General features: G+C 41.9%; 44 protein-coding genes (2 of these 44 cut by a window edge). 35 read left to right on the plus strand and 9 right to left on the minus strand.

Annotated features, from left to right (window positions below; translation table 11 throughout):
- The 3 genes from T356_RS20470 to malQ form a co-directional block, all read left to right on the plus strand.
- A protein-coding gene (locus T356_RS20470) for a TetR/AcrR family transcriptional regulator (RefSeq protein ID WP_051563403.1) crosses the window boundary here: on the plus strand, nucleotides 1–144 show its 3' portion. 459 nt of this gene lie to the left of the window's left edge; only the last 144 of its 603 coding nucleotides appear in the window; its start codon lies off the left edge, out of view; its stop codon occupies nucleotides 142–144.
- Nucleotides 145–159: 15 nt separating this feature from the next.
- Nucleotides 160–1086, plus strand: coding sequence for a carbohydrate kinase family protein (locus T356_RS0111775; protein ID WP_026514648.1), 927 nt, complete (start codon nucleotides 160–162; stop codon nucleotides 1084–1086).
- A 100-nt stretch (nucleotides 1087–1186) separates the two neighbouring features.
- Nucleotides 1187–2710 carry a 4-alpha-glucanotransferase gene (gene malQ / locus T356_RS0111780; RefSeq protein WP_051563404.1) on the plus strand — a complete coding sequence of 508 codons (1524 nt, stop codon included), beginning with the start codon at nucleotides 1187–1189 and terminating at the stop codon, nucleotides 2708–2710.
- 539 nt (nucleotides 2711–3249) lie between these two features.
- Here the strand turns inward: malQ and T356_RS0111785 are convergent.
- Nucleotides 3250–4542 carry an IS110 family transposase gene (locus tag T356_RS0111785; RefSeq protein WP_026514650.1) on the minus strand — a complete coding sequence of 431 codons (1293 nt, stop codon included), beginning with the start codon at nucleotides 4540–4542 and terminating at the stop codon, nucleotides 3250–3252.
- Between the two features lie 181 nt (nucleotides 4543–4723).
- Entirely contained in the window at nucleotides 4724–5257 is a 534-nt protein-coding gene (locus T356_RS0111790) for a CYTH domain-containing protein (protein ID WP_330370936.1), read from the minus strand.
- Nucleotides 5258–5365: 108 nt separating this feature from the next.
- On the opposite strand from T356_RS0111790, the gene T356_RS0111795 reads away from it, so the two are divergent.
- Nucleotides 5366–5917, plus strand: coding sequence for a DJ-1 family glyoxalase III (locus T356_RS0111795; protein ID WP_026514652.1), 552 nt, complete (start codon nucleotides 5366–5368; stop codon nucleotides 5915–5917).
- A gap of 189 nt (nucleotides 5918–6106) precedes the next feature.
- Here T356_RS0111795 and T356_RS0111800 read toward each other — a convergent pair whose 3' ends face one another.
- Nucleotides 6107–8119: a methyl-accepting chemotaxis protein gene (locus T356_RS0111800; protein ID WP_026514653.1), complete on the minus strand. Its 2013-nt coding sequence runs from the start codon at nucleotides 8117–8119 to the stop codon at nucleotides 6107–6109.
- A gap of 387 nt (nucleotides 8120–8506) precedes the next feature.
- Here T356_RS0111800 and tig point away from each other — a divergent pair, with 387 nt between their 5' ends.
- The 3 genes from tig to clpX all read left to right on the plus strand — a co-directional run bounded on the left by tig (nucleotide 8507) and on the right by clpX (nucleotide 11976).
- Nucleotides 8507–9967, plus strand: coding sequence for a trigger factor (gene tig / locus T356_RS19320; protein WP_035781012.1), 1461 nt, complete (start codon nucleotides 8507–8509; stop codon nucleotides 9965–9967).
- A gap of 111 nt (nucleotides 9968–10078) precedes the next feature.
- On the plus strand, nucleotides 10079–10705 hold the full coding sequence (gene clpP, locus T356_RS0111810; RefSeq protein WP_255346972.1) for an ATP-dependent Clp endopeptidase proteolytic subunit ClpP: 627 nt from the start codon (nucleotides 10079–10081) through the stop codon (nucleotides 10703–10705).
- A complete protein-coding gene (gene clpX, locus T356_RS0111815; protein WP_026514655.1) occupies nucleotides 10705–11976 on the plus strand; it encodes an ATP-dependent Clp protease ATP-binding subunit ClpX in 1272 nt (423 codons plus the stop codon). Before clpP ends, clpX begins: the two co-directional genes overlap by 1 nt.
- Before the next feature lie 96 nt (nucleotides 11977–12072).
- Here the strand turns inward: clpX and T356_RS0111820 are convergent, their stop codons facing one another.
- Entirely contained in the window at nucleotides 12073–13368 is a 1296-nt protein-coding gene (locus T356_RS0111820) for a galactokinase (protein WP_026514656.1), read from the minus strand.
- A 10-nt stretch (nucleotides 13369–13378) separates the two neighbouring features.
- On the minus strand, nucleotides 13379–15427 hold the full coding sequence (locus T356_RS0111825) for a beta-galactosidase (protein ID WP_026514657.1): 2049 nt from the start codon (nucleotides 15425–15427) through the stop codon (nucleotides 13379–13381).
- 286 nt (nucleotides 15428–15713) lie between these two features.
- Between T356_RS0111825 and T356_RS0111830 the strand changes: the two genes are divergently transcribed.
- The 6 genes from T356_RS0111830 to T356_RS0111855 all read left to right on the plus strand — a co-directional run bounded on the left by T356_RS0111830 (nucleotide 15714) and on the right by T356_RS0111855 (nucleotide 24371).
- Complete coding sequence (locus T356_RS0111830; RefSeq protein WP_026514658.1) at nucleotides 15714–16715, plus strand: LacI family DNA-binding transcriptional regulator; 1002 nt, start codon at nucleotides 15714–15716, stop codon at nucleotides 16713–16715.
- A 168-nt stretch (nucleotides 16716–16883) separates the two neighbouring features.
- Nucleotides 16884–18200 carry an extracellular solute-binding protein gene (locus T356_RS0111835; protein ID WP_026514659.1) on the plus strand — a complete coding sequence of 439 codons (1317 nt, stop codon included), beginning with the start codon at nucleotides 16884–16886 and terminating at the stop codon, nucleotides 18198–18200.
- A gap of 237 nt (nucleotides 18201–18437) precedes the next feature.
- Nucleotides 18438–19841 (plus strand): carbohydrate ABC transporter permease, encoded by a 1404-nt coding sequence (locus T356_RS0111840; RefSeq protein ID WP_242846604.1) that lies wholly within the window; start codon nucleotides 18438–18440, stop codon nucleotides 19839–19841.
- Nucleotides 19841–20689, plus strand: coding sequence for a sugar ABC transporter permease (locus T356_RS0111845; RefSeq protein WP_026514661.1), 849 nt, complete (start codon nucleotides 19841–19843; stop codon nucleotides 20687–20689). The genes T356_RS0111840 and T356_RS0111845 overlap by 1 nt, the downstream gene beginning before the upstream one ends.
- 207 nt (nucleotides 20690–20896) lie before the next feature.
- Nucleotides 20897–22738, plus strand: a complete 1842-nt coding sequence (locus tag T356_RS0111850) for a diguanylate cyclase domain-containing protein (protein WP_026514662.1) — start codon at nucleotides 20897–20899, stop codon at nucleotides 22736–22738.
- Nucleotide 22739: 1 nt separating this feature from the next.
- Nucleotides 22740–24371 carry an alpha-amylase family glycosyl hydrolase gene (locus tag T356_RS0111855; protein ID WP_026514663.1) on the plus strand — a complete coding sequence of 544 codons (1632 nt, stop codon included), beginning with the start codon at nucleotides 22740–22742 and terminating at the stop codon, nucleotides 24369–24371.
- On the opposite strand, the gene yihA is transcribed toward T356_RS0111855, so the two are convergent.
- Nucleotides 24363–24968, minus strand: a complete 606-nt coding sequence (gene yihA / locus T356_RS0111860) for a ribosome biogenesis GTP-binding protein YihA/YsxC (protein ID WP_026514664.1) — start codon at nucleotides 24966–24968, stop codon at nucleotides 24363–24365. The two genes, T356_RS0111855 and yihA, sit on opposite strands and share 9 nt — an antisense overlap.
- Nucleotides 24969–25142: 174 nt before the next feature.
- Between yihA and T356_RS0111865 the strand changes: the two genes are divergently transcribed.
- The 3 genes from T356_RS0111865 to T356_RS0111875 all read left to right on the plus strand — a co-directional run bounded on the left by T356_RS0111865 (nucleotide 25143) and on the right by T356_RS0111875 (nucleotide 26981).
- On the plus strand, nucleotides 25143–26024 hold the full coding sequence (locus tag T356_RS0111865) for a hypothetical protein (protein ID WP_026514665.1): 882 nt from the start codon (nucleotides 25143–25145) through the stop codon (nucleotides 26022–26024).
- Between the two features lie 146 nt (nucleotides 26025–26170).
- The gene (locus T356_RS0111870) at nucleotides 26171–26374 is read left to right on the plus strand and encodes a hypothetical protein (RefSeq protein WP_155839030.1); all 204 of its coding nucleotides are present in this window, start codon (nucleotides 26171–26173) and stop codon (nucleotides 26372–26374) included.
- A gap of 100 nt (nucleotides 26375–26474) precedes the next feature.
- Nucleotides 26475–26981 carry a hypothetical protein gene (locus tag T356_RS0111875; protein WP_035781015.1) on the plus strand — a complete coding sequence of 169 codons (507 nt, stop codon included), beginning with the start codon at nucleotides 26475–26477 and terminating at the stop codon, nucleotides 26979–26981.
- A 241-nt stretch (nucleotides 26982–27222) separates the two neighbouring features.
- On the opposite strand, the gene T356_RS20475 is transcribed toward T356_RS0111875, so the two are convergent.
- The gene (locus tag T356_RS20475) at nucleotides 27223–28026 is read right to left on the minus strand and encodes a CPBP family intramembrane glutamic endopeptidase (RefSeq protein ID WP_051563405.1); all 804 of its coding nucleotides are present in this window, start codon (nucleotides 28024–28026) and stop codon (nucleotides 27223–27225) included.
- A gap of 190 nt (nucleotides 28027–28216) precedes the next feature.
- Here T356_RS20475 and T356_RS19330 point away from each other — a divergent pair, with 190 nt between their 5' ends.
- The 7 genes from T356_RS19330 (at nucleotide 28217) to clpB (ending at nucleotide 43795) form a co-directional block, all read left to right on the plus strand.
- On the plus strand, nucleotides 28217–30700 hold the full coding sequence (locus tag T356_RS19330) for an MMPL family transporter (RefSeq protein ID WP_035781017.1): 2484 nt from the start codon (nucleotides 28217–28219) through the stop codon (nucleotides 30698–30700).
- Between the two features lies 1 nt (nucleotide 30701).
- Nucleotides 30702–34418, plus strand: coding sequence for a hypothetical protein (locus tag T356_RS0111890; protein WP_026514668.1), 3717 nt, complete (start codon nucleotides 30702–30704; stop codon nucleotides 34416–34418).
- Nucleotides 34419–34559: 141 nt separating this feature from the next.
- The gene (locus T356_RS21565) at nucleotides 34560–35678 is read left to right on the plus strand and encodes a cob(I)yrinic acid a,c-diamide adenosyltransferase (protein ID WP_242846605.1); all 1119 of its coding nucleotides are present in this window, start codon (nucleotides 34560–34562) and stop codon (nucleotides 35676–35678) included.
- Between the two features lie 75 nt (nucleotides 35679–35753).
- On the plus strand, nucleotides 35754–36509 hold the full coding sequence (locus tag T356_RS0111900; RefSeq protein ID WP_026514670.1) for an HD domain-containing protein: 756 nt from the start codon (nucleotides 35754–35756) through the stop codon (nucleotides 36507–36509).
- A 151-nt stretch (nucleotides 36510–36660) separates the two neighbouring features.
- Entirely contained in the window at nucleotides 36661–38736 is a 2076-nt protein-coding gene (locus T356_RS0111905) for a methyl-accepting chemotaxis protein (RefSeq protein WP_026514671.1), read from the plus strand.
- A gap of 38 nt (nucleotides 38737–38774) precedes the next feature.
- On the plus strand, nucleotides 38775–40865 hold the full coding sequence (locus T356_RS0111910; protein WP_026514672.1) for an ABC transporter substrate-binding protein: 2091 nt from the start codon (nucleotides 38775–38777) through the stop codon (nucleotides 40863–40865).
- A gap of 338 nt (nucleotides 40866–41203) precedes the next feature.
- The gene (gene clpB / locus T356_RS0111915) at nucleotides 41204–43795 is read left to right on the plus strand and encodes an ATP-dependent chaperone ClpB (RefSeq protein ID WP_026514673.1); all 2592 of its coding nucleotides are present in this window, start codon (nucleotides 41204–41206) and stop codon (nucleotides 43793–43795) included.
- A gap of 791 nt (nucleotides 43796–44586) precedes the next feature.
- On the opposite strand, the gene T356_RS0111925 is transcribed toward clpB, so the two are convergent.
- Nucleotides 44587–44769 (minus strand): DUF4250 domain-containing protein, encoded by a 183-nt coding sequence (locus T356_RS0111925; protein ID WP_026514675.1) that lies wholly within the window; start codon nucleotides 44767–44769, stop codon nucleotides 44587–44589.
- Between the two features lie 776 nt (nucleotides 44770–45545).
- On the opposite strand from T356_RS0111925, the gene T356_RS0111930 reads away from it, so the two are divergent.
- The 11 genes from T356_RS0111930 to T356_RS0111980 all read left to right on the plus strand — a co-directional run bounded on the left by T356_RS0111930 (nucleotide 45546) and on the right by T356_RS0111980 (nucleotide 55794).
- Nucleotides 45546–46271 carry a CpsB/CapC family capsule biosynthesis tyrosine phosphatase gene (locus T356_RS0111930; protein ID WP_026514676.1) on the plus strand — a complete coding sequence of 242 codons (726 nt, stop codon included), beginning with the start codon at nucleotides 45546–45548 and terminating at the stop codon, nucleotides 46269–46271.
- 112 nt (nucleotides 46272–46383) lie between these two features.
- Nucleotides 46384–47097 carry a YveK family protein gene (locus T356_RS0111935; RefSeq protein ID WP_026514677.1) on the plus strand — a complete coding sequence of 238 codons (714 nt, stop codon included), beginning with the start codon at nucleotides 46384–46386 and terminating at the stop codon, nucleotides 47095–47097.
- A gap of 18 nt (nucleotides 47098–47115) precedes the next feature.
- A complete protein-coding gene (locus T356_RS0111940; protein WP_026514678.1) occupies nucleotides 47116–47949 on the plus strand; it encodes a polysaccharide biosynthesis tyrosine autokinase in 834 nt (277 codons plus the stop codon).
- A 91-nt stretch (nucleotides 47950–48040) separates the two neighbouring features.
- Nucleotides 48041–48502, plus strand: coding sequence for an immunoglobulin-like domain-containing protein (locus T356_RS19335; RefSeq protein WP_035781019.1), 462 nt, complete (start codon nucleotides 48041–48043; stop codon nucleotides 48500–48502).
- Between the two features lie 9 nt (nucleotides 48503–48511).
- The gene (locus T356_RS0111950; protein WP_026514679.1) at nucleotides 48512–49573 is read left to right on the plus strand and encodes an LCP family protein; all 1062 of its coding nucleotides are present in this window, start codon (nucleotides 48512–48514) and stop codon (nucleotides 49571–49573) included.
- Nucleotides 49548–50381, plus strand: a complete 834-nt coding sequence (locus tag T356_RS20480) for a class B sortase (RefSeq protein WP_197020908.1) — start codon at nucleotides 49548–49550, stop codon at nucleotides 50379–50381. The genes T356_RS0111950 and T356_RS20480 overlap by 26 nt, the downstream gene beginning before the upstream one ends.
- 46 nt (nucleotides 50382–50427) lie before the next feature.
- Nucleotides 50428–51306, plus strand: a complete 879-nt coding sequence (locus tag T356_RS0111960) for a coiled-coil domain-containing protein (RefSeq protein WP_026514680.1) — start codon at nucleotides 50428–50430, stop codon at nucleotides 51304–51306.
- A 205-nt stretch (nucleotides 51307–51511) separates the two neighbouring features.
- The gene (gene hisC / locus T356_RS0111965; RefSeq protein ID WP_026514681.1) at nucleotides 51512–52567 is read left to right on the plus strand and encodes a histidinol-phosphate transaminase; all 1056 of its coding nucleotides are present in this window, start codon (nucleotides 51512–51514) and stop codon (nucleotides 52565–52567) included.
- A 103-nt stretch (nucleotides 52568–52670) separates the two neighbouring features.
- On the plus strand, nucleotides 52671–53156 hold the full coding sequence (locus T356_RS0111970; RefSeq protein ID WP_026514682.1) for a COG2426 family protein: 486 nt from the start codon (nucleotides 52671–52673) through the stop codon (nucleotides 53154–53156).
- Nucleotide 53157: 1 nt separating this feature from the next.
- Nucleotides 53158–53994 (plus strand): class I SAM-dependent DNA methyltransferase, encoded by an 837-nt coding sequence (locus tag T356_RS0111975; protein WP_026514683.1) that lies wholly within the window; start codon nucleotides 53158–53160, stop codon nucleotides 53992–53994.
- Nucleotides 53995–54072: 78 nt separating this feature from the next.
- Nucleotides 54073–55794 carry an LIC_10190 family membrane protein gene (locus T356_RS0111980; RefSeq protein WP_026514684.1) on the plus strand — a complete coding sequence of 574 codons (1722 nt, stop codon included), beginning with the start codon at nucleotides 54073–54075 and terminating at the stop codon, nucleotides 55792–55794.
- 218 nt (nucleotides 55795–56012) lie between these two features.
- Here T356_RS0111980 and dapF read toward each other — a convergent pair whose 3' ends face one another.
- Nucleotides 56013–56927, minus strand: coding sequence for a diaminopimelate epimerase (dapF, locus tag T356_RS0111985; RefSeq protein WP_026514685.1), 915 nt, complete (start codon nucleotides 56925–56927; stop codon nucleotides 56013–56015).
- A 261-nt stretch (nucleotides 56928–57188) separates the two neighbouring features.
- On the opposite strand from dapF, the gene T356_RS0111990 reads away from it, so the two are divergent.
- Nucleotides 57189–57671: the 5' end (the start) of an LL-diaminopimelate aminotransferase gene (locus T356_RS0111990; RefSeq protein WP_026514686.1), read on the plus strand. The gene runs 744 nt beyond the window's last position; 483 of the gene's 1227 nt are visible here — the first part of the coding sequence; it begins with the start codon at nucleotides 57189–57191; the stop codon falls past the right edge of the window.

Consider the following 57671-nt stretch of genomic DNA (forward strand, 5'->3'; position numbering starts at 1 on the left):
TATAATAAATTATGGGATGTGCTTGATTTTACGGTAGAAGGATTACTTGAGAGAAATATCAGGAACGGAAGCTTCAGAGCGGACTTGTTTATGGCTGAAGCTACTGAATATGTTGATATGATTCAAAAGATGGTGCTTACATAATAAGGAGGCTAAAAAATGGGTAAATTTTTAGTGGCTGGTGTAACACAGATTGAGACTATCGTCAGAGTTGATAAGATTCCTGTAAGTTTTGCGCCTATGACAAGCGCTATAGATTCGATCTATACCGCTATGGGCGGAGATGCATACAACGAGTCGCTTGCCCTTAAGTGGCTCGGCGATGATGTTATTTTCATGTCGATCGTCGGACGAAATCAGGACCTTGAGATGATCAATCCTCCCGACAGGAAGATAACGCTGTCCACTGAATATATTATCCCACAGATGAATGATACGCCTACTGAAGTCGTTTTGTATGACAAAGAGAGAAGGCAGCAGATCTTTGAAGATATAAAAGATCTTCGTGATAATGCATATGACATGTCCATGGTTCCGCCAATCGCGGAGAGCTGTGACATGATCGTTCTGGCCAATGCAAATTTCTGCAGGCCGTTTGTTAAGGTTGCACAGGAGCATAATAAGCCTATCGCGGTTAATATCAGATATTACAACAAAGAAAAAGAAAAATATAACGCAGACTTTCTAGACTCCGCCAAAATCCTGTATTTCAGTGATGATACTTTGACGGAAGATCCTTATGATTTCATAGACAGAATGGCAAATACATACGGAACCGAGATAATAATCCTTGGACAGGGCAGTGAGGGACTTATGCTTTATGATAAGTCTCAAAATCTCAGGATTCACTATAATACCGTGAAGACTAACGAGGTTGTTAATACCATCGGTGCCGGTAATGCGCTTTTTGCCTGTTTTCTCCATTATTATCTGGAAACGGGAGACAGCGTAAATGCCATAAAGAATGCTCTTTTGTTTGCATCTTACAAGATCGGATATATGGGAACATCGAATGGTTTCATGACTACAGATCAGCTTGAACAGTGGAGAAATCTGATCTGGGGAATCACGGATAAAAAATTCTGATGAAAATTGGCTTGGTTGATGCATTCTTGAACTTTATGTTCAAGAATGCATGAGTTTTGAATTATCCGGGAAACAGCCGGATTACGATAAGGGGATTTATATGAAAAAGAGTGATAATGTACCGAAAAGAGCGTGTGGAGTTCTGCTTCCTGTTTTTTCCCTGCCGTCGGACTATGGGATTGGAGCGTTTTCAAAAGAGGCGTATGCTTTCGTTGATTTCCTAAAGAAGGCCGGGCAGAAATACTGGCAGATACTTCCTCTTGGACCGACAGGTTATGGAGATTCGCCTTATCAGTCATTTTCTACATTTGCAGGAAATCCTTACCTGATAGATCCTGAGTTTTTTGTGGAAAAAGGTCTTTTGGAAAAGGAAGATCTTGAGGTATTAAAGAGCGACGAGCCTTCTGACAAAGTCGATTATAAGATGATAGAAGCGCATAAATATGAGCTAATTCGCAAGGCATTCGGAAATATCGAAAAAATACCGGAAGCATCGAAGGTGCAGGATGAGTTTGAGAAGTTCAAGAAGTTCAATGGAAAGAAGTGGCTCTTTGACTACGCGCTGTTTATGGCGCTTAAAGACATGTATGGCGGAAGGTCTTGGAATACTTGGGATGAAGATATAAGACTAAGGAAAAAAAGTGCAATGGCGCTGTACCGTGAGAAACTTTCCGGAGAGATTGATTTTTACTGCTTTGTTCAGTTTATATTCTATGTGCAGTGGAATACGCTCAAGAATTATGCGAATAAGAACGGGATAGAGATTATCGGCGACATACCGATATATGTCGCTTTTGACAGCTCGGATACGTGGGCCAATCCCGAACTTTTCCTTCTTGATAAAGATAATGTTCCAATAGAGGTTGCGGGATGTCCGCCCGATGCGTTCAGTAAAACAGGTCAGCTTTGGGGAAATCCGCTCTACAGATGGGACTACCACAAGCAGACAGGCTACAAGTGGTGGCTTGAGAGAATAGGGCACTGTTACAAGCTCTATGATGTACTCAGAATCGATCATTTCCGCGGATTTGACGAGTTTTATGCCATCCCGTACGGAAACCCCACGGCTGAGATCGGAAAGTGGAGAAAAGGCCCCGGATATGCTCTTTTTGATGCGGTGAAAAAAGAATTCGGAGATGTGAAGGTCATCGCGGAAGATCTGGGATTTCTTACCCCTTCGGTTTTAAAGCTTGTTAAAAAGACGGGATATCCCGGAATGAAGGTACTTCAGTTTGCTTTTGATGCGAAAGGAGACAGTGAGTATCTTCCTCACAATTACAGCAGCAACTGCGTTGTTTATACGGGAACTCACGACAATGATACGACAAGAGGTTGGTACAAGACATTAAAAAGAGATGACAAGAAATTTACAAGAGACTATCTTGGCGTTAGCGGCGGAAAGCAGGTTGTGAGTGCGCTTATACGCGCAGCATTCTCAAGTGTTGCCGATACGGCTATAATCCCAATGCAGGACTATCTTGAACTTGACGAGAGTGCAAGGATAAATATTCCGTCCACGCTTGGTGGAAACTGGCAGTGGAAGATGGAAGGCGATGAGCTTACGGATGAGCTCTGCAACAGAATGTATGGCTATGCCAAAATATACGGAAGAATTGTAAAGTGAGTGAAAAGAACAAAGAGTCGCTCGCGACTCTTTCGCGCGCGAGCGGTATTGCGAAGCAATAAATTACCTTTCCGCGAGCTGCGCATCCTGCGGAGCATTTTTATATCATAGGAAAGCAATTTCCTCTCCAATTAATCAAGTGTTTTTTGTGTAAATTCCTAGTTTTTTTTCATTCTCAGATTGAGTGATTGCTTGGTTATGGACTAATCCTTGCCTAAATTGACGGATATATAGGTATTTATGGGTACTCCAAATAAAACGTCTTTTGATTACGATTTAAATGGCCTCGATGCATACCCATCCCTATATGGCAGCTCACCTCTCATGTCCAACAGGATCATCCTCTATCGGAGTCCTCACTTCCTTCGTTCTGCCTATCCATAACCAGGGCGCCAGCTCAGCTATGTCTCAGGATCTTTGTCCTCCGGAAATTTATTCCTGCTGGCTACCAGCTCACTCTTTGTAACTTACTGAACCAAAACACTCCTTACTACAGCACCTACCGGTGGACGCTTCCTGTAGTACCATGGATTATTGGATTACGCCGCCAAATTTGGCGTTTCTCCTGGATGCTTGATATCCTCAAGCATCTTTGACGCATCATAGTCTATCCCTTTTGCCAAGATCGCATAAAAAACCCTAATAAGTTTACATGCTACAGCTATGATTGATTGCATCTTCTTTAATGGATTTGAATTCCTGGTAGTGTAATAATTGTGGATCTCTTTGAATTCTTCGCACTTACCAACAACGGATATCGCAGCTTGTATGAGCAAATATCTCAAATGTTTACGTCCTCTCTTACTTATCCTGGTCATGCCATTACGCTTTCCAGAACTATCTGCCACCAATTCTAATCCCGCAAGTTTCTGCAGTTCTTTGGCATTATCAAAGCGCATGATATCGCCCACTTCTGCAATGAATCCTGCTATTGTAATTATCCCTATACCTTTTATTTCAAGAAGTTTTTCTACATTCTTGATCTTAAGGGCAAGGTTCTCAATCAGATCATTGATCTGTTTAAGACGCTTTTCATTTTGCTCATGGTCCTCAAGAAGATCTCTGATCTCCATTCTTGCTTCTACAAGCCCCTCTCTGTATCCAATGCTCTTTAGTGCAGCATTATAGATAACCATTGCCTTTTTGCGACCATTAGCACGAAGTTTAGCTTTCTTCCATATTTCTATAATTCCGTCTATTCCCAACTTGATTATATCTTCAGGCATCGGAGCTTCTTTCAAAATCAGAAGCCCACCCTTAGCATTTATCTGGGTGTATATGCCTTTATATTCGGGGAAGTACACGCTGATCCATCTATACAACCTATTTTTTATTCGCGTCTGTTCCTCAACAAGTGTAAATCTACGATTTGAAGCATTTCTGAGTTCCGCATATATACCTTGCGGCATATATGTATAGTAATACCTTCCTTCTCTTACAAGTCCAGCTATAACTCTAGGATCCTTGCAATCATTTTTTGAAGGACTGTTATCATCTAGCTCCTTCGATTTATGTACATGATGCGGATTAACCATTACAAACTTTATACTTTTACCGCTCATATACTGTCCAAGATTAAACCAATAATGCCCTGTAGGCTCTATGCCAACAAGTGTCTCCGATAGATGGAATCGTTCCATAAGCGAATATATCTCATTGGAAAAGGAATTAAATCCCTCCATTGAATTAGTGAATGGAAAAGGCTTTTTGGTGAGCTCAATTCCTCTCCAATCAAAAGCCCTAAAGTAATGTTTTTCACTACCAACATCGATGCCCACCACCATTGTCTTTTCTGTAACTTGCCTGATCTTTTTGTTTTGTGTAGAATTCATTTGTAGATACCTCTCTTTTTCTGTTTATTGCCAACTATGCTAGGGTCAGCAATTACAGTTTATCTGAGGTATCTTTCTTTTTCTATAAATTCACACTTCTATCCACACTTTAAATGTTACAGGAAGCTATGATATAAAAAATTGGCGGTGCAGATTTAAGGTTCTGCACCGCCAAATAAGTTTACAGTGATTCCGTGCTCATGTAGGAATTACTGTAGTGGTAATCACCTGTTACATCTCTAAGAAACCATGATGCGGCATGGTAAGCGCTTGCGGATTCTTCGTTTGGAAACTCCACTTCGGCGAGATAACGCCCGAAGAAGGGGGCGTCGAATACGTCAAGTTCTATCTTGATATCGCCGGTTTTTATTGCCGGACCGATTGTCGGATTGGCTGATAGAAACTCGCTGTCAAATGCGTCTTCATTAAGAGGCAGGAGATAGCGGGTTTTCTTTATGATATTGCCGTCGCATTTTTTTACAAGATTAGCGTAGCTCTCTGCATCAAGCGGCATGTTGTATTCTACTTTTCCGATGCCGCCGTCCTTTGCGGGACCGGAGCCTTTGTAGGTCATGTAATAGTTGTCATCCTCTCTTCGAACGCGAACAGCGGGAGATACGTTCAGATAGCCTTGTTCTATTATATGGTGCGGAAATGTGCTTAAATCATTCGGAAGTTCTTTGATCGTAAATTTCTTTTCTATTTCAATTCCCATGAATTTTACCTTTCTGTGTGATATAGATATTATTTTATGCTGTTGGATAATATAATTTATTATAATATAAGAGCATAGCAAATTGATAAAAATAAACGGAGGACGAATATGGCAAAGACAGCAATATTTCTGGCAAATGGTTTTGAAGAGATAGAGGGACTTACCGTAGTGGACATATTAAGAAGGGCTAAGATTGATATCACAATGGTCTCGATAACAGGATCCAAGGCTGTTGAAGGCTCACACGGAATAAAGCTTGAGGCAGATGATATGATTGAGAACTTTAATTTTGACGGAGTTGACATGATCATTCTTCCCGGTGGAATGCCCGGAACCAAGAATCTTGATGCCTGTGCACCTCTTAAGGCCAAGATAGAAGAGTTTAATAACGAAGGCAAGATGCTTGCGGCAATCTGCGCGGCACCTACCGTATACGGCAAGATGGGACTTCTTAAGGGCAAAAAAGTTTGTTGCTATCCCGGATGTGAAGGCGACCTGATCGGAGCAAATGTATCTACCGACGAGGTTTCAAAAGATGGAAACTTCATCACATCCCGAGGCATGGGAACAGCAATTCCATTCGCACTTGCAATCTTAGAGCACTTCAATGGAAAAGAAGCAGCAGAGCAGATGGCACAAGCAATCGTATATACAGCGTGACTTTGGGGACAACAGAAGTTGACCTGATTAAGAAAGATAGAACCTTACGCAAAAAATAAGGCAGATATATATAATTTTTGCGAATTTGTGCCATATAAATGGGACCAACTCATTGGGCTCATTTATATGGCCGGCACAATCTGAGCTAAAATTATATATATCTGCCTATATATTTACAGCGTAACCCTATCAGGTTTTAAAGAACTGGATATCTTCGTTAAGCTTGTTGGCAACACCTTTGAGGTTTGTGGCCGATCCTGCAAGTGATGTAACCGTAGCGGAGAGTTCTTCCATGGAAGCACCTGTCTCCTCTGATGAAGCTGCGTTCTGCTGTGAAATAGCAGAGAGCGAATTCATTGAATCTGATACAACATTCTTGGAAGATACACAAGTCTCTGCACCGGATGAGATGCTCTTTACACCGTTAACGGTTTCTCTGATATCGGCGAGCATTTCATTTACGGAAATGAGAGTTTCGCCCAAAGCATCCTGCTGGTCGAGGTTACCTTTCTTAACTTCATCTGAAGCTTCAACGGCAGCTTTACTCTGTTCGAGAAGTATATCCATCTGCTTTCTGATATCATCAGCCATTGCTTTTGAATCGTCGGCAAGTTTACCGATTTCTTCCGCAACAACCGCAAATCCTTTTCCTGCTTCACCGGCTCTTGCGGCCTCGATAGAAGCGTTAAGTGAAAGGAGGTTGGTCTGGGTAGCTATGCTTGCAATTCCTTCAACCTTCTCATTGATACTTGAAACGGCATCCTGTGTTGCCGAAATGGTCTTAGAGATATCATCAATCTTGGATGTCATGTTTGTGCTTGATTCCTGGAGAGCTGAAAGCGACTGTGAAGAAGCTTCCGAAGCATCTTTCATTCTTGTTGCAAGTGACTCAAGACTGTCTGTGGATCCCTGAACATCCGAAACGGCATTACCGATCTGTGTAACGTTTTCAGATGCCTTCTGGATCTCATCAGCCTGCTGGGTTGCACCTGATGCAATATCCTGAACCGCATTTGATACGTCTTCTGCGGTATGTGAGATCTGGTTTGCCATGTCTGACAATTCTTCGGATGACTCACCGATTGTGTTAGCCGATGACTTGATATTGGAAACAATGGCCTGGAGCTCATTTATTACAGTGTTTGTATTATTTATGATAGTTCCGAATTCATCTTTTCTCTTTGTATGCTTTTCAACCAATGCAAATCTTCCGTCTGCAAGCATAGCGAGAGAGTTGTTAACCTCGTTGATGGGATCTGTAAAGGAAAGAGCCATCTTTACTGAGATAACCGCTGTTACAACTAAAAGAGCCAATCCTACAAGGACAACGATCAGTGCAGCAGATCTTGTTTCGGCAGTTATTACCTTAGTGTCTGTTGCAGCAACGACAACAAATCCTGTGCTGGGTGATTTTACATATGAAACCAACGCATGGTATCCCTTACCGGTATCAACCTGGTAAACTCCGCTGTCGAGACCGGAAGTTATGAACTGTGATTTGCTTCTGTCATCTTCGTTTGCTGATGTGATCTCATACTGAGAATGTGCGGCAACAAGGCCGTTTCTGTCTACGAAGAAAGCGTCACTTGATTTTTCAGCGAGGAATGCATGAAATTTGTTCAGGTCAAGTTCGCGCTGGGCAATACCGATTGTTTCGCCTTTTGAGTTGATAACCGGAGCTGCGACTGTTATCTGACGTATGCCTGACGATTCTGAAACGATTACATTGGAAACGAAAACATTTCCGTTCATTGCTTCCTGGAAAAATTCACTTCCGCTTACATCCTCAAGTTCACCTGTATTTTTGAGAATTTCTTTTCCGTCTTTACTTGTAAGAATGGTAATGTTTCCGTCACCAAGCATTGTATCTATCTCTTCGAGATACTTTGCAGCTTCTTCCTGGAATGAAACGTTGAACGGATTTTCCATGAATCTTGTTGTTGCAGGTGATTTAGCCAAAGTCTGTAAACTCATTATGTTCTTTTCCATCAGACCTTCAAATTCCGATGAAATATAATTTGCCTGCCAACTCAGAGTGTTTTCAGCATCGCTGACAGCTTTTGAAGTAGAAGTCGCATAGCTTACTATTAATGAAATAATAAGCGGAATTGCTGCTACCAAGAGCATTATAGCGATCATTCTGGGCTTTATGCTGTTCGCAAAATTGGTATTTTTTTTCTTTGGTTTGGAATCCTTTGCCATTTAAAATGCCTCCGTACTAATTTAAGTGGATAGTGCTGTAACGCATTAAAATACATTAAAAAATTAATGTAATTTTATACTAAAATAATACTATTTAGCAGTTAAAAAGTGACTAAAAATAGGAAAATTTTATATAGTTTTTATGTTTCTCCGCGTTAAGCTTTTTAGGTTATCGGCTATATTGTGGTGCTTAATTATACTTAACATAAAAAATAGCAACTTTTTACATATAGGAAATTAACGGATATTGGAGTGAAAAAAACATGGAAAAAAATATGTACTTATGATATAATTTGAAACGATTGTGCCTACAGGTAGGCGAAAGGGCTTGAAACTGTGTTTTTCGGCTCTTTATTATAAATACTTTTAGGAGGAATTACAGATAAAATGAGCGTAACAGTTGAGAAGCTTGAAAAGAGCATGGCTAAGCTTAAGATTGAAGTATCTGCAGAGCAGCTCGAGAAGGCAATTCAGAAGGCCTATGAGAAGAACAAGAATAAGATTCAGTTACCCGGTTTCCGTAAGGGTAAGGCTCCTCGTAAGATGATCGAGCAGATGTACGGTAAGGGAGTATTCTACGAGGATGCTGCAAATGCTCTTATTGAGGAAGAGTATCCCAAGGCTGTAGAGGAGTGCGGAGAGAACGTTGTATCTTCTCCCAAGATTGATGTTGAGCAGCTTGAGGCAGGAAAGGACTTCATCTTTACAGCTGAAGTAGCTCTTAAGCCTCCGGTTAAGCTTGGAAAATATAAGGGCATCGAAGTAGAAAAGATGGATATCGATGTTACTGATGCTGACGTTGATGCTGAGATCGATAAGCAGAGAAACACAAATGCAAGAACTGTGGATGTAACAGACAGAGCAGTTCAGAATAATGATATCGTTACTCTTGATTTCGAAGGATTTGTAGACGGAGTTGCATTCCCGGGCGGAAAGGGAACAGATTATCCTCTTACAATCGGTTCAGGTGCATTCATTCCCGGATTCGAAGAGCAGCTTATCGGATTTGAGATTGGCAAAGAAGGCGATGTAAACGTTAAGTTCCCTGAAGAGTATCAGGCAGCTGAACTCGCAGGTAAAGATGCTACTTTCAAGTGCACGGTTAAGGCTATCAAGGCTAAGGAACTTCCTGAACTCAATGATGAGTTCGCAAGTGATGTATCAGAGTTCGATACACTTGCTGAGTACAAGGAAGATGTTAAGAAGAAGCTTGTTGAGAAGAAGACAAACGAAGAGAAGGCTAAGAGAGAGGATGCTGTAGTTAAGGCAGTTATCGAAGATTCAGATATGGAACTTCCTGAGGCTATGATCGAGACACAGCAGAGACAGATCGTTAACGATTTCGCTCAGAGACTTCAGATGCAGGGCATGAACATGGATCAGTATCTTCAGTACACAGGTAATACTGTAGACAAGATGCTTGAGCAGGTTAAGCCTCAGGCTATCGAGAGAATCAAGTCAAGACTTGTTCTTGAGGCTGTTGCTGAGAAGGAGAACATCACAGTATCTGACGAAGAGTTCGAGAAAGAACTTGAGAAGATGGCTGAGCAGTATAGAATGGAACTTTCTAAGCTCAAAGAGCTTATGTCAGATTCTGAGAAAGAGATCATGAAGAGTGATCTTGCAGTTCAGAAGGCTGCTGATTTCCTTGTAGAGAACGTTAAGGAAGGTGCTGCTAAGAAGGCTGCAAAGAAGACAACAACAAAGAAGACAGCTGAGAAGGCTGACGATAAAGAAGAGAAGCCTGCAAAGAAGACAGCTGCAAAGAAGACAACAGCTAAGAAAGATGATGCAGACAAGGAAGAAAAGCCTAAGAAGACAACAAGAAAAAAGAAGACTGAAGAATAATCATTAGGTTTTAGGTGGATAAAAATGAAAAATTTCCCGTAAATATCGTTTTACGGGAAATTTTTTATGCTATTTTTATAAAATTATTGGTATAATGAAAAGTGAGATTTTATTAAGGCTAGAAAGGAAGAAAAAATGAGTTTAATACCTTATGTCATTGAACAGACAAGTCGCGGTGAGAGATCATATGATATTTACTCCAGACTTTTGAAGGAGAGGATTATATTTCTCGGAGAAGAAGTTAATGCCGCATCAGCCAGTACAGTTGTAGCTCAGCTCCTGTTCCTTGAAGCTGAAGATCCCAATAAGGACATTCACATGTATATTAACAGTCCCGGGGGAGAAATTACATCCGGAATGGCTATATATGATACAATGCACTACATTAAGTGTGATGTTAGTACAATATGTATAGGAATGGCTGCAAGTATGGGAGCATTTCTTCTTGCAGGCGGAGCAAAGGGTAAGAGAATGGCTCTTCCAAATGCAGAAGTTATGATTCATCAGCCTTTGGGTGGAACACAAGGTCAGGCAACTGAGATTGAGATTGCTGCAAAGCATATCATAAGAACAAAAGAGAAAATGAACAGGATGCTTGCCGAGAATACAGGAAAACCGTTTGAACAGGTTGCAGCAGATACAGAAAGAGATAACTGGATGACTGCTCAGGAGGCCTTGGAATACGGTCTTATTGATTCTATAGTTGAGAACCGTCCTAAGAAAGAGGAAAATAAATAATGGCAAAGATACCGGGAGAGATCAAGTGCTCTTTTTGTAATAAGACACAAGATCAGGTGAAAAAATTAATAGCGGGTCCCGCAGGCGTATATATCTGCGACGAGTGCGTAGAGATATGCTCGGATATCATCGCGGAGGAATTTGACGATGAACCTGAAATGCCTGATAGAGACGAGCAGATAAATCTTTTGAAGCCCGTTGAGATCCGAAACTTTTTGGATGAGTATGTTATCGGACAGGAAGAGGCAAAGAAAGTTCTTGCAGTTTCTGTTTATAACCACTACAAGAGGGTATTGGCCCCAAAAAGTGAGGATAAATCAGAAGTAGAGCTTCAGAAGAGCAATATTATAATGGTAGGTCCTACCGGATCGGGTAAGACATATCTTGCACAGACACTTGCCAAGATAATCAACGTACCCTTTGCAATCGCAGATGCAACCACGCTTACCGAGGCAGGATACGTCGGAGAAGACGTTGAGAATATTTTGCTTAAGCTTATCCAGAATGCCGATTATGATATCGAGAGAGCTCAATATGGCATTGTATATATCGATGAGATTGATAAGATCACCAAGAAGAGCGAAAATGTTTCTATAACAAGAGATGTATCGGGTGAAGGTGTTCAGCAGGCACTTCTTAAGATTATAGAAGGTACTGTTGCAAGCGTTCCTCCTCAGGGCGGAAGAAAGCATCCTCATCAGGAACTTATCCAGATTGATACAAGTAATATCTTGTTTATCTGCGGCGGAGCTTTTGACGGTCTTGACAAGATCGTAGAGGCCAGACTCGATCGTAATTCAATCGGATTCAATGCAGAGATTGCAGACAAGACTGAAAGAGAGATTGGAGATGTATTAAAAGAAGTTACTCCTCAGGATCTTGTTAAATTTGGTCTTATCCCTGAGTTTGTCGGACGTGTGCCGATTACTGTTACACTCGAGGGACTTTCAAAGGAAGCACTTGTAAGAATTCTTACAGAGCCCAGAAATGCCCTTGTTAAGCAGTATCAGAAACTCTTTGATTTCGATGATGTAAAGCTTACATTTGAGGATGATGCTGTAGATAAGATTGCACAGATGGCGTATGAGAGAGAGACAGGTGCCCGTGGACTTCGTTCTATCATGGAGAAGACTATGATGAATGTAATGTACGAGATTCCTTCAGATGACAGTATCAGTGAGTGTGTTATCACTAACAATTCCGTTGACGGAACAAGTGAACCGCTTATTGTTCACAAGGAACAGGGGAAGCTGCTCAAACCTGCCAAATAATAGCAGATCATAAGTAAAAATGATAGATTTAGAGCCATGACTAAAAAGTCATGGCTCTTTATTATTAGTGGAGTATATATTTAAAACAGAAAATGTTTAAATATCAATTTTCATGCCGCCGTATTTTCTTATCTTAAGAACGACGCAAGCGCCCTCACCAAATACGTTATCGAGGGCTTTTTTATATTCTTCGACTTTATCATTTCTGACAAATGCCTGTATTGTTCCGGCAAATCCGCCGCCGTGGACTCTGCATGCACCGCCGTCTGAGCCGAGAACTATTTCACTTATGCAAAGTGCTATGGAAATGTTCTGGTGCTGAATATCCTGGCCGGTATATACATTCTGAAGGAACTTGAATGATGAATCGCCGGATGCTTTTATTGTTTCTAAGAATGTTGTAAAGTCGTTACTCTTGAGGGCGTCCACTTCTTTGATAACTCTTTTGTTTTCTTCATAGAAGTGCAGAGCGCGGAGAACGGCTCTGTCACCGAGTTTTTGGCGAAGTGAAGGAATAGCTTTTATAACCTGGGATTCCGGAACGTCTGCAAGAGCAGCTTTTCTGAATTCTGCCGCAACAGCCATCATTTCTTTGGGAACGGCCGCATATTCGGAAGTTAATCCGGAATGGCTTCCTTTTGTATCTGTGATGCAAAGGCTGTAGCCTGCTGCATTTATATCAAGGTCAAGCTTTTCAATCTTTGGTGTACCGGCAATCTTGAAATCAATATGACACAGGCTTCCGATTGAACATGCCATCTGATCCATAAGTCCGCAAGGCTTACCGAAATATATATTTTCAGCATATTGGCCGATTGTAGCAATAGTGATGTCATCAATCTTATCTTCATTGTAAAGTGAAGAGATTATGTTTCCTATTACGGTTTCGAAGGCGGCAGATGAAGACAGGCCGGAACCTCCGAGCACCTCACTTGTGATATAAGCATCAAAACCGCCTATTTCAAATCCCCGCATCTGCGCTCCGGCAATTACACCCTTTACTAAAGAGAGTGTAGTTCCTTTTTGCGAAGAATCACGGGAAATATCATCGATACCGAAGCTTATCATTTTATATCCTTCAGACTGTACATTGACCGTAGAAGGATTTGGCGCTACGATTGCGATGGTATCCAAATTTATAGATGCTGTCAGGACGTGACCGTGTTGATGGTCGGTATGATTTCCGCCGACTTCGGTACGGCCGGGAGCATTGATTATTATTACATCGTCGTTATAGTTTGCAGAGGATCTGTATAATTTTTCATAACTTTTTATTGCCTGAATATACCTGTCGGTCTGGTAAGCAAGCTTTTTTTCATCAAGGTAGATGTCAAGAAGAGTATCATTTAACTTGCCATCTTCAATATACTTGATCAAATCCTGTGTTTTCATACTTTAAACCTCATTTGTTGACAAATATCTTAACGCTCCATGAACCTATGCTGATCTTGTCTCCGCGGTGATATTCGCTTGAACTGATCAGTTCGGTACAGTCTTTGTATATCGAAATAAGTTCAATCTTAGATGAGAAGTTGAAGTAATAGGTTATTTTTTCGCCAAGTGTGTTGGTTCCTGACTTTACGATGATGGGGAAAGATTCCTCCGGTAAAGAAAGGCCTATCCTTCTGATAAGTTTTTTTAATATAACAGTCAGACCTTCACACTGCATGTAGCATCCGATATAGGTCACGCTTCCTGAGAATGGAAGTTTATTGTGAAGTACTGCGGCATATTTGTCCCAACATGGATGGACGTATGTTCCCCAGACTTCTTCACCTGTGCCCTGAGGCCTTAGAAGTTCCATCCAATGAGAAACATTGAATTCTCTGCCGTCAATCTTTATCGTGGTATCTACAGGCCTTGTGAATTGATCGTATGTACCGCCTATAATGTCAGTCATATTGTAAGGAAGGACATCCGGATAAATCTTTAGTTCTTCGTCGGATACAAGGCTCTTGAAGCCAAGTACCAGATTTCCGCCTTTTTCAATGTACTTTCTGAGTGAATCTATCAATTCCTTTGTAGCGGAGTAGAGTGCCGGTACTATCAGCAAAGGATATTTTTTTGCCATAGCTTCCGGATCCGTTAATATGACATCTTCTTTGTAAACGATATCTGTTTCAAGATTCATTTTGTAGCAGGCATTGTACATCCAGCGAAGTATGTGATTGTAAGTGAGCTTTTTGGGACTCCAGTCATCCTGACCGACACTTTCATCGGACACATCGTCGATGGGGAATTCGTCAAGACCGACAAGGCTTCTGTTGTCGGCGAGAATGGCAGCCGAACAATTCTTGGTCAGGTCTTTTAAATGCTCGTCAATCTTCAATTCTTCCGATCTTGCGAAAGCGAGTTCTTTGTATGTTTCTCCCGGAATAAGATCGTGGCTGATGATTCCTTTCCAATAGGATTCACAGGAATTGTGAATTGAATGCCAGTTCCAGTACATAACTCCGTTTGCGCCGCTTGCCAGATGGCTGTAATAAGCCTGTCTGAGCTGACCGGGATATGCAAGCCAATCGAGTCTTCCCTGAGACTGTGTCTCAAGTACGAGGTAATTGTTTTTCTTAAGAGATCTTCCGATTGCTCCGCCAAAACTTATGGTTGCACCGTCAAATTTGTTTTGAGTAGGGTGATAGATATCAACTCCTGCTATATCTGTGGCTTCCGCAGCATCTCGCTGATTTGCGAGAGGCTGGATACCAAAAGAGAATCCATCCCATGAAAAGTCATAATTATGGGTGATGAACTGGTCGTCTCTTTTGTATTCATTTATGATATCTGCCTGCCATTTATGATATTCGGTGATTTTGTCTCTCAGGAATGCTTTGTATGCTGCTGAAAGACTGCCGTTTACGGTTCCACGGATATCGGGCATGTCATCCCATGATGCTATACTGTTACTCCAGTAATTGAGTCCGAATTCAGCGTTAAACTCCTTAATATCGGGATATTTTTTCTTCATCTCCTCAATGAACATCTTCTGATTGTCAGGAGAGTATCCGTTCCCGGAGCGAGTTTCGTTATCAATCTGAAAACCGATAACCTGAGGATTGTTCGCAACTTCTTCCATCAGCTTTCTGATAATTCGCTCTGCATGGAAAAGAAAATTCGGATTTGTGATGTCATGTAATTGCCTGTGTCCGTATATGTTCTGACCTTCGGGAGTCAGCGCCATGATATCGGGATATTTTTTGGCAAGCCATGAAGGGATTGCATATGTGGGCGTGCCTACGATGACAGATATGTCATATTTTGCGGCGGCATCAAGTACCTTATGTAAATATGTAAAATCGAATACGTTGTCAGACGGCTCCCAAGTGCTCCATGTTGATTCGGCAATTCTGATAACATTCATGCCGGCATCCTTTATGAGCTGGAAGTCTGTATCTATCCGGTCATAAGGCATATATTCAGCATAATATGCAACACCAAAATAAGTTGATTTCATAACGTCACCTCTAAGAAAAACAAAAGTATATATATAATTCTATAAAAAATCCTACATATATGTCAAAAAAATGAGAGAAAATATTCGTATAAATAATAAAAAACATGTATAAAAATTGGTAGCATTTAGCAGTCAAAAGCGAAAAATCAGGCTGCGATCATAGTTGACGGAATATTGATAAAGTGCTAAATTTCAAACAAGACAACCAATTGCGCAAAGTATAACATAGAGATACGAAATTGCAAAGTATTATTTTTAATATTTGGCTAAAAAGAGGATATTCCGTATGAACGAAAATAAAAACATTACCATAGGGGACGTGGCAAAGGCTCTTGGGGTTTCGAAAACAACTGTTTCCCGTGCGATTTCCGGAAAAGGAAGAATAGGAGATGCGACAAGGCAGAGAGTCCTCGATTATATAGAAGTAAACAATTACAGACCCAATCCAATGGCAAAGGGGCTTGCGGATCAGAGAAAGTACAATATCTGCTGGGCTATTCCGGGCGATTCCAATGTATATGCCCTTCCTTTTTTTCAGAAATGCATGGCGGGAGTCTGCGAAGTTACGATGGCGACCGATTATGACATCCTTATTTCTCTGGTATATGAAGATAATATTTCCCATTTGGAAAGAATAGTTGAGAACAAAAAAGTTGACGGCGTTATCCTCGGACGGACCTTGGTCGACGATATTGCAGTCAGATATTTAAAGAGCAGGAATATTCCCTTTGTGACGGTCGGAAGCTCAAAGGAAGAGAATGTTATCCAGATAGACAACGATCATGAAAATGCATGCAAAGAGTTGACCGAAAGACTCATTGAAAGAGGCTACAAAAAGCTTGTTCTTATCGGAGGCTCTTTGAATCATATGGTTAATGTAACAAGGCAAAAGGGCTTTGAGCTGGGACTTAAAACAGCAGGGATAGAGCCGGATGAGAGCATGTTATTTTTGGGCAATGAGACAACCGAAGATGTGGAAGAAGCTGCAGACAAAGCGATAAAGGCGGGCGCGGAATGTATTGTATGCATGGATGACAGCATATGCCGTGATGTGATTTTGAAATTAAGACGGGACGGAATATGCATTCCTGAAGATATCGGTATAGCGTCTTTTTACGATAGCGATCTTCTTGCAGGTAACCAGCCGCAAGTGACAGCACTTAAGTATGACCCGCAGAAGCTCGGAAACATGGCATGCAATATACTTCTTAAGCTTATAAACGGCGAAAGTATCCCGGATAAGAATCTTATGGGTTACGAAGTTTTAATAAAAGAATCTACGGGATAAAATACAAGCAGCCACCTCTTTTATCAATAAAACGTTGATATAATCCTGCAAAAATGGTAAAATATAAGCGTGCGAACAGCTGTTTGTACATGATTTTGACACAATGCCGCACGGACGGAGGATTTTTTCATTTAAGATGTCATACAATTCTTAGGAGGGTAAAGAATTATGAAAAAGAGGTTTTTATCGATCGCTTTGGTATCAATTATGGTAACCGCAGCAATATCAGGTTGTGGTAATCCTGAAGTTGCCAATGATACACCGGTGACGGAGGCACCATCATCTGACAATTCCGGAGGCGAGGCTGCAGATAACAATGCAGCAGCGGATGCGGTTCAGAACCTGATCAATGCTACTACGGATCCTGTAGACCTTACAGTATGGGCTTCAGAAGAAGACCAGGAATTCACACAGGGAGTTCTTGAAGATTTTAAGGCACTGTATCCGGATGTGACTTTTAATATCACGCTTGGTGCAGAGTCAGAGTCTACTGCGAAGGACACTGTTCTTTCAGACGTAGAGGCTGCTGCTGATGTATATACATTTGCTCACGATCAGATCAATGATCTTGTTAATGCCGGAGCACTTCAGGAAGTGCAGGCTACATATACATATGATGTAGCAACGGCTAATGTTGAAACTTCCGTAGAGGCTGCATCGGTTGGTGGGAAGCTTTATGCTTATCCGATGACTGCCGATAACGGTTATTTCATGTTCTATGACAGTTCTGTAATCAAAGATCCTTCAAATCTTGAGGCTATGATAGAGGATGCAAAGGCAGCAGGAAAGAAGATTGCGATACAGTTTAACAACGGATGGTATCTGTACAGCTTCTTTAAGGCAGTTGGTCTGGAAGCAACTCTTAATGATGACGGAAAGACAAATACCTGCACATGGAATGAAGCGGGTGGTACTGATGTATGTCAGGCAATCCTTGATGCGGTTGCAACAGGCGCCGTAGTAAATATGGATGACGGTACCACAGTTACAGGAATTAAGGATGGCACAGTATGTGCGGCTGTTAACGGTATCTGGAATGCACAGGTTGCGGCAGATGCTTGGGGTGAGAACTATCAGGCTGCAAAGCTTCCTACAATGCATATCGGTGACAAAGACTGCCAGCTTTCATCATATTCAGGATTTAAGCTTGTCGGTGTAAATCCTCATACAAAGAACATGGGATGGTCAATGCTTCTCGCTGAATATCTTACTTCTGAGGAAGTTCAGACAGAAAGATTTGAAGCAAGAAACCTTGGACCTTCAAATATAAATGCGGCTGCATCTGATGCAGTTAAAAATGACAAGGCTATTTCAGCGCTTGCAGCGCAGGCACCTTACTCAACGCCTCAGGTTATCGGCGGAAATTATTGGAGCCCTGCTGAGACTCTCGGACAGATTCTTGCAAGCGGAAATCCTGATAATACCGATCTTCAGAAGCTTCTTGATACAGCAGTTGAAGGTATCAACGCTCCGGTTTCAGAATAAGAATAGTAATTTATAGAAAAGGTTTTCGGTAAACAATATAGCCCCATATCGAATGAGGTATGGGGTTATATTTGTCAAAACATGTAAAGCCTATTTGCGACTCAGAGAAAGGAGTTGAGATAATTGGTTAATTACAGGTATTATCAGCACAAACACAAACCTAAAAAGCAAAGGCGCAAACTTTCATATTCTCCCAAGGCGTCTAAGATTCCCAAAGAGCCTAGGGTGAACCCGATTGTGGCTTTTTTTAAGGAGCTCGGAGAGTGCTTGTCAAATGGAAGCTTATTTATAAAGCTTTCTACAGTTTTCATGGGCTTGGGACATATATATAATTGTCAGTTTATAAAAGGATTGCTTGTATTCGGAGTTCAAGCATTATATATAGTGTATATGATATTCGGAGCTGCACCGAATTTAGCGAAATTCAGTACTCTCGGTACTGTTAAGAGAGAAGCGATATTTGATCCGATTACAATGCAGAACACAGTAAATGATTATGATAATTCATTTACTATACTTCTTGGTTCGGTTTGTGCGTTGTTTATTACATTTTTGTTCTTTTTATTCTGGGCATCGAATATTAAGAGCATGTACGAGACTCAGAAACTTATAGAATCAAGGAAACATGTCAACACATTTAGAGAGGATTTCAAGGAAATCCTGGGTAATAAATTCCATGTTACCCTGCTTACATTTCCTGTTATAGGTGTAATATTGATGAATATTATACCTATACTCATTCTTGTGGCAGTGGCATTTACCAATTACGATCAGAACCATCTACCTCCAAGTGAGTTATTTACATGGGTTGGATTCCGTAATTTTGTAAAACTGTTTACTCAGACAACAACTTCTTCTTTCGGATATGCGTTCAGGAAAATCCTTGAATGGACTTTTTTGTGGGCTTTTTTTGCGACAGTTTCGAACTTTATTCTCGGTCATCTTATTGCACTGTTGATCAATTCTAAGCTTATTAAGATAAAAAGATTTTGGAGAACTTTGTTTATAGTTACGATCGCGGTGCCACAGTTTGTAACACTTCTTCTTGTAAGGAATTTCTTTGCGGATTCCGGACTTTTCAATTCGATATGTTCAAACATCGGTTTGACGGCATTTTTACAGAATATTGGACTTGTAAGCAAGAATATCTCATATATCCCGTTCCTCACAAGTCCGGGATGGGCGAAATTTATGATAGTCCTTATTAATATATGGGTAGGTATTCCGTATCAGATACTGATATCTACAGGTATTCTTTTAAATATACCAAGGGATCAGATAGAGGCGGCCATGATAGACAGAGCGTCTCCTTATCAGATATTTAAGAATGTGACTATGCCTTATGTTATGTTCGTTGAGGGACCGACACTTGTCACTGACTTTGTTAGAAATATCAATAATTTCAATATTATCTACCTGTTGACTCAGGATGTATATGTTACGACAGATCAGGCTTTGGCAAATTCACATGGTAAAGAAGTTGACCTCCTTGTTACGTGGTTATTCAGACTGACGAACGAGTACTATGATTATAAGATGGCATCGGTAATCGGTGTTATCGTATTTTCAATATGTTCGGTGTTTACAATTCTTTCATTTAGCAGAATTGTAGCAGGAGAAAGGGAGGAGGTATTCATGTGATGAAAACTAAAAAGCTTATCTTATCGATTCTCCTTCATTTATTGTTGGCAGTCATTACATTTATATGGATAATACCTATTATCTGGCTTGTAGTTACAGCTTTCAGCGGATATAAGGGAATAGATATTTCGCATTTCTTTCCGGAGACATGGTCACTCAAGAACTTCGGCACCATTTTGTTCGAGCCGGATTCGGTTGTGCAGTACGTGACGTGGTTCAAGAATACATTTATAATTGCGATCTTTACCTGCATCATATCTACGGTGTTTATATTCATGGTAGGATATGCGTTCAGCTGTATGAGATTCAGTGGACGTAAGCAATTAATGGTATTTTGTGTTGTTCTGAACATGTTTCCCGGCGTATTGTCAATGATTGCCGTGTACTTTGTACTTAAGTCTCTCGGACTTACAAACAGCCATATAGGTATGATCATAGTTTACTCGGCCGGTTCGGGACTTGGATATCTTATAGTTAAGGGATTTATGGATACTATTCCAATATCACTTCGTGAATCCGCACGACTTGAGGGAGCAAATGAGCTTCAGATTATGTTGAGTATAATAATTCCTATCTGTAAGCCCATTATTGTGTATCAGGTAATCAGTTCATTCCTGGTTCCGTGGGGAGACTTCGTACTTGCCAAACTTATGCTCAATTCAGGACTTTCTAAGGACTGGACAATAGCTATAGGACTTTATAATATGCTTGATAAGTCGCTTATCAACAAATACTTCTCGATTTTCTGCGCAGGCGGATTGCTGGTTTCTATCCCGATATCAATCCTGTTTGTACTTATGCAGAAGTTCTATATTGAAGGAGTATCAGGCGGTGCTACAAAGGGTTGAGAAAACCACGTTATTTTCGGAACACTTCGCGGGCGACTCTTTGTTCATAAATATAGGTAATATTTTATAAAAAATTTCTTTTAAAGTGTGAAAAGAATTACAAATGCCCTATTTTTAAATACTGTCCATGTGTGGTATACTTAACATATCGGCATAAAGTTTATTTGTTTACGAAGTGTTGCGCCGTATTTAGGAGAACAAAGTCTTATGAAGAAGGTCGCTCTGCTACTTGAAGGTTGGGGACGATATATTACCAACGCATGGATAAATGGTGTCCTCGCCAAGATTAAAGAAGAAAATGCAGACATAAATTTATATGTATTTAATGCATATGCCAACTGGAGCACAGATGAGCGTTATAATCAGGGAGAACATGCAATATTTTTTCTCCCTGATTTTTGTGATTTTGATGGCGTGATCTGTGAACTTAATAATACAGAAGCAAAGCCTGTAAGGGATGAAGTGCTCGAGAAGATCAGAGAGTCAGGCACGCCTTGCATTATGATAAATGCAAAGGAAGACGGTTTTTATTCTGTTGGCGTGGATAATTATGCAGTTATGTATGATAACATCCGCTTCCTTTATGAGGAGAAAGAATGCAGAAGCTTCTGGTTTGTTATGGGACCTGAGGAGAACTATGAGAATGGTCAGAGAACCAAGGCACTCCTTGATTTTGCCAAGAAAAAGAAACTTAAGAAAAATATTGATTATGTACTTGATTACAGTGGTTTCAAGATAAAAGACGGAAGAGATGCATTCGGAAGATTATATGGAAAGCATGAAGTTCCGGATGTTATTATCTGTGCGAATGATAATCTTGCTGTCGGCATTTTGTCAGAGATGGAAAAAGTAGGACTTGAATGTCCTAGAGATTTTTATATAACAGGTTTTGACGATCTTGATAAGGCGAGATTCTATGATCCCAGAATATCAACGATCAGCTATAGAAGAGAAGATGCAGGAGAGATGGCTGTAGAGCTCTTTACGGATATTTGGAATGGGAAAAAAGTTTCCTATGACAATTACATCAATGCATTCCCTATATACTGGGATAGTTGTGATTGTGAGTCTGATATTGTTGTAGATGAGCGCGCTCAGCTTAAGGGCAGCATCCTTTGGAATGATACCAGAGGAGAATTTGAAAGCGATCTGTTGAAGCTTTCATCGAGAATTACTCATGCTGACAGTATCAAAGAAATGGTCGATGTTATACGTGATGTTGTCGTTGTGTCCAGGTGTGAAGACATCATAATGGTCCTTGATCCCAAGTTCTGGTCGGAATTTGAGGCTCAGGAAGAAGAGTGGATATTTGATACGGCATATATTAACGAAGACTGTATACAGCACATATTCCCGACTTTTGAGAGCAGTACGAGCGGAGACTGTTATCTTTTTATCCCTATTCATTTCAGGGAAAAGAGTGCCGGTTATCTTGCCATGAAAAATCCTATATTCCTGATGGAGCAGCAGTTCCTTTTTGATCTTATCAATACCTTCCTTTCCGGAATGGAGATCCTTTATCAAAAGGAATGTCTTGCAAGAGCAAATGAAAAGCTCTCGGATCTGTCTGTAAAAGATGCTCTGACAGGACTCTACAACAGACTTGGATTTGGAGAATATGCTAAGAAGATGATCGCCAAAGCGCATAAAGAGGGAAGACAGATGCTTATTCTGTATTCCGATCTGGATATGCTCAAATATCTGAATGACACATATGGTCACGAGATCGGAGATGAAGCCATAATCTGTGCTTCCAAAGGATTGAAGGAACATGTAACTCCCGATGGAATGTGCTTTAGACTTGGCGGTGATGAATTCCTTATCATAGACAGATTCATGGGTGATGAGGCAGTAACCAGCATAATTGCCGAGATCAGGAAAATGTTGATAGACGGATCTAGAGAGATAAAGCTTCCCGTCGACCTGTCCATGAGTTTTGGATATGTTGTTACCGAAGGTCAGGGTGAGGTACATCTTGATGAATATATAAGTAAAGCGGACACACTTATGTACGAGGATAAGAGAAGGAGACGGAAAGGTAGGATCTAGCATGCCGGATTGGCTTAAAAATGCAGTATTTTACGAAATCTATCCGCAGAGCTTTAATGATACTAATGATGACGGAATAGGTGACATTCAGGGTATTATCGAGAAACTTGATTATATCAGGGAGCTGGGCGCGAACGCGATCTGGATCAATCCGTGGTACGATTCTCCTTTTAAGGACGCGGGCTATGATGTAAGAGACTATAAAAAAGTTGCTTCAAGATATGGCACAAACGGTGATGCGAAGAGGCTTTTTGAGACTGCGCACAGCAAAGGAATCCATATAATACTTGATCTTGTTCCGGGCCATACATCTGAAGAACATGAGTGGTTCAAAGAAAGTGGCAAGGCTATTCCTGTTGTGAACGGAGTGCCTCAAAAAAACGAGCATTCCGACAGATATATCTGGACAGAATACTGGCTGTCAGGCATTGGCGGCCATCCCTATATAAGCGGGGAGTGTGAGAGAAACGGAGTGTATATGCTCAATTTCTTCAAATCACAGCCCGCTCTTAATTATGGTTTTGCAAGCCCTACAGAGAGCTGGCAAATGTCTTATAAAGATTCCGAACCGCAGAAAACTCTTGAACTCATGATGGACGTGATGAGATACTGGCTTGATATGGGATGTGACGGCTTCAGAGTTGACATGGCGGATTCTCTGGTAAAAGATGATGATGACAGAAAGTCATGTACTTGTTCTCTATGGAAAAAAGTAAGAGCGATGCTTGACAGCGAATATCCCGACGCGGCTATTGTCTCGGAATGGTCCAATCCCGAACAGTCCCTGAATAATGCAGGTTTCCATATGGATTTCTATCTTGACCATGCGGGAAATGGATATAACAGGCTGTTTCGTGATTATGAGACACTTGAGAAATATCATGTATTCCCGATAGCTGAGGATAGGAAGAACACTGTCGGTAAGGACAGAAGCTATTTCAAAAAAGACGGTGACAGTGATGCTTCGGCTTTCTTAAGTGACTATATTCCAAAATATGAAAAGACAAAGGATGCAGGTTATATCTGCTTTATGACCTGTAATCATGATACTCCGAGGCCTGCAAGAACTCTTGGCACAACGGAGCTTAAGATTGCATATGCCACAATATTCACATTGCCGGGAGTTCCGTATATATATTACGGCGATGAGATAGGCATGAGATATATAGAAAATCTTCCGACCAAGGAGGGCGGTTATACCAGAACGGGCAGCAGGACACCGATGCAGTGGGATTCGGATAAGGCAAACATGGGATTTTCCAATGCGCCAAAGGATAAACTGTATCTTCCGGTCGATGAAGAAGGCCCCGCTGTCAATAAGCAGGAGCAGGATAAAGATTCTTTATATAATGTTGTAAAAGATGTTCTTGCGATTAGGGGAAAAGAGAAGGCACTTTGCGCCGATGAACCGTTTGAAGTCCTTTGCAGCGGCAAGGATAAGCCTTTTGTTTATAAAAGAGGGAATCTTATCATGATGGTAAATCCCGGAGAAAAAGATATTGAATATACCGCGGACTACCCTGCGATCAAGAGCGGAGACTATGAAGAAGTCTATTCTATCGGCAGGATAGAGCGCAGCGGTGAAAAGCTTGTGCTTAAGGCACAGAGCTTTGGAATCGTCAGATTAAAGTGATGACTCTTTTGCCTCGGCTAAAAGAGTATCCATGAAATCATAGATGTCGTCGCGACCGTCTTTGCTAAGGGCTGAGTAAGGGAAAATCCTTACATCGTCAGGAAGACCGAGGCCGTTTCTAAGCATATTCAGATGCTTTTCGTGCTGGCTTTTTTTGATCTTGTCAGATTTGGTCGCAATGATAACAGGCTGGAATCCCTGATGCACGATCCATTTGTACATCTGTACATCATTTGCTGAAGGTTCATGCCTTATATCAATTAAAAGAAAAACTCGAAGGAGCTGTTTGGAAGTATGGAGATAGTTTTCTACCATCTTTCCCCACTGCTCCTTTACTTTTTCGGGAACACGCGCAAAGCCGTATCCCGGAAGGTCTACGAGATAGAATTCATTGTTTATGTTGTAGTAGTTTATTGTCTGGGTTTTGCCCGGTTCCTGCGAAGTTCTCGCATAATTCTTTCTGTTCATGATGCCGTTTATAAGAGAGCTCTTTCCGACATTACTCTTACCCGCAAAGGCAAATTCAGGGTATGGATTATCGGGAAGGGTGCTTGTGATACCGCAGACTGTTTCGAGGTTTACGTTCTTTATTACCATTGTATTGTCTCCATAGTTTTTTCTGTTTATGTTCCCGTTTATTCTACACTATCTAAAACAATCAGGCAAAAATTAGTATGTTGATTTGGAATTTTGAAAGCTTTAAGCTATAATATGTTATATAACAATTAACAAAAATAACAAATGATTACCATGCGGGAAGGAGGTGGAATCATGAAAAAACAGGTTGTTGTTTTTTTAATCCTTTCATTGATGATGATGACGGGATGTTCATATAGTGATATCGATCTGGAGGGGACAGTAGAAGATATTCAAAGTACAGCATCGGACCTGGCATCGGATCTGGCATCTCAGATAGATGAGACATTTGGGTCAAAAGAATCAGATGAGGATTCTGAAGATGAAGAAGACAAGAAAGATGAAAAAGGTAATAAAGATGAGGAAGCATCAGAAAAGCCAAACGGTGTTTATGCTGTGAATTTTTCATATGAAATGGATGGAAACGAAATACATGTAGAGTATTTCTATTCTTTTAAAGAAGACGGAACAGGTATTGCAAGTTTTCAGGATGTAGTGCCGTTTACGTGGAACGATAAGGAGATGGACTTTGGCGGAGCGACCAAAGAATATGAGCTTGAAGGGGATGTTCTGAAAGTAAAAGAGGATGAAAATGAATGGGCTGCATATATTAAGAAAGAAGGAGATTATGCATCAAACGGGGATTTTTCGGAATTTGCCGGAACATATCAGGCGACGGATGCGGCAAATTCAGCATATGGCGGAGAAGAGCCGCTTACTCTCCTTGAACTTGGGGCAGGCGGTAATCTGATCGGAGGAGGACCTTTAAATGAGGTGAATTTTTATCCTTCCGAAGAACCTGAGAAGATCACGCGAAATGATGACGGATCATATAGGTGTGAATACAGGCAGCAGCCCAATATGGAAAGCTTTGAATATATTATCTACCCTAAAGGAGTAATAGATGAGAAAGATGTCGGGGATGATTTTTTGAAAGATACGGTGTACATAAGAGTTATAAAAAATGACGGCGGAGTAATGGATGCAGTTTATTATCTGGAAGAACAGGCATCGTGAATTACATGGAATAAAACATTGTTTTTTGAAATAAAATTTACGGAAAAAAGAATGTTAAAAAAATGCTAATAATTTGTATTGTCGTAAATATTTTGATGGGGTATTATGGGGTATACTTAAAATTAGTTTGCAAAAAGGACGATGATATGAAAAAAAGAATAATAAGCATTTTAGCGCTCATGTTAGTGGTAACAGGGTGCGGTTCCCAAAGTGCTGAGTCTAAGTCTGAGAAAGAGGAAGCTCTCGAATGCCTGAGAACAGGCGGCGCGAGCACTGTTTCGGAAGACAGCGATTCCTTGAATAACAGCACAGGGAATTCAAGTGTCGCAGATGATTTCGGAATTAATTAAAACTATTCCGAATAAGGCGCATGTATTGTTTTGTTTATTATGAAGGGGTATAATCTGTTATATAAAATTTAACAGGGTAAAAAAGAAAGGAAATGAGGAGATGAAAAAGAGGATTATTAGTATTATGGCGCTTGCTTTGGTAATGACAGGATGTTCCTTTAATCTTCCCGGCCAAGAAGCAGAGACAGACGAATCTCTTGAGAGTTTACTTGAAGAGGATGCAGACAGTTCTGAAGCAATAGACACTTCCGCAAATATTGACACAAAGAGTTCGACTGACAGTGCATCCAAAGAGGATAGCAAGGCTGCGACTAGCGATAGCTCAAAAGCTGAAGAAAGCGACAGCAATGTGGCTAAGAAGCCCAGCGGTACATATTCAAGAAGCTTTACTGAGGAAATCGGTGGAGAAGACGTAACTGTAACTTATTCTTATACATTTAAGGAAGACGGAACAGGAACTGCTGATATTCAGGATGTAGTACCCATGACATGGGACGATACCAAGATAACTGTCGGTGATGTGAGTTTTGAGTACAAGTACAACGCTGAAACCGATACCATCAGCGTAAAAGGAGATTCCGGCTGGGAAGAGTTCCTTCAGAAGTAATGCTCAAAGCTAAATCTTTCGTTCGCTCGGGCACATTGGTATGACATCTTAAATGAAATTACAGAAATCCGCACTGGCTGCGGATTTCGTGAGAACATGATTCAGAAATGCTTGTGTTCGGCTGCGCAGTGATTTTCATAATTTAATAAAAAACCGGAGATGCCTCTTTTCGATGTTGCTAAGAAAAGTCGGCATCTCCATTTTTTCTTGGGGTATTTACACTTATTAGAGCGTGATCGGATTATTCCGTTTTTCTTTTGCCAAACTCTTTGTGGAGCTGTATAAAAGCTATTATGGCGCAAACAACCGTTACAGAAACAGCATATATTCCTTCGGAAAGTGTTATATCCTCTGTTGCTTTTTGTACCGCAAGTCCGGTATTCGAGTTAATGAAACAATCCCAGAACTCGGATGTAAAGTCAATGAGTCCGTGCAAAACAGAAACAACCCATATGCTATCCGTAATGTAGTAAACGCAAGCCAGACAGCATCCGATTGCAATTGCATAGATAACTTGTGAAGTAGTCGCGATAACCCTTGTAGGTGAAGAGGTAAGATTTGAAAAGTGCAAAAGTCCAAATACAGTCGACGAGATAAGTACTGCTTTTAATATACCTTTTCTGCTTTCACCAAAACGATATCTGAAGGAGTTAAAAAGGGTACCTCTAAGCATAGATTCTTCAAACATTCCTGTTCCCATATTACAAATAAATGCAAATATAAGCCTTGGAAGTGCCTTAGCAAAAGAAATTTCAGGCTGCGAAAAGTCATCATGAAGATTGAGAACAACCAGTGCCATAAGTGTTATTCCCGTACAAAAAACTCCTTTTGCAAATCCTTTACTTCTGAATCTAAAGTCAGTTCCGTATAATTTGTTTGCCAAAAATAATCCCAATATAGCAATCAGATAGCGCGAAGCCGCTTGCAAAGTATCTTTTAATGTTTCATCCTGAACAAAAATACTTGCCAATATTTCCGACGCCACAAATAAAAAGAATAATAAAAAGGTTGAAAGTATTCCATAGATAAATTTTTTTGTCTTCATTCTCAGATAAATCCCTTCATGTCATTTAATTTGTCAACAATACTACGCCAAACGTAGTACGCCTGTAATAGTATTTATACTACGTCAGTCGTACTATGTCAATATGCTTTTTAGAGTGTACAATATATAGTATACAAATTTATGCAAACACGTAGTATTTCATTATGAAAAATGTTTTGAGGGGGCGAAAATGAGTAGTAATGAAAAGGCCGGTAACAGTTTTATGCTTAAAATCTGCAAGTTTATTGTGGATAAGCGAAATCTTTTTTTCTTGATATATGCAATTGTGTGTATATTCTCTGTGATCGCAAGGGGCTGGGTTGGTGTTGAGAATCGGCTTCCCAAATATCTTCCAAAGACTTCGGAAACATATCAGGGACTTGAACTTATGGAGGAGCAGTTTACGACTTACGGCTCCGCTAAGGTGATGGTTGCCAATATATCTTATGATCAGGCGCTTTTGATACAGAAAGACGTTGAGAATATGGATGGCGTTTTTTCTGTCGATATCGATGATTCCGAGGACCATTACGCCAACGGATCGGCGCTTTTTAATATCACTTTTGATTATGATGAGACCAACGATATATGCCTTGAACTTTTGGATAAGGTAAAAGAATATTTTGATAAATATGACTATTACCTGACTACAAGCCTTGGTGATACTCAGTCTGAGCTGATCGACCAGGAGATGAATGTCATATCGGTGATAGTTGTAATTGTCGTTGTGCTGGTTCTTGTGCTTACTTCCCAGGCATATGCCGAAGTGCCGATACTTCTTTTGACATTCGGAAGCGCGGCGCTTGTTCAGATGGGAACGAACTTCCTTCTTGGAACAATATCTTTTGTCTCAAATTCGGTCACGATAGTTCTACAGCTAGCACTTTCTGTCGACTATGCGGTCATTTTCCTAAACAGATACAAAGAAGAGCATATCTCGCTTGAACCGCGCGAAGCCTGCATTGTGGCGCTGTCTAAATCTATTCCCGAGATAACGGGAAGCTCGCTTACCACGATTGGTGGCCTTGTTGCCATGTTGTTCATGCAGTTCGGTATCGGTGCCGACATGGGAATTGTTCTCATTAAGGCTATTTTGCTGAGTCTTTTGTCCGTATTCCTTCTGATGCCGGGAATCATCATGGTATTCTCGGGGCTTCTTGAGAAAACCAAACATAAAAACTTCATTCCGCAGATTCCGTTTGTCGGAAGATTTGCTTACAAGACAAGGTATATCATCGCACCGTTGTTTGTTGTTGCGATAATCGTTGCTAACAGACTCTCTGCCGGAACTCCGTATGTATACGGATATTCGCAGATCACGCCGCCTCTTACCAATGCGGTTCAGAGGGCGCAGAATATTCAGGATGAGAATTTTGCATCGGATAATATGATGGCGCTTGTTTTCCCTTCGGGAGATTATGACAGGGAAAAGGAACTTATAGATGAGATCATGTCGGAAGATGATGTTACATCCATAACGGGCCTTGCCAATACCGAGGCACTTAACGGCTATACACTTACAGAAAAGCTTACGCCCAGGCAGTTTTCCGAGCTTTTAAATATTGATTATGAAGTTGCCGAGCTTATCTATGCGGCTTATGCGGTAAATGACGAAGACTACGCCAAGGCGGTGAACGGCCTTGCCAATTACAGGGTGCCTCTCATAGACATGTTCATGTTCGTCTACAAAGAGGTAAAAGAGGGATATGTCACACTCGACGATGAGCTGATGGAAAAGCTTGAAGATGCGAACAGGATGATGAACTTTGCCAAGAAACAGCTTGAGAGCGATGAATATTCAAGAATCCTAATCTATGTCGATCTTCCGCAGGAATCGCAAAAAACTTTCGAGTTTATAGAAAAACTCCATAAGATTACGGAAAAATACTATCAGGCGGACAAAATCTATGTGGTCGGCGAGTCTGTCAGTCAGTACGATCTTAAAAAGTGCTTTGCCAGAGATAACACCGTTACGGGAGTTATATCTATACTGGCAGTTCTTGTGGTACTTCTTTTTACATTCAAATCAGCGGGTATGCCGGTTCTTTTGATCGCGGTTATTCAGGGATGTATCTGGATAAACTTCTCGATTCCGGCCATCCGCCACGACAATCTCTTTTTCCTGGGATACTTAATAGTAAGTTCCATTCAGATGGGCGCAAATATCGATTACGCGATCGTTATTGCCGGAAGATATACGGAGCTTAGAGAGAGCATGGGCAAAAAAGATGCCATAATCGATACAATGAATCTCTCGTTCCCTACGATCATTACATCCGGAACGATGCTTGCCGTTGCGGGCACGCTTATAGGAAATATGACATCTGACTGCGCTATCTACGGAATCGGGAAGTGCCTTGGAAGAGGAACTATCATTTCCATTTTGGTCACGATGTTTGTACTTCCACAGATACTTCTTGTGGGCGACAGAGTCATCGAACTTACGGCATTTGTCATGAATATGCCGCTGCGACTGAAGCAAAGAACCGGAACTATGCGAATTGACGGATTTATTCGCGGTCGCATAGAAGGAAATGTGACAGGTGTCATTCATGCGGTTGTAAAAGGCAATGTAAGTGCGTACATAGAAAACGGTGACATCACGCAGGAGGAAGAGGAGCCGATAGATGCCGAAAACAGTGAATTCTATTACACGGAAGGGGAGGACATATGATATGAAAAAAAGACTGTGCATACTTCTTCTGGGAATGGTGCTGTTTACGGAGTCTTTTACCTTTGTTTGGGCAAAAGAGGGGGATAACACCCAAGAAACTATTACGACCGGCACTCAGACCGGTGCCATAGAAGAACAAAAAGATGTAGACGCAGATATAAAGGATGACATAGATGCGCTGATCCCGAAAAATATAGAGGAGATAACCATCAGCAGTGCGGAGGATTTTCTTAAGTTTGCAGAAAACTGTAAGCTCGACACCTGGTCTGTAAATAAAAAAGTTGTCCTTGCAAAAGATATATCTCTTTTGGGAATACAATTTAACGGAGTTCCCACATTCGGAGGCGTGTTCGACGGCTGCGGACATACTATAAGCGCGCTTTCGATAAAAGATGATATGTCATATGTCGCACTTTTTTCCAATGTGCAGGAGACGGGGATCATTGCTGATCTCAATGTGAAAGGGACGGTCATGCCGTCAGGAAAGCAGGTTATTGTCGGCGGAATAGTTGCGGATAACCACGGGCTTTTGAGCAATCTGACATTTGAAGGAGTGGTCTCAGGTGGCGACTATGTCGGCGGAATTGTCGGAATCAATGAGCTTACCGGCAATATAAAAGACTGCATGGTAAAAGGGTATATCAAAGGCATTCATTTCAGCGGCGGCATAGCCGGTGAAAACATGGGAAACATAACCAAGTGTGTCAATGAGAGTGCGGTAAATACAACAAATGTTGACGCACAGATCACAATCGACAGCATGAACACGCTTAATAAAGTCCTTAATATGATAAAAAGCGGCGAGAAGACCACTGATGAAGCAAGCGCTGATATGACTACAGTGGATGTGGGCGGAATCGCAGGACTTTCAATAGGTATCATATCAAGCTGCATAAACAAAGGGCAGGTCGGATATAAACATGTCGGATACAATATCGGCGGAGTGGTTGGAAGACAGTCGGGCTATGTACTTAACTGCACCAATAACGCAGTTGTGCGCGGAAGAAAAGACGTCGGCGGAATCGTCGGACAGGCCGAGCCGTATGTAACTGTGGATCTTAGCAGAGATGTTGCATACCAGCTAAGCGAGGCTATAAGTGAACTCCATGACAGAGTGACCTCAACGCTTAAGGATGTAAAGAATCAGTCCGGTACTATCACAAACAGATTAAATGTGATACAGCAGTACACGGCAGGGGCAATAGAGGATGTGAGATTTATTGCAAATGAGACCACTGATTTTGCAAACGGAGTGTCAGGCTCAACTTCCGAAGCTTTTTCAAGAGTTCAGTATATTATCGAAGAGTCTTCCAAAGATGAAGGGCTTCTTGACAATGCCGATGATGCGGTAGAGCATACTTCCGATGCTGTATCAAGTTTGAAAGAGACGGTTAAAGATCTTAATTATGAGCAGTATATGACGGAAGAGGATAAAAAGAAATATGAAACAGCCAAGGAAACACTTGAGAGTATTTCGAGTCAGTATGAAATCTTAAGTAAAGCTGCTTATAAAGCTTATTACAATAAATATATCGAAGATGCAAAGACTAAGACTGATCCGATTACGCACGCGCTTAGTTATCCGAATGCTTCGGATCTTATTTTTGGCGGGACGTTTGGAGCATATGACAGTTCTACAGATTCGGATACTACACTTGTTGAAGCTTACAATGTTCCCGGGGATTGGACACATTCATCTGATGGAAGGTCGTTTCCGGATACAGAGGATGAGAATGATGTAAACTTAAGTAAGGATGCGGCAAGTTATGCAAAGACGCAAGCCGATGGATATGCCAAGAGGCATTATCAGAGCGGTGTGGACGGCGAGGAGGGAACTTTCTTCTACGAAAGAGATCTTGCGGACGCAACGGCGCAAGTCGAAAGATTGACAAAGGATTACCTCAAACTTATGGCGGAAGAGGCAAGGGGCGATGCACTTGATGCCATGAGTTCTCTGGAAGATGCAACGGATAATCTGGAAGAAGCAGGTGACCAGGCAAAAGGAATAGTCAGGAATATTGCGGGCAGAGGAGCAATTTCTTTTCCCAGGTTCAGTTCGGCATATAAGGAACATACGACATCACTTGCCGACAATATGCAGAATATGAATGATAACTTCGGACTACTCAATAACGAGATGAACAATGCGACGGGAGTTATCGTTGACGATCTTCAGGGAATTGCGGATCAGTTCAATGTGATAATGAATCTGTATGCGGATGCGATCGACGGTGTTTTGGAAAAAGATTATTCGAATACATTTGAGGATGTATCTTTGGAAGAGGCCCTTATCTGCACGGATGCAACTATAGACGGGTGCGTAAATTACGGCGTGATTTACGGTGATATCGATACATCGGGAATCGCCGGAACTATGGCTATAGAATATGATTTTGATGCAGAGAGCGATATCACGGGAATTAAGGATGCCAAGCTCAATACCTCTTTTATCTCAAAATGTGTTCTCAGGGATAATAAGAACTATAATGAAGCGGAAGGTGAAAAGAGCTATATAGGCGGTATCTGCGGACTTCAGGAGATGGGTACCGTAATCAACTGCGCAAACTACGGGAATATGAAGTCCAATTCCGGTGAGTATGTAGGCGGCGTCTGCGGAAGCTCTTTGTCCTACATCGTAAGTTCAAGTTCAAAGGGAATACTTGACGGAGAGTCCTATGTCGGAGGTATTGTCGGGGACGGAACCAATATAAGGGATTGCAAAGCTTTGGTTGACATAAAAGGCGCCGATAGCTGGTACGGCGCGATTGCTGGGCATGTGAGCGATGCGGGAGAAGTAAGGGAAAATTACTTTGTAAGCGATAAACTTGCGGGAATCGACAGGGTTAGCTATTCATTAAAGGCAGAACCGGTCCCGGCTGGCAGTAAGGAACTTCCGTATGATTTTGATGAGCTTACCGTCACATACGTGCTTGAAGACGACGAACTTGACGATGGCAAGTCGATGATCAGGAAAGAGCGCAAGAAAACGGGGGATAAGCTTGAAGAAAAGAATTATCCGAAGGTTGATGAAAAGGAAGGTTTCTATGTTTCCTGGGATGCCAAGTCTGTGGATCCCGTCGATTCAGATCAGATCATAACCGCGACATATCAAAGATACAGGACAACTCTTGCAGAAGATCCCAAAGAGTATGCGGAGGATGAAGTATATCAGAGTGAACTTCTGGTTGATGGCAGATTTAAGTCAGGTGATAAGCTTGTTGTCGAGAGAGAAGATTCTTTTGATGTAAAAAAATTCACTTCGGCCAAGGACTATGTTGCGGATACTTTGAAAAATTACACGACTTTAAAGGTGACTGTTCCCGATGACGGAGAGTCTGTTCACAAGGTCAGATATAAACCTGCGGCCAAGATAAGTGAAGCACTCGGAAAGTATGAGGTTTATCTTGTAAAAGGGGATGAGGAGCAGCTTCTGACAAAGACAGGCGATATGGGTGAGTACAGTACTTATGATATTGAAGGCAATGAGTTTACCTTGAAAGTTAAATTTCCCAAAGCCGGACTTGCGGTATCTAAGTACAAGTATATGGTCATCACGGCAATCGTGATAGGAATGGTACTTATCACATTGTTTATTTTGGCAGCCATACGCGGAGGCAAGAAGGCACCGAAGATATTCAGACGTATCGCAAGAAAGCTTTCTAAGAGAATTGAGGGCAAAGAGCAGATCTTCTATGACGACAGCGAGGATGATAAGTAAATGGCAAAATATATGATCGGCGCGCGCAGGCTTATGCTTGCGCGCGTCTGTGTGAACAGACATCGTTTTCGTATATGGTTGTAAAAAGCTGTAAACAGTTGTAAAACTATAGTAAATCTGAAAATATCGTAATGGAGAAATATGACATTTGAACCTTTACCGATAGAGCTTGATGAGAATGGAATTAAGGGCTTTATCAAGCGCTATCATTTTAAAACAAGTGAGAAAAAAGATATCGTGATGCTCTATAGACAGCTTCATCCCAGAGTACATGCAAGTTTCCATCATGTGATCGAGGGTGATACCGTCTATGTTGTTGTGACGCTCGGAGATGCGTTTGATAGCTTTCAGGACAGCTTTTTGCAAAAAGGCGAGATACAGAAGGCTTTCATAATAGACTGTCTCGGCACCGAAATGCTCTCACTTGCTTATGAAGAAGTTGATAAAAAGATATATGAAAAGACAGGGCTCTATGTCGGAAGTTATGTCTTTGCGGGAAGTGACAAGATGCCGCTTGAAGAGCTTGCGGCAGTTATGGCTAAGCTTGGGCAGAAGATTGTAAAATGCAATGAGGCTTTTGCCCTTGTTCCGAAAAAGAGTGTTGTATTTTCGGCAAAACTTCATAAGGAGAGAACCGATAAGCATTCCGACTGCGCAAGTTGCAGTGCGGTGAGCTGTCCTATGAGGAAAGAGCCGCAGAAGAAAAAGAGTGTGTCAAAGCATGGAACAAAGCGCAAAAAAGGGCTTGTTCATCTTTATACCGGAGAGGGAAAAGGAAAGACTACCGCGGCTATAGGGCTTGCCGTGAGGGCAGCAGGTGCGGGCAGGAAGGTTGTCTTTTCCCAATTCATGAAAGGAAGACAGACTTCGGAACTGAGTAGCTTGTCGCTTATCCCCGGAATTACGATTGTTAGAAGCGATAAGGAACTGGGATGGCTACACCGTGATGACGAAGAGCAGTGTGAGGCTTTCCGCGTCGTTCATAATGAGATTCTTGATAAAATCTCTGAACTTATTCAGGCGGGAGAATGCGACGTTCTTATAATGGACGAGATCACTTATCCGTACAATTACGGTGTGATCGATAAAAAGAAACTTGAAGAACTTATAGACAGTAAGCCGTCAGGCATGGAGATTGTCATGACGGGAAGGAATGCGGATGAACTTCTTGCAGACAGAGCGGATTATATTACTTATATGGAAAAGGTCCGCCATCCGTATGACAAGGGAATAGAGGCAAGAGAAGGGATAGAGTACTGATACGTTTGGCGAAGGGATATGCAGCTTTTGGTTATAACTGGTTTGATTTTTTGCGAACGATGTACTGGATGAGATATGAGAATTGACAGACAGAGAGTGAAGGAGCAGTTTGCTTCATATACAAGGGGATACGATCCCGAAGATACCAAGATAGCGCTTAAGATCGCGCATACATACAGAGTTGCAGACTACTGCGAACAGATTGCAAGATCGATAGGACTTACAGATGATGAAGTTGAATTTGCCTGGCTTTCGGGCATGCTTCACGATATCGGAAGATTTGAACAGGTCAAAAGATATAACACATTCCTTGATTCGCAGTCGGTTGATCATGCGGAGTTTGGAGCGGATCTTCTTTTTGGAGAAAATGGATTTATCGGTGATTATATCGATGACAGATCGTGGGATCCGATGCTGGAAATTGTAATAAGACAGCACAACAAGTACAGGATGGACGCGGCAATCTCCGGAAAGACGCTTGTATTTTGTAATATACTACGTGATGCGGATAAGGTTGATATCTTTAGGGTAAATGTTGAGACGCCGATGGAGGAAATCTATAATGTGTCGAGTGATGTTCTTTTTTCTTCCGGAGTATCAGAGAAGGTTATGGAGCAGGTCAGAGAGCGTCACGCCATCAACCGTGACATCATGAATTCGCCGGCGGAACATCTTATAGGTCACATTGCGCTTACATTTGAGCTTGTTTATGAAAAGAGCCGTGAGATTGCCAAAGAGCAGGGGTATCTCTACAACATGTTCGATTTCCCTACAAGAAACGAGAGTACTAAGAAGGCACTTACAGAGATCAGGAGTTTAATAGACGACTGATCTTTGCAAGTGCCTTTTGCAATGGGATGCGGAGTTTATCTATTTATAAGCAAAGTTTTACCGAAATTTTATATAAGAATGTTATCATAATTTCATAACAATGCGTGTCGGTATATTGTATTGTTCTTTTTCATGAAAGGAGAATTACATTATGGTTAAGCTGAACAGCCTTAGGTTTAAGCTGACCGCATTCTTTCTTATACCTGTCATTTTCATAATGATTGTCGGGTATACCGCATATTCCATAGCATCAAAAGGAACACGGGATACATATGAAAGTAATGCTGTGACTGCGCTTGAGCAGATAGCAAATTACTATGAGCTTACTTTTGCTGTTGTTGAGAGTAAGACTGAGCAGCTTTCCAGTCTTTCAGAGCTCAAGAATTACTACGGAGGAGCATACACTGACGTAGATGAGTCTAGGAGTGCCCTTTCAGATATCTATAGGAGTGCGAAGAATCTCGCACAGTCTGACAACATAGTGGGAGATCTCTCGATTTTATCATACAAGCAAACATCGTTTTCGGTGGCAAACGGAAACTATCTTATGTTTGAATATGGCGGATCATCGGCAGCAGGCGAGTTTGAAAATACAAATGATTTTGCACTGTTAAACTCAAGTGGGACCGAAGGTGCATGGATGGGTACGAGAGTGTTCATTGATTCTTACGAAGCCGCCAACAGTATTGAGAGTACGCCTTATTGCGCGGTTTATGTAAAGCCGTTCTATAACTCTCTGGGTGAAAAACTCGGATATATTTCCACAGATATAAAACTTGATACGTCCCTTAAAGCACTTGAAAGCATTCATCTCGGAGAAGGAAGTACATTTGCCTTCATAACTTCTGATGGAGTAGAGACAAATATGGACGGCAGGAGCGGGGCGAACGAAACAATCTTTGCAAATACCACTTTTTTTGAAGATGTAAGAGCAGCTTCTGAATCATCAGGATTTGAGTGGATGAAAGATGCAGAAGATAAAAAGATATATCTTTATGTCTATGCAAAAGTCGGAGAGTCGGGAGCAGTTATCTGCGGCCGTATTCCTGAGAGTACGATCAGTGCCGGTGTAAACAGCATAAGGCTTGCATCGGTTATCGCGGTAATTCTTGCAACAGTTGTTTCTTCGGTGGTTGGTATTGTTGTTTCAAACAGCATCGGAAATGCGGTTAAAGGAATTTCCAATGGATTTGAACAGGCGGCGCACGGAGACCTTACAGTCGAGATCAGTTCGAAGCGTAAGGATGAGTTTGGCGCGCTTGCTTCTTCTGCAAATAAGATGATAGAAAATACAAAGAGACTTCTTTTAAAGATTTCGGCAACCGCCGATTCTCTAAAGAAATCTTCGGTTGATATCGGAGGAGCATCGGATTCGCTTGTTACAGCATCTGAAAATATTACGACTTCTGTTGATGAGATCAGGCAGGGACTTGACCAGCAGGCACATGATGCGGGCGATTGTCTTGCTGAAGCTGACAGCCTTACAGAGAAGATTGAAGTCGTAAGAGAAAATGTGAAAGCTATCGACGATATGGCAGCCGATGCGGATGAATCCGTAAAGAACGGTATTGAGGCTGTAGAAAATCTTAAGACTAAGGCGAATGAGACGAGTGAAGTTACTAAGGGAGTAATTGTAGATATAGAGCAGCTTGCGAGTGAGACATCATCTATCGGAAATATTATAGCTACTATCAATGATATCGCGAGTCAGACCAATCTTTTGTCACTTAATGCATCTATTGAGGCTGCGAGAGCGGGTGAAGCAGGACGCGGATTTTCTGTAGTTGCTGAGCAGATTAGAAAACTTGCGGAACAGAGTGCTGTCTCGGCTGGCGAGATCGGAGACATTATCACGGCTGTTACCGCTAAGACCGAGAAAACCGCAACTGAAGCCAAGCATGCGGAAGAGATTGTTATACAGCAGGAAGAAGCAGTGGCAACAACGCTTGCGGAATTCAATGTTATAAATGAAAACGTTAAGACCATTGCCGACCACCTTAAAGAAATCGGTCTGCAGGTTGCAGAGATGGAAAAAGCAAAAGTGAATACCCTTTCGGCTGTTGACGGTATTTCAGCGGTTTCGGAAGAAGCGGCGGCTTCTTCTGCAGAAGTTGGAGCAACGGCTCTTGCTGCACAGAATGCTGCCAAGGATCTTAATGATGTCATTAAGGATCTTAGTGGCGCGGCTGATTCCCTTACAACAGAGCTTACGGGCTTCAAGTTATGATATCCATCGGGCGATGATCGATAAGGAGGATAGCAAACATGAAGAAAAAACTTATGGTCCTGTCGCTTGCAGCAGTTATGGTCTTGTCGGTGCCGGGATGCGGTAGTAGAAATATAAAACTCAATGAGAGAACACAGACTTTTGCCGAGCCGGAAAGTGTAGAGGCGGTAGCTACGGAAAAAACGGAGATGGGAACTGAAACGGGAACAGGAACGGAGACGGGAACTGAAACGGCTAAGGCTGCCACAGAAGTTGACAGAGGAAGTCTTAATTTTTCGGAAGCGCCGGAACTTTCTGAGCGGGTAAAAGCAGGCGAACTTCCCTCTGTTGAAAGCAGGGTTCCGGGAAAAGAAGATGTATTTGTTGCAGTGGCGGATGCTGCCGGAAACGGCCTTGAAATTGGCGAATACAGCGGTGATTTGAATCTTACCGGACCTTCGGGATCGTGGGGAATCGCAAGACCTGTACTTGAGAGCATAATAAGGTATAACAATGACGGTTCCTATGTTCCAAATGTTATCAAGAGCTTTGAATATAACAGCGATTATACTGTATGGACATTCCATTTGAGAGATGGCATGAAATGGTCGGATGGTGATGATTTTACGGCTGACGACATAACTTTCTGGTACTACATGGTACATATCAACAATTATGACACGAAAGCAAGCTGGGAAGCACTAAAGGACACACAGACAGGTGAATATGCGGTGCTTAAAAAAGTTGACGATCATACCGTGACCTGGACTTTTGAAACACCGAAGTATCCCGGAGCATTTATTGAGAACGGAGATTTTAAATGGTGCTGGGCACCTTCACATTTCCTGAGTGACCTTATTCCGGCATCATTCTATGTAGAGAATGAGTATTGGGAAAATACGGGACTTTCCGATGGACAGGTTTTGGCAAATGCAGCGGCGAAGGGATTTTCATATGATTCTGTCAATGATCTTGGAAAAAATGTATGCTATTATTTCTGGAATGCTTCCGGATTACCTACCGTAAATTCCTTTGTTTTATCCACGGAAGAAGGACATAACTCAAGAGATTCCGAGCTCTGCATCCTTAACAGAAACCCATATTACTGGAAAGTTGATGCCGAGGGAAAACAGCTTCCGTATTTTGATAACATCTGTATAAAGAAGGAAGTCGAAGATGCAAAAGTGGCTTTTGCAAACGGTGAGCTTGACTATATGGATATAGGAATGGAACAGATAAGTGCAATGCTTTCAGAGCTTGGAGATGCAGTAACTTTAAAGACGGCTCTTGGTTCTAACTGGGGAACCGATCAGATTACGTTTAACTATACCTGTTCAAACAAGAACTACGCTGATCTTTTTGCTAACAGTGATTTCCGTCAGGCTATTTCCATATGTGCAGACCGGCAGGAAGTATCTCTTCGTATTTCCGAAGGCTTCTTAAGACCTGGGCAGTGTGCGCCTTCGGTAGGAAGCATGGGATATGATGAAGAGTGGAGTGAGAAGTGGACAGATTATGATGTTGCAGTGGCACAGCAACTTCTTGATGGATGCGGGCTTAAACTTGGAAGTGACGGATATTATGATTTTGCGGACGGATCGGATTTTACACTTGATTTTATTTCTCTTGAAGGAAGTGCGGACAGCGTCTACAGTGCATTGAGGAGATATTTTGAATCGATACACATAAAGACAACTCTTACAGATTATGATACGGAAACATATGACAAACTTATTGACGATAATGAATGGATCGCTGTAATGTGTCCTCACATGGCGGCCGGTGGTCTCTCACTTAGCGAAAGAGCTGCAGCGTTCGTGCCTATTGCACAGGCTGCGGAGTGGTACGGAGAATACGGAACCTACTATACCGATAATACTTTGGGCGTTGCACCGAGCGGAGATATGGCAAAGCTTGTTGAGTATTATGAGCAGTGGGTTAATACGGCAGACGCCGCGCAGAGAGATGATATTGCTCTTAAGATTTATGATCTTCACAAGCAAAATCTCTGGTCCATAGCATATGTGGAAGGCGCAAATTCCTATTGCCTTGTGAATCCCAAGATCCACAACTTTGCGGATAACCTTGTGAATAACGATCTGTATCAGTATATGAATATCTACCATTTTGAGACCTTGTTTAAGAAGTGATATAAAGAACTCGGGGGCTGTCGCACTAGTGTGACAGCCTTTTTGATGCCCAGCCCCTAAGGCATCTGTACAGAAATGCTTGTGTTCGTCTGCGGTGTGATTTTCTAAAACTCATTAAGCATCAAATCATCTTTCGCAATGCGCTAAGCAGATCATGGCACAGGTAGGAACCATACCGCTCACGCGAAAGAGTCGCGAGCGACTCTAATAAAATAGAAAAATGCGAAGAGTTGACAATTATATAATTAGTGTTATAGTTGTAGTAGAACAAATAGAATTTAATTCCGTATCTTGAAAAAGACGGAATATTTGGATAGCAATCTCGTGAGGAGGGAATTATGAATATCCAGAAGTTTACACAAAAGTCCATAGAGGCTGTGAGCGGATGCGAGAAGATTGCGGTTGAATACGGCAATCAGGAGATAGAGCAGGAGCATCTTCTCTATGCTCTTATGACAATAGAAGATAGTCTGATTTCAAAACTGGTGGAGAAGATGGGCGTTGATACGGCTTCTTTTGTCACAAGAATTGAACAGGGAATAGGCAAGAGGACCAAGGTTCAGGGTGGCCAGCCGTATATAGGAGCCCAGCTTAATAAAGCTCTTTTATCCGCTGAGGACGAGGCCAAGGCGCTCGGAGATTCGTATGTTTCTGTCGAGCATATTTTTCTTGCGCTTTTAAAACATCCCAATAAAGAGGTAAAAGAGATTTTTGCCCAGTTCGGAATCGATAGGAACAGATTTTTGCAGGTTCTTTCTGAGGTGAGGGGCAACAGGAATGTCACGACGGATAACCCTGAGGCGACTTATGACACGCTCAGTAAATACGGAACAGAGCTGGTTGCCAAGGCTAAGCAGCAGAAGCTCGATCCTGTTATCGGACGTGATACTGAGATCAGAAATGTTATAAGGATTCTTTCAAGAAAGAGCAAGAACAATCCCGTTCTCATAGGTGAGCCGGGTGTCGGTAAGACTGCGGTCGTTGAGGCACTTGCGCAGAGAATAGCTAGCGGCGATGTGCCGTCTGCTCTTAAGGATAAAAAGATCTTTTCACTCGATATGGGTGCTCTTGTTGCGGGAGCCAAGTACAGAGGTGAGTTCGAGGAGAGGCTTAAGGCCGTTCTTGAGGATGTAAAAGGTTCTGACGGTGAGATAATTCTTTTCATCGATGAGCTTCACCTGATAGTGGGAGCAGGAAAGACCGATGGCGCGATGGATGCCGGAAACATGCTCAAACCTATGCTTGCCAGAGGTGAGCTTCACTGCATCGGTGCGACAACGCTCAATGAATACAGACAGTATATCGAAAAAGATGCAGCTCTTGAGAGACGTTTCCAGCCTGTTATGGTAGAAGAGCCGACTGTTGAGGATACAATCAGTATTCTCCGCGGATTGAAAGAGAGATATGAAGTTTTCCACGGCGTAAAGATCATGGACAGTGCGCTTGTAAGTGCGGCAGTTCTTTCAAACAGATATATTTCCGATCGTTTCCTTCCCGACAAGGCAATCGACCTTGTGGATGAAGCATGTGCTTTGATCAAGACTGAGATGGATTCGATGCCTGCAGAGCTTGATGAGCTCAATCGTAAGATAATGCAGATGCAGATTGAGGAGGCGGCTCTTAAGAAAGAGGACGATTCTCTGAGTGCGGAGAGACTTTCCAACTTGCAAAAAGAGCTTGCGGACCTCAGGGAAGATTTTGATACCAGAAAGGCGCAGTGGGAGAACGAAAAGCAGGCGGTTGATAAACTTGCCGCCATGCGTGAGCAGATAGATACGATCAATTCAGAGATAGCGATAGCTCAGAGAAACGGAGATTATGAGAAAGCCGGAGAGCTTCAGTACGGCAAACTTCCCGCGCTTAAGAAAGAACTTGAAGAGGCTGAGGAACTTGCTCATCAAAAAGAAGCTGATACAACGCTTGTTCATGAGAGAGTTTCCGATGAGGAGATTGCCGGAATCATCAGCAGATGGACGGGAATTCCTGTAAATAAACTGACCGAGAGCGAAAGAAACAAGACACTTCATCTTGCGGATGAACTCCATCAGAGAGTTATCGGACAGGATGATGCGGTAACACTTGTTTCCGAAGCAATCATGAGATCGAAAGCGGGAATAAAAGATCCGGGAAAGCCTATCGGTTCGTTTCTTTTCTTGGGACCTACAGGTGTCGGTAAGACAGAGCTTGCAAAGAGCCTTGCTCAGGCACTTTTTGACGATGAGAACAATATGGTCCGTATCGATATGAGTGAGTACATGGAGAAGTACAGCGTGTCACGTCTTATCGGTGCGCCTCCCGGATACGTTGGCTACGAGGAAGGCGGCCAGCTGACGGAAGCGGTGAGAAGAAAACCTTATGCGGTAGTTCTTTTTGATGAGATTGAAAAAGCACATCCCGATGTGTTCAATATCCTGCTTCAGGTTCTGGATGACGGAAGAATCACTGATTCCCAGGGAAGAACGGTAGACTTTAAGAATACGATTCTTATTATGACTTCAAATATCGGTGCACAGTATCTTCTTGACGGAATAGACGGCGCCGGAAACATAAGCGAAGAAGCGCAAAAAGAGACGATGGAGGATTTAAGAAACCACTTCAGACCTGAGTTCCTCAACAGGCTTGATGAGATAATCATGTTTAAGCCTTTGACCAAAGATAATATTGGCGGAATCATCAAGCTTATCGTTGATGACCTTAACAGCAGGCTTTCTGAGAGAGAAATCTCCATACACCTGACCGATGCGGCACAGAATTACATAATCGACGAAGCATACGATCCGATCTACGGCGCAAGACCTCTCAAGAGATATGTACAAAAGCACGTAGAAACCCTGTCCGCAAAGCTTATCCTCGAAGACAGAGTAAAACCCCACGACACCATAGAATTCGACGTACAAGACGGCGAACTCATTGCATCGGCCAAGTGCTGATGCAATGAAGGCACAGTCCGGCTATAAGGGGAATGTGGGGCTGCTCTTTGCATAGCGTGTGTTATGGTTGGGCGACAACACAGGAATCTTGGGCGGGGAGATCGGGGTGCTGATTTATTGTGCAAAAATGCAGGAGAGTAAGCATTAAAGTATATTTAAGGATAGCAGTAAACACCAGATAAGAATTGTATAAGAGGAGTCGGTTATCTGTGAAATAAAGGCTTGTTTACAGAAGAATGGCGATGGAACACAGATAAAACTTGTGAAATATGCAATGCTTATCTGTGAAATAAAGGCTTGTTTACAGAAGAATGGAGATGAAATACAGATAAAACTTGTGAAAGATGCAATGCTTATCTGTGAAATAAAGGCTTGTTTACAGAAGAATGGAGATGAAATACAGATAAAACTTGTGAAAGATGCAATGCTTATCTGTGAAATTAAGACTTGTTCATAGAAAAATAGCGGGAAAATACAGATAAGTCCTGTGTAAGATACTTTTCTTATCTGTTTTTTGCAATATGGATTAAAATAATGGCGGTTATTGTTTCGGCTTGTTCTTATATTGTTTTTGACTTACGCATGAAATAACAGTTCTGCGGTCAATGAAAGAAACTATGCTGCTTGACTCATACATGGAAAAATCGGTTTTGGAGTCAAGGGAAAAATCTAAAACGCTTGACTCAGGTATGGAAAAACTGTCTTAAAGTCAAGAAAAGAAGCGATGTCTCATGACCTATGTATGGTAATTTCCGTATGCGGTCAAGCAGTTTGCAAAAAACAAATATAAATTACGAGAATTGATTCCTGTCAGGATTATACGTATACCCAATTCCTTCGAGCTTGCCGGTTATCTCGGCGAGCTCTTCTTTGCTAATATCAAGATCGTCGCAAAGCGCGTCCAGACTTGAGTAATTATCCCTCAATTTCATATTCAAAAAACTTAATAACATAACCGGATCCTGTGGCAACATGGAATACCTCCTATTATTTTATGCATTCTTGAACATAAAGTTCAAGAATGCATCACCCAAGCCAATTTGAATCGACTTTGTCGATGAGGCTTGGCTGACTCCTGATTCATGTTCTCACGAAATCCGCAGCTAGTGCGGATTTCTGTAATTTCAGTTAAGATATCATACTTTTATATTCTTGCGAATTCAAAATATCATCAAATTACATTCTATAAATAGAGTATCGAGTGTTCTTACTTTGCATACTACGCTGTCGACAATAAGGTTCAATTTATAAGGCAAGATTGTTTCCAAAAGTTGCTTAAAGAAATGCATATAAAATCAGCACGTCTTCATCTGTAAAATTACAGAAATCCGCACCTACAGCGTATTTCGTAAGATACCGACATATCATAGACATCCCTCACTCATTTTTCTCTATCTCTATTAGCAGATTATATGCTGCCCCCGTCAAAAGCTCAATACGTAAACCGGAATGTAGATAATATACAAGTACTGCAAGGCTCTATGTGCTCGTCGGTACTTATGCCACGTTTTTTGTGGCATTAGTACCGACGAGCACATAGAGCCTTGCAGTACTTGTATATTATCTACATCCCTCGCTACCATTCCTGCTTTTGACGCCCCCAAAGCATCACCCCTCAATATATTGAAAAAAAGTATAATTCAACACATTATGTTGAAAGTGCCTATTTTGTTGGTGTATAATTTAATATGATATAAGTGCCTGTTTTATTGCATTTAATCGGATACATATAATGTGAAAGCGATAAGATATGCAGAAATCAATTGATATTCATTGTCATATTATGCCCGGTGTGGATGATGGCTCAAGGGACATTGAGACAAGTCTGCAGATGCTTAAGATAGCAGAGAAGAATGGAATAACCCATGTTATATTAACTCCGCATCACAAGCCCATGCATCATAATGTGAGTCCTTCACATAACAGAAGTTATACGGAACAGCTTCAGCATGCGGCGGATAAGCTCGGGATAGATATTAAACTATATTCGGGGAACGAGATATATTACAGCGATGAAACACAGGAGGAACTTGAAGCGGGGAAGATATCAACGCTTGCAGGTTCCGAATATGTTCTTGTGGAGTTTCATCCCACCAATACTTTTAAAGCAATACATAATGCAGTGTACAGAGTTCAGTCAGCAGGATATATGCCGATCATAGCCCATGTTGAGAGGTACAGTGACGTGGTTTCGCACCCTTCATATGTTGAAGAACTGCGCGACATGGGATGTTATATTCAGGTCAACTCATCGAGCATAATGGGAAAATATGGTTTTGGAATCAGTCATTTTTCCAGAAAGCTCCTTAAAAAGAGACTTGTGCATTTCATTGCGACCGATGCTCATGATACTGCAAAGAGAGCACCTGATATTCTTGATTGCAGAAACTATGTGGACAGGAAGTTTGGGGAGGACTACGGGAGAAAGATTTTTTATGATAATCCCATGAGTGTTATAAACAATGAGATTATCTGATATAGGCGTTGTGACATCAATCAATTACGCGGGAGACTTGATGATGACAATGCCGTAGAAACGGTTGATTCAGCGTTTCTTTAAATCAAAAAAAGTTTTGTTGGAGTAACTGATGGATAAAAGAGAAGACATCGTTGAAATTAATCTTGGGGAATTGTTTTCAATCCTGTTGGGGAGAGCGTTCCTCATCATAAGTGCGGGTTTGTTCTTTGCCCTTGTCGGATTGTTTGTGAGTAAATTCGTGGTTCATCCCGTTTTTGATTCGACAACCAAGATATACATACTTAACAAAGAAGAAAATCAGACGGTGACATATTCCGATGTGCAGATATCGACACAGCTCACTTCGGATTATGCGGAGCTTATCAAGAGCAGATATGTTTTGGAAGAAGCTATACAGAGACTTAATCTGGTAGACAAGACATACAAGGATCTTGCAAAGGTGGTTAAGGTTGATACGCCTTCCGATACCAGAATTGTTGCCATTACGGCAAAGGATGAGGATCCTCTGATGGCAATGGCGATAGCCAACTGTATCAGAGAAGTTTCGAGTGAACACATTACAAATGTTATGGATATAGATGCCATCAACGTTGCGGAAACAGCCAATGTTCCGACTGAGAAAGCAAGCCCAAGCGTCTTTAGATGGACTGTGATCTCGGGATTTGCGGGAACTGTTATAGTGGCATTTTTCGTGGTGCTGGGATTCCTTATGGATGATACGATCAAGAGTAACGACGATGTCGAGAGATACTTGGGACTCAGCACCATCGGACTTATCCCTCTTTCTTCAGATGAGCAGGGAAAAAAGAAATCTAAAAAATAAAGGTAGAATGGAGATTTTATGCAGAGCGCAAAACTTCATTTCAGTCAGGCAGAAAATAATTATCAGGTAAAAGAAGCATATAAGACACTTCGAAGTAATGTTGAATTCAGCGGACAGAACGTGAGAGTAATCTCAGTTACGAGCTGTACTCCCGGAGAGGGAAAGACAACAGTTGCTATGGCACTTGCAAGAGCATTTGCCGAGGCGGGAAAGAAAACGATTCTTGTCGATGCGGATATGCGTAAGTCGGTACTTGTCGGAAGATACAGGACAGGTTCCGTAAGACTCGGTCTTACACATTGTCTTGTGGGAAGAGAGCGTCTTTCTAGTGTTATATGTGAGACGGATACACCAAATCTGTATGTGATATTCAGTGGCCCCGTTCCTCCGAACCCAAGTGAATTATTGGGCGGAAGGATATTCGGCAAGGCACTTGAAAATATGAAGCAGGTCTTTGACTATGTCATTGTTGATACGCCTCCTCTCGGAAGCGTTATCGATGCTGCGGTTGTTGCTAAGCAGTGCGACGGAACAGTGATGGTCATTGAGAGCAATTCGATAAGTTACAGATTTGCACAGAGGGTAAAAGATCAGCTTGATAAGGCCGGAGCCAAGATGCTCGGAGTTGTCCTTAACAAGGTAGATATAAACGGAAAAGGCTATTACGGTCATTACGGCAGCTACTACGGCAAATATTACGGCAAGTATTACGGAAAGTACTACGGCAAGTACGGAGAAGGCGAAGTAGAGCAGGTTTCGCGTCCCAAGACAGCGGACACAACCGTGGAACCTGATGATGACGATCTTGACGAACTTAACTATCTTGCCGGAGTTACAAGGAAAGACCGATGAGTCTTTTTGCAAGCGTCAGACTGTTTTGACGTTTACGGCAATAATATCATCTATAGTCGTAAGGCTTTAGATAGCACATTCGGAGGAAAAAGTGAGAGGAAATATACTTGGTATATTTTTTACCATACTGAGCGGAGTGATGATCGCTCTAATAGTTTTGGCATATGGAAGAAGTGACAGGATGGCTCCTGAATTCAGGTTTTCGGCACTTGATCTTGTTTACAACTCGCAGACGGATGATAACGCCCTCATTGCAGGAATCAATGCATATGATTCTAAGGACGGTGACATCTCCGACAGAATAGTTGTTGAAAAAGTGGTCCTTAATAAGGATGCGGGTACAGCGGTAGTTTACTACGCGGTTGCAGATCACAGCGGAAACGTGACCAAGCAGTCCAGAGTCTTTCCGGCAGATATTGCGGATTTAGAATATAACGGTGATTCTTCGGAAAAGATGGAGGATAACGAGCACCCCAATCTGCTATTTGGAGATGCTGAGGGCGCAGAGGCTGCATCAACAGAGGGTAGCGAAGCAGAAATAATAGGTAACTAGGAGTCAAGGATGAGGGGAAAAGGAAAGATTTTTCTCATTATATGGGCAGTGCTTATGACACTTGTGGCAGGTGCACTGGTCGGATTCGAAATAATGAGAGGTTTTGGAAAAGCGAATCTTGATTCAAAATCGGCAACATCCGCACCTATAATGGCTCAGTCGGCTCTTTACGAGGGCAATACATCCGGAACTAACGGATGGCAGGATGACTGGATCACATATAACGGTGATGTATATGATTACAATGAAGATATAATCACCTTTTTAATAATGGGTATAGACAAAGACGATGAAGTTGTCTCGAAAGTATCGGAGGGAGGCGACGGAGGACAGGCAGATGCGCTGTTTCTTCTTGTTCTCAATCCGCACACTCAGAAGATAAGTATTATAGGCATCAACAGAAATACAATGACAGATGTGGATGTTTATGATGATTACGGAAGATATCAGACTACGGTAGAAGCTCAGGTTTGTCTGCAGCACGGTTTCGGTGACGGAATGGAAGAATCCTGTGAATATCAGGTAAAAGCAGTGTCCAATCTTTTTCACCAGCTCCCGATTCACGGATATGCCGCTATAAACATGAGCGCGATTCCTACGATAAACGATCAGGTCGGAGGAGTTGACGTTGTTGTTCTCGAAGACCTCACAAAGTTTGATAAGACACTGAAAAAAGGCGCCAGAGTTCATCTTGAGGGAAAGACGGCGTTTCATTACATAAAGAGCAGAGATATATATGTAAAGGGATCAAACAGTTCAAGGCTTGAAAGGCAGAGACAGTATATAAATTCGTTTATAAATGCTGCAAGAATTAAGTGCAGGGAAAACAATAATGCCGCAGTGGAGCTTTTTACGGCAATCGGAAGTAAGATGGTAACGAATATATCCGCGGATGAGATCTCGTATCTGGCTCCGTATCTTGTATCGTATACGTTTAATATGGATGACATCATATCAATTGACGGTGAAACTTCCAGAAATGGCAAGTATGAGGAATTTAGAGCAGATGATGCCAGCCTTTATGAGACAATAATAGATGTTTTTTATGAAAAAATTGATCAAGCAGGCTAATGAAATGTATACGAAAAGACGATATAAAATTGTAGATATGATAGCCGTAAAAGGACTCTTTTTACCGCTGACGGTAGTTCTTCTTACCGGATGTTCTCAGAAGGCCGCAGATTCTGTGCGTAACACGGGTTATGAAAAAAGTGCGCTTCCAACGGAGCAGACAACCGGATTTGAAGACATTAAGAGCTTAAACGAAGATGCTTTTGCATGGCTGTATATTCCGGATACGGATATAAATTATCCCATTCTTCAGGATTCTGAAGGTGATGATTCTTTTTACAAAGGTCATAACGAGTACAAAGAGCCTGACGAAAACGGGGCGATTCATATCGAGGCTGCAAATTTGAATAACATGTGTGACTTTAATGAAGTCATTTACGGATCGTCGCCTGATGACGGAAGTAGATTTGCGCAGCTCAATAATTTTTTGGATAAAGATTTTTTTGATGAGCACAAGTATGTACATGTATATATGGAGGATAACTCCCTTATATATTATATAATTGCAGCTTACACCCGCGATAATACAAGGCTTCTTGAACAGTATGATTTCTCATATGCTTCAGGCTGTATGGAGTTTATCAATGAGATCTACAGAAAAGGAGATGATAATAAGATTATCAGGGAAGGCTGCGAGACGGGGCTTAAACCCGAACATTTCCTTATTACGCTTACTACGGACAGCACCGATGAGCCGGGAAAGCAGACGGTGGTTATCGGATGTCTGATGGGGGACGTAGCCGGGAAAATTGACAGAGATGTTGATTACGGAGATGAAGAGGACATTGATATTCAGGCTGAACAGTAACAGAAGGATAATGATGTTTAGATAAAGGAACGGAGGCAAAAAAATTATGAAAAAAATTCTGGCACTTACAGTTGCAGGTACACTTTTGGTGACAAGTTCCGTATGTGTTTTTGCAGCGGAGGATACAACAGGTGAAAATACTGCTGCAGAGACAAATTCTGACGTGGATCCCAGTCCGACTATAAAGGGGTTACAGGATAAGCTTAAAAAGCAAGAAGAGCAGGCTCAGGCTGACAGAGAGAAAGCAGAACAGGACAAAGCTGAACTTAATCAGAAGATAGGTGAATTAGGTGCGGTTCAGAAGGAACTTAGTGAAAAACTTACCGCTCTTTCAAATGACAATAAAGCACTTGAACAGAAGAAAGCAGAGCTTGAGAATAAAAAAGCACAGCTGACAAAGCAGCTTGAAGCAACAAATAAGAGCCTCAGTGCTGCTGTTACGGCAAGAGATAAATACCAAGAAAAATATAAAAATGCGACAGCCGCTCCCAAGAGAAGAGAGACTCCTTCAAGAGCGCAGGCACTTAGCAGAAATAATGCAGTCGGTGACGGAAACGGCGGATATATTGCACAGGGCGGACACGTTCAGATCAACGGAGGAAAGAGCAATGTTACATTTACACTTGCGGCTCCCACATCTGGTGTTCTGAGTTTTGCAAACAAGTATGCAAACAGTGTCGGAGGTACACTTCTTCACTGCGTAACAACAAGCTCACCCGGAGTTTCGTTTAAGACTGCAACAGTAAACTTCACTGTTACCGGCGTATATGCAAACGATACAATCGCAGTATATCAGCTCCAGGGCAAGAACTGGGTTCAGGTAATGGTTACTTCAATTACAGATAACCACGTAACCGTAAGCCTTACACAGCACGGACCTCTCGCATTCGTAAGAGTTGCAGCGGTTGCTACAGCGACACACTGATTGATTCAGGTAAAAAAGATAAACAAGGGCGCTTATGCAAAGAAAACTTGATTGATGTATCATGTTGGATTTACTAAAAATGCCTTGAAACAGCTGAAAAAAATGGATAGGTTCAATGTGCAACGAGTTGCTATGCAACTCGTTGTTCTGTTATAATAGCGTTGCTGTGCATATTTATGAATGCGCATGGCAAGATGAGGAGAATATTATGAGTTGGGAAAACAACGTACGTAAGGTTGTTCCGTATACCCCCGGTGAGCAGCCCAAGATCAAGAATATAATCAAGCTTAATACAAATGAGAATCCTTATCCTCCGGCTCCTGCGGTACAGGAGGCACTTAAGAATATGGATGCGGAAAGTTTTAAGAAATATCCGGATCCTACATGTGATGTGCTTGTGGAAGCAATAGCTGATTTTTATGAGGTTGATAAGGAGAACGTCTTTGTCGGAGTTGGTTCCGATGATGTACTCGCAATGGCTTTTATGACGTTCTTTAATTCGGATAAGCCGGTTCTTTTCCCCGATATAACATATTCGTTCTATGATGTCTGGGCAGAGCTTTTCAGAATTCCTTATAAGCAGATTCCGCTACTTGATGATTTCTCTGTAAGGATTGAGGATTACTTTGGCGAGAACGGCGGTGTTGTTCTTGCTAATCCCAACGCACCTACGGGCGCGCAGCTTCCGATAGATGCCGTTGAAGAAGTTATAAAAAGAAATCCCGACGTGGTTGTGATCGTTGATGAAGCTTACGCTGATTTCGGCGGACAGTCGGTTTTGCCTTTGATAAACAAGTATGATAACCTTTTGGTTGTTCAGACTTTCTCAAAGTCGCGTTCAATGGCTGGAATGAGAATAGGCTATGCGTTTGGATGTAAGAAGATCATCAAATATCTTCTTGATGTGAAGTTTGCGTATAATTCATATACTATGAATATTCCGGCACTTGAGCTTGGTGCTCTTGCGGTTAAGGACAAAGCTTATTTTGAAAAGACTGTGAGCATGATCATCAACACGAGAGAGCGCGTTAAGGCAGAGCTTCGTGAGCTTGGATTTGAGTTTGCGGATTCCAAGACTAACTTCGTCTTTGCAAAGCACAAAGAGAAGTCAGGAAAAGAAATCTTTGATTACCTCAGGGCAAACAACATAATCGTAAGACGCTGGGATGCGCCCAGGATCAAGGATCATCTGAGAATATCAATCGGAACGGATGAAGAGATGGATATTCTTATCGCGAAGTTGAAAGAATTTCTGGGATGAAGCCGCGTTGTCACTCGGTATGCTGAGGGCATGTTAAGCTGATGTGGCAGATTATTATGTAGCACGATGTTTTGATATTATTTTATTTGGGAGATTTTTAGTTATGCTTAAGTATATAATTTGTTTCTTTATTTCAATGGTACCGCTTGTTGAGCTTAGAGGAGCTGTGCCATATGCGCAGATTTATCATGCGGCAGATCCGTCGTTCAACCTTCTACTTGCATATATACTGATTGTTATAGGAAATATGCTTCCTGTACCTATTATCTATTTCTTTGCAAGAAAAGTTCTTGAGTGGGGAAAAGATAAGCCTGTTATCGGAGGATTTTTCACATTCTGCCTTGAAAAAGGTGAAAAGGGCGGAAAAAAACTTCAGGAAAAAGCCGGAAAAGGTCTTTTTGTAGCACTTCTTCTTTTTGTAGGAATTCCGCTTCCCGGAACAGGGGCTTGGACGGGAACTCTTGCAGCAAGTATTCTTGATATGGATTTCAAGTCAAGTGTCCTTGCGGTTATCCTGGGAGTAGCACTTGCAGGAACAATAATGACTGTTGGAATGATGCTTGGAATAGGAGCTGTGACAGGAATCTAATATGGACGCATACACAGATTTTGCAAATGTATATGACACATTCATGGATGAAACCCCATACGACGTATGGGGTGATTTTATAGTGGAATTGATGGACAAATTCGGCGTTACTAAGCCTGCAAAAAGCGATGCTTCCGAGTATACAACAGAGGAAGATTCCGAGCAGGCGCTTGAAGAAGAGAAAAATCTTATCGTCGAACTTGGTTGCGGAACGGGTTCTTTTACCCTGAATATGGCAAAGCGCGGCTATGATATAATCGGAATAGATATGTCACCCGATATGCTTGATATTGCGAGAAAAAAGACTGCGGCCGAAGGACTTAATGTCATGTATCTTGAGCAGGATATGAGAGAACTTGACCTTTATTGTACCTGCGGAACGGTGCTTAGCGTGTGCGACAGCGTCAATTACCTTCTTGAGGATGAGGACGTTATCGAGACATTTAAACTTGTGAATAATTTTCTTTTCCCCAAAGGAGTGTTCATATTTGATTTCAATACGCTTCATAAATACAGGGACGTCATCGGTGATGTGACGATAGCGGAGAACCGCGAGGATTGTAGTTTTATCTGGGATAATTATTATCACGAAGAAGAACATATCAATGAATATGACCTTACGATATTTGCTAAGTGCGGAGAGGACGATGTGTTCAAGCGCTCAGTTGAGACGCATTATCAGAGGGGATATACGCTTGATGAGATGAAGTTTTTTGTGGAAAAAGCGGGACTTAAGTTTATCGCCTGTTATGATGCGGACTCCCACGAGGCTCCGACGGAGGAGAGTGAGAGAATTTATATTGTTGCAGGTGAGAACGGCAAAGATGTGGTGCAGTGAGCTTTAATTGCAAGTCGAAGTATCTCCACATTCATTACGCAGAGAATGGTGATAAATGCTTGATGTGAGGAATAGTGTATGGTTGTAGTATTACTCAGCTATGTTTATATATTTTTGATGTGTCTTATTGCGGGAGTGACGATAAGAAAGGCTCTTTCAAGGTTTATACCTGTTCCGAACGAAGAGAAAATCGGCATTACAGGCATCGTTACCACAGGCTTTGTGACACTTACCGTGTATGCCGAGTGTTTCAGCATCTTTTACAAAGTGGGAGCGGTATGCCATGTTGTTATGCTAGTGGCTTTGGCCATTGGTGCCTACAAATGTCGCGATAAAATTTCTGCACTTCTGATAAATGTCAGAAAGAGATTTAGGTCAAAAGAGGGCATTGTTTGCCTTATAATCGTGCTTATATCCGCTTTTTATGCGTCGAGAGGCGTTTTCCACAGGGATACAGGCATCTATCATGCTCAGGCGATCAGGATAATTGAAGAGTATGGTGTCATAAAAGGTATCGGTAATTTCCAGTTACATTTTGCATATAACAGCTCGTATCTTGCGCTTTGTGCGCTTTTTACCCTGAGCTTTATTTTGCCGTTTGCGCTTCATACGATGACGGGCTTTATCATGGCTCTTTTTACCTGCTACGCCGCTTGCGGCCTTATGAAGTGGACATCTCGCGCGGGCCACACGGCTGATATGGCAAGACTTGCGATAATCATTTACGGCATCACGGTGCTTGAGTATCTGCAGTCTCCTGCGACGGACTACGGCGCGATGTACATGGTGCTTTATATCATGTGCGCATGGATCACGCAGGCAGCCGAGAAAAAAGATGATGCCGATGATATTCCTGTTTACGGATATCTTGCGGTTCTTTCGATATTTACGGTCAGTATGAAACTTTCCGCGGCGGCTCTTGTTGTGCTTGCGGTTCTTCCTTTCATTCTTCTGGTAAAAAAGAAGATGATAAAAGAGACGGTTTTGTTTATCGTGATAGGTTTTTTGTCCTTCCTTCCGTATCTTGTAAGGAACGTGATAATCTCCGGATGGCTCTTGTATCCTGCGGAAGCGATAGATCTGTTTAATGTTGTATGGAAGGTTCCTGCCGAGTACATGAAGTATGATGCCGATCAGATCAAGGTCTGGGGCAGAGAACTTCAGGAGTCCTTTACTGTTGAGGATGGTATAAAAGTCGGAATATCCGAGTGGCTTCCGATATGGTGGGAAAAGAAAAGATTTTTTGAAAAGCTTCTTCTCGTGTTCCAGGTAGCCGGAGCCGGAGCGGCGATTCTTAATCTTATCATCAGGAAAGTCAGGAAAAAGATTCGCGCGGATGTGGCGATGTTTTATATTGCAGTGTTTATTAATATTGCATTGTGGTTCTTTACCGCGCCGTTTATCAGATACGGACTGGCATTTCTTATGCTCCTTCCGCTTTGCGCGGCAATGGATCTTGCGGAGAATATATTTAAGGGAAAAGCATTTCTTAGATTTGCGATGGTAGCCATTGCGGTCGTATGTTTCGGAAACTGGACGCTTCAATATCTTAAGGTTGATAAAGAGCGCTTTGTCGATCATGTTAAGGATCCGTACTATGTTACGCCGATTCCTTTTGCTGATTCCGAAACGGATGAAGTTGATATGAACGGAGTGATCGTATATAACACCGTCCATGAAGACGAGGAAATAAACAGCTATTACAATTGCCCGTGTTCATGCTACAACGATATGATAAACAGAAGTGAGCTGATCGGTACGACTTTGAAAGAAGGCTTCAAACCCAAGCAAGAGGGCTGAAAAAGTAGAATAGTGCCTAAATTGAGCAGAAACATCTGATTTAGTCAATCAGAAGAGAAAAATTATAGATGACGAGTGACTAAATCGAGTGAAAATATCTGTCTTAGTCACTCTACAGTTAATTGAATATTCTTATGGGCTACAGATAGCAATAAAAAATTGACTAAATACCTCAGAAAACGGTGATTTAGTCAATTTTTTCATAATTATAGCAAATATCAGATTTCAATCTCACCTTCAAATACAGTTGTCGCAGGACCTTCCATGATCACGGGCGATTCGGGCTTTTTATCCCAGGAGCACTTGATGTCGCCGCCGAGAACGTGTACGGTAACTTCCGTGTCTGTAAAACCGTTAAGAATGCATGCAACAGTGGTAGCGCAGCATCCTGTTCCACAGGCAAGTGTCTCGCCTGTTCCGCGTTCCCAGACTCTCATGTGTACGTTGTTCTTGTCATCTATCTTTACGAACTCAGTGTTTGTGCGGTTAGGGAACACTGAGTGATTTTCAAATAAAGGACCTACGGCTTCAATATCGAAGTTTGCAAGGTCTTCGTTTTCCGGAAGGAATACAACGCAGTGGGGGTTACCCATTGATACGCATGTCATGTGCCAGGTCTTTCCCGCAACTTCGATGGGAACATCTACAGTGAGCCTTCCGTATTCCTTGGAAAGAGTTTCATATTTTTTATTATCTTTTGAAAGAAGTTCATCGGATACTGAAACGGGAACGCTTGCAGAATCAAGGATGGGAGCACCCATATCAACTTTAACGGTCTCTACAAGTCCGTCTGATCCGATCGTGAGGTCTATGTATTTCTTTTTACCCGCACTTACGATTGTAAGGGTGGTCTTATCTGTGAGTTTCTTGTCATAGACATATTTTGCAACGCATCTGATGCCGTTTCCACACATCTCGGAGCGGGAGCCGTCAGCATTGTACATTTCCATTTCAAAATCAATATCATCGTCCGCAACTGGATTTATGAAGATAATACCGTCAGAGCCGATTCCGAAGTGGCGGTCTGAAACCATTTGTGCCAGCTTAGATTTTTTCTCGGAAGGAACGTTTTCTTTTCCTCCGTCTACATATACATAATCGTTGCCGCAGCCGTGCATCTTGGTAAATTTCATATTGGGTACCTCGCATTCTGTGATCTTGTGTTGTTATGTTGAAGATAAGGAAATACTGTTGTAATCAGCAGTTTCCTAAATAAATACTTTGCTATATTTGCATTATAAAATAAATAAGTTTGTAATTGGTGCTGTCACATTTGTGATTCATGGCATCTGAATTGCTTCACCATTATAATATAATGCGAAAAGAAAATGTATACAATTATACAAAAAAGTAGTAAACTTTTTCTATATTCGCATGAAAGTGAGGACGAATCGATGTTTAAACCTAACAGTGACTATTTGAAACTTCCCGGAAGCTACCTTTTCAGCACTATCGCAAAGAAGGTTAATGCTTATCAGCAGGCTAATCCGGATAATAAAATAATTAGACTCGGAATCGGAGATGTTACACAGCCTCTTTGCCCCGCAGTAATCGAGGCGCTTCACAAGGCTGTTGACGAGCAGGCCGTAGCTGAGACATTCAGAGGCTATGCTCCCGATCTTGGCTATGATTTCCTTCGCCACGCAATGGCTGAGAACGATTTCAGAAGCAGAGGATGCGACATTGCCGACGATGAGATCTTCATTTCTGACGGTGCCAAGAGCGATTCCGGAAATATTCAGGAAATCTTTTCACAGGATGCCAAGATTGCTGTTTGCGATCCCGTATATCCCGTATATGTTGATTCCAACGTAATGGCAGGAAGAACAGGCGATTACGACGAGAGTACGGGAATCTGGAGCAATGTTATCTACATG

The organism is Butyrivibrio sp. LB2008 (assembly GCF_000621565.1).
In the GTDB taxonomy this organism is placed as follows: Bacteria; Bacillota; Clostridia; order Lachnospirales; family Lachnospiraceae; genus Butyrivibrio.

Bases quoted from the DNA above. Each gene is read 5' to 3' on its own strand.
- T356_RS0111775 (WP_026514648.1), top strand. From the start codon at position 160: ATGGGTAAATTTTTAGTGGCTGGTGTAACACAGATTGAGACTATCGTC.
- malQ (WP_051563404.1), top strand. From the start codon at position 1,187: ATGAAAAAGAGTGATAATGTACCGAAAAGAGCGTGTGGAGTTCTGCTT.
- T356_RS0111785 (WP_026514650.1), bottom strand. From the start codon at position 4,542: ATGAATTCTACACAAAACAAAAAGATCAGGCAAGTTACAGAAAAGACA.
- T356_RS0111790 (WP_330370936.1), bottom strand. From the start codon at position 5,257: ATGGGAATTGAAATAGAAAAGAAATTTACGATCAAAGAACTTCCGAAT.
- T356_RS0111795 (WP_026514652.1), top strand. From the start codon at position 5,366: ATGGCAAAGACAGCAATATTTCTGGCAAATGGTTTTGAAGAGATAGAG.
- T356_RS0111800 (WP_026514653.1), bottom strand. From the start codon at position 8,119: ATGGCAAAGGATTCCAAACCAAAGAAAAAAAATACCAATTTTGCGAAC.
- tig (WP_035781012.1), top strand. From the start codon at position 8,507: ATGAGCGTAACAGTTGAGAAGCTTGAAAAGAGCATGGCTAAGCTTAAG.
- clpX (WP_026514655.1), top strand. From the start codon at position 10,705: ATGGCAAAGATACCGGGAGAGATCAAGTGCTCTTTTTGTAATAAGACA.
- T356_RS0111820 (WP_026514656.1), bottom strand. From the start codon at position 13,368: ATGAAAACACAGGATTTGATCAAGTATATTGAAGATGGCAAGTTAAAT.
- T356_RS0111825 (WP_026514657.1), bottom strand. From the start codon at position 15,427: ATGAAATCAACTTATTTTGGTGTTGCATATTATGCTGAATATATGCCT.
- T356_RS0111830 (WP_026514658.1), top strand. From the start codon at position 15,714: ATGAACGAAAATAAAAACATTACCATAGGGGACGTGGCAAAGGCTCTT.
- T356_RS0111835 (WP_026514659.1), top strand. From the start codon at position 16,884: ATGAAAAAGAGGTTTTTATCGATCGCTTTGGTATCAATTATGGTAACC.
- T356_RS0111845 (WP_026514661.1), top strand. From the start codon at position 19,841: ATGAAAACTAAAAAGCTTATCTTATCGATTCTCCTTCATTTATTGTTG.
- T356_RS0111850 (WP_026514662.1), top strand. From the start codon at position 20,897: ATGAAGAAGGTCGCTCTGCTACTTGAAGGTTGGGGACGATATATTACC.
- T356_RS0111855 (WP_026514663.1), top strand. From the start codon at position 22,740: ATGCCGGATTGGCTTAAAAATGCAGTATTTTACGAAATCTATCCGCAG.
- yihA (WP_026514664.1), bottom strand. From the start codon at position 24,968: ATGGTAATAAAGAACGTAAACCTCGAAACAGTCTGCGGTATCACAAGC.
- T356_RS0111865 (WP_026514665.1), top strand. From the start codon at position 25,143: ATGAAAAAACAGGTTGTTGTTTTTTTAATCCTTTCATTGATGATGATG.
- T356_RS0111870 (WP_155839030.1), top strand. From the start codon at position 26,171: ATGAAAAAAAGAATAATAAGCATTTTAGCGCTCATGTTAGTGGTAACA.
- T356_RS0111875 (WP_035781015.1), top strand. From the start codon at position 26,475: ATGAAAAAGAGGATTATTAGTATTATGGCGCTTGCTTTGGTAATGACA.
- T356_RS20475 (WP_051563405.1), bottom strand. From the start codon at position 28,026: ATGAAGACAAAAAAATTTATCTATGGAATACTTTCAACCTTTTTATTA.
- T356_RS19330 (WP_035781017.1), top strand. From the start codon at position 28,217: ATGAGTAGTAATGAAAAGGCCGGTAACAGTTTTATGCTTAAAATCTGC.
- T356_RS0111890 (WP_026514668.1), top strand. From the start codon at position 30,702: ATGAAAAAAAGACTGTGCATACTTCTTCTGGGAATGGTGCTGTTTACG.
- T356_RS21565 (WP_242846605.1), top strand. From the start codon at position 34,560: ATGACATTTGAACCTTTACCGATAGAGCTTGATGAGAATGGAATTAAG.
- T356_RS0111900 (WP_026514670.1), top strand. From the start codon at position 35,754: ATGAGAATTGACAGACAGAGAGTGAAGGAGCAGTTTGCTTCATATACA.
- T356_RS0111905 (WP_026514671.1), top strand. From the start codon at position 36,661: ATGGTTAAGCTGAACAGCCTTAGGTTTAAGCTGACCGCATTCTTTCTT.
- T356_RS0111910 (WP_026514672.1), top strand. From the start codon at position 38,775: ATGAAGAAAAAACTTATGGTCCTGTCGCTTGCAGCAGTTATGGTCTTG.
- clpB (WP_026514673.1), top strand. From the start codon at position 41,204: ATGAATATCCAGAAGTTTACACAAAAGTCCATAGAGGCTGTGAGCGGA.
- T356_RS0111925 (WP_026514675.1), bottom strand. From the start codon at position 44,769: ATGTTGCCACAGGATCCGGTTATGTTATTAAGTTTTTTGAATATGAAA.
- T356_RS0111930 (WP_026514676.1), top strand. From the start codon at position 45,546: ATGCAGAAATCAATTGATATTCATTGTCATATTATGCCCGGTGTGGAT.
- T356_RS0111935 (WP_026514677.1), top strand. From the start codon at position 46,384: ATGGATAAAAGAGAAGACATCGTTGAAATTAATCTTGGGGAATTGTTT.
- T356_RS0111940 (WP_026514678.1), top strand. From the start codon at position 47,116: ATGCAGAGCGCAAAACTTCATTTCAGTCAGGCAGAAAATAATTATCAG.
- T356_RS0111950 (WP_026514679.1), top strand. From the start codon at position 48,512: ATGAGGGGAAAAGGAAAGATTTTTCTCATTATATGGGCAGTGCTTATG.
- T356_RS20480 (WP_197020908.1), top strand. From the start codon at position 49,548: ATGAAAAAATTGATCAAGCAGGCTAATGAAATGTATACGAAAAGACGA.
- T356_RS0111960 (WP_026514680.1), top strand. From the start codon at position 50,428: ATGAAAAAAATTCTGGCACTTACAGTTGCAGGTACACTTTTGGTGACA.
- T356_RS0111970 (WP_026514682.1), top strand. From the start codon at position 52,671: ATGCTTAAGTATATAATTTGTTTCTTTATTTCAATGGTACCGCTTGTT.
- T356_RS0111975 (WP_026514683.1), top strand. From the start codon at position 53,158: ATGGACGCATACACAGATTTTGCAAATGTATATGACACATTCATGGAT.
- T356_RS0111980 (WP_026514684.1), top strand. From the start codon at position 54,073: ATGGTTGTAGTATTACTCAGCTATGTTTATATATTTTTGATGTGTCTT.
- dapF (WP_026514685.1), bottom strand. From the start codon at position 56,927: ATGAAATTTACCAAGATGCACGGCTGCGGCAACGATTATGTATATGTA.